The sequence below is a fragment of the Micromonospora cathayae genome (assembly GCF_028993575.1).
GTDB lineage: Bacteria > Actinomycetota > Actinomycetes > Mycobacteriales > Micromonosporaceae > Micromonospora > Micromonospora cathayae.
Window position 1 is genome coordinate 4,568,081 of the sequence record NZ_CP118615.1, and the last position, 57,671, is coordinate 4,625,751.

Genomic DNA, 57,671 nt, shown 5'->3' on the forward strand with positions numbered 1-57,671 from the left:
ACCCGACGTGACCGGCCGGGGCCACCGGGTCCGGGCGGCCAGGTGGGCGGCCAGCCCGAGCGGTCCGAGCAGGATCGTCAGGACCAGCACCGGGCCCGTCACCAGCGCCGGCATGCCCCGTTCCCGGGCGTCCAGCCACGCCCACCGGCCCACGAACAGGTCGAACGCGATCATGTGCGCCCAGGCCGCCGCCGTACCGTCGGCGGTGCCCAGCAGGTCCCGTACGCCGTCCAGGGTGGGGACGGCCACGGCCGGCAGCACCTCCCCGAGCGCCGGCAGCACCAGGACCGCGTAGACCACCAGCACCGGGGCCACGATCAGCGGCGACCGGACCACCCGGGCGGTCACCGACCAGTTCGGCAGCAGGATCATCAGCACCCAGAACGGCGCGGCCAGCGCGAACGTCAGCGGGAACAGCACGCCGCTCATGCCACCAGCGCCAGTTCCGGGCGGCGGCGTCGGGCCACGACCACCCCGACGGCGGTCAGCGTCCCGGCCAGCAGGGCCGCCGCGACGGCCAGGGTGAGCGCGTCCGGCCGCAGCAGCGGCTGCCCGCGCAGCGCCTGCCAGGTCACCAGCAGGGTGACCGCCCCGTACGCGCCGCCCGCCACCACCAGCAGCCGCACCCGGGTACGTTCGTCCAGCCGGCCGGCGAACCGGGCCAGCAGCATCGCCAGCAGCGGCAGCGCCTGCAGGGCGTGCAGCCCCACGAAGTGCCCGACCCGCAGGTCGCCGCCGGTGGTGCTCCACCCGACCAGCGGCAGCCCCGGCCCACCGTCCGGCACGCCCACACTGTGCGCCCCGGCGATCCCGGCCACGCCCGGCGCCTGGGCCGGCAGCACCATCGGCACCGCCACCGCCATGCCGAGCAGGGTCAGGCCCGACCCCAGCCCCACCGCGTACCGGGCGACCCGGTCGGCGAACCGCTGCCGCAGCAGCACCACCCCGATGACCAGGTGCGCGACGAACAACACCATGATCGCCGCACCCATCACCTGCCACAGGACGGCGTTCAGCGGCGTCGTCTCGTTGTAGTGGCTCGTCGTGCCGCGCAGCACCTGCCCGACGATCACCACCATCTCCACCACCCCCATCGCGACCACCACGGTGGCCGCCCGCTCGGCGACCCGGTTGCGGCGCGGCAACAGGGCGAGCATCCAGGCCAGGGTGGTGCCGTACAGCACGAACGACACGGCGAACTTCAACGGCTTCAACCAGATCGGCGCACCGGTGAGGACCCGCGGGTCGACCAGGACGCCGATCGCGCAACCGACGGCGAGCACCCCCATCACCGAGACGAAGACCATCAGCGGGCGGTGCCAGTGGGCCGCCCGACGCAGCGTGTGTGTCATACCGCTGAGGTTGCTGCCTGAACCTCACCGGTTCGCCCGACCAGCGGCCCCGGTCGCGGCCGGTGGTCGGAGCCTGCCTCCTACCCGGGTAGGAGACCGGCCGGGCCCGCCGCCACCACGACGCGGCGGGCCCACCACCGGACGGTCAACCCGTCCGGCGGACGGTCAGCCCAGGTTGGGCCGGAGCCACGGCTCGACCTCCTCGTACGACAGGCCGCGCCGGGCGGCGTAGTCGCGGGCCTGGTCGTCGCCGATCCGGCCCACCGTGAAGTACCGCGACGCCGGGTGGGCGAACAGCAGCGCGCTGACCGCCGCCGCCGGCGTCATCGCGTACGAACTGGTCAGGCCCAGCCCGGCCCGCTCCGCGTCGAGCAGCGTGAACAGCTCCTGCTTGAGGCTGTGGTCGGGGCTGGCCGGGTAGCCGAGCGCCGGCCGGATGCCCCGGAACCGTTCGGCGTGCAGGTCCGCCAGCGCCGGCTCGGCGTCCGGCTCGTACCACTCGCGGCGGGCGGTCAGGTGGATCCACTCGGCGAACGCCTCGGCGAGCCGGTCGGCCAGCGCCTTCACCATGATCGCCCGGTAGTCGTCGTGCTCGGCCTCGTACCGGGCGGCCAGCTCCTCCGCGCCGTGCACCGCCACCGCGAACCCGCCCAGGTGGTCGCCGGCCGGGGCGACGTAGTCGGCCAGGCAGCGGTTCGGCCGGCCGTCCGGCTTGGCGGTCTGCTGACGCAGCATCGGCAGCCGGACCCCGTCGACCACCAGGTCGTCCTGCTCGGCGTGCGCCGGCCAGAAGCCGTACACGCCGTGGGCGGTCAGCGCGCCGGTGGCGACGATCTCGTCCAGCAGCGCGGTGGCATCGGCGAACAGGTCCCGGGCGGCCGGCTGTTCCAGGATCGCCGGATACTTGCCCTTCAGCTCCCAGGCCAGGAAGAAGAACTGCCAGTCGATCATCTCGCGGAGCGTGGTCAGGTCCGGCCGGACCTCGCGTACGCCGGTGAAGGCCGGCACCGGCAGGTCGGCGAAGGAGACCGTCTCCCGGTTGGCGCGGGCCCGTGCCAGCGGCAGCAGCGGCGTCCGCTGTCGCTTCTCGTGCTGCTCGCGCAGCCGGGCCTGCTCGACCCGGTTCTCGTCGTCCAGCTTCTCGGCGCGGTCGGCGTCCAGCAGGTCGGACACCACCCCGACCACCCGGGAGGCGTCCAGCACGTGCACGGTGGTGCCGTCGTAGGCGGGCGCGATCCGCACGGCGGTGTGCTGCCGGGAGGTGGTGGCCCCACCGATCAGCAGCGGCAGGGTCAGCCCGCGGCGCTGCATCTCGGCGGCGACCGTGACCATCTCGTCCAGCGACGGCGTGATCAGCCCGGACAGGCCGACCGCGTCCGCCTTCTCGGTCACCGCGACGTCCAGGATCTTCGCGGCCGGGACCATCACGCCGAGGTCGATCACCTCGTAGTTGTTGCAGCCGAGCACCACCCCGACGATGTTCTTGCCGATGTCGTGCACGTCGCCCTTGACCGTCGCCAGCACCACTTTGCCGGCCCCGCGTCCGACGCCGGCCGCCTTCTCCGCCTCCATGAACGGTTCCAGGTAGGCCACCGCCCGCTTCATCACCCGGGCGCTCTTCACCACCTGGGGCAGGAACATCTTCCCCGCGCCGAACAGGTCGCCGACGATCTTCATGCCGTCCATCAGCGGCCCCTCGATCACCTCCAGGGGGCGGTCGGCCTGCTGCCGGGCCTCCTCGGTGTCGGCCTCGATGAAGTCGACGATGCCGTGCACCATGGCGTGCGACAGGCGTTCCCGTACCGGCGCCTCCCGCCAGGACAGGTCCACCGTGCGGCGGGTCCCCGAGCCCTGCACGCTGCCGGCGAACGTGACCAGCCGGTCGGTGGCGTCCGGCCGCCGGTCGAAGATCACGTCCTCGACGAGCTCCAGCAGGTCGGCCGGGATGTCCTGGTAGACGGCGAGCTGGCCGGCGTTGACGATGCCCATGTCCAGCCCGGCCCGGACCGCGTGCAGCAGGAACGCCGAGTGCATCGCCTCCCGGACCACGTCGTTGCCCCGGAACGAGAACGACAGGTTGGAGATGCCGCCGCTGGTCCGCGCGCCCGGACAACGCTGCTTGATCAGCGGCAGCGCGTCGATGAACGCCTTGGCGTACCCGTTGTGCTCGGCGATGCCGGTGGCGACGGCCAGCACGTTCGGGTCGAAGATGATGTCCTCGGGGTCGAAGCCGGCACTGCCGATGAGCAGGTCGTACGCCCGGCCGCAGATCTCCACCTTGCGTTCGGTGGTGTCGGCCTGGCCCTGCTCGTCGAAGGCCATCACCACCACGCCCGCGCCGTACTCGCGGATCCGGCGGGCCTGCTCGAGGAACGGCTCCTCGCCCTCCTTGAGGCTGATCGAGTTGACCACGCCCTTGCCCTGCACGCACTTCAGCCCGGCCTCCAGCACGCTCCACCGCGAGCTGTCGATCATGATGGGGATGCGGGCCACCTCGGGCTCGGTGGCGATCAGGTTGAGGAAGGTGGTCATCGCCCGCTCGCTGTCGAGCAGGTCGGCGTCCATGTTGACGTCGAGCAGGTTCGCCCCGCCCCGGACCTGCTCCAGGGCCACGTCGACGGCCGCCTGGTGGTCGTCGGCCTCGATCAGCCGGCGGAACCGGGCCGAACCGGTGACGTTGGTGCGCTCGCCGATCATCACGAACCCGGTGTCCGGGCCGATCTCGAAGGTCTCCAGCCCGCTGAACCGGGTCGCGGCCGGCCGGGCCGGCAGCTCACGCGGGGCCAGCCCGGCGACCGCGGTGGCGATCCGCTCGATGTGCGCCGGCGTGGTACCGCAGCAGCCACCGACGATGTTGACCATCCCGTCCCGGGCGAACCCGGCGATCAGCTCCCCGCTCTCCTCCGGGGACTGGTCGTAGCCGCCGAACGCGTTCGGCAGGCCGGCGTTGGGGTGGGAGGCGACGTACGTGTCCGCCAGCCGGGACAGCTCGGCCAGGTGCGGACGCATCTCCGCCGCCCCCAGCGCGCAGTTCATCCCGACCACCAGCGGCTCGGCGTGCGCGATCGACGTCCAGAACGCCTCGACGGTCTGCCCGGACAGGGTCCGCCCGCTCAGGTCGACGATGGTCACCGAGATCCACAACGGCAGGTCCGGGGCGACCTCGCGGGCCGCGGCGATCGCCGCCTTCGCGTTGAGCGTGTCGAAGATCGTCTCGACCATCAGCAGGTCGACCCCGCCCTCGACCAGGGCGGCGATCTGCTCGGCGTACGCGGCGCGCACCTGCTCGAAGGAGACCGCCCGGTAGGCCGGGTCGTCGACCTTCGGCGACAACGACAGGGTGACGTTCAGCGGACCGATCGAGCCGGCCACGAACCGCCCGCCGGCCTCGTCGGCGGCCTGGCGGGCCAGCTGCGCCCCACGGACGTTCATCTCCCGTACCGCCGACTCCAGACCGTAGTCGGCCTGACCGATGCTGGTCGCGGTGAACGTGTTGGTGGTGGTGATGTCGGCGCCGGCGGCAAGATACCGGCGGTGCACGTCCAGGATGAGGTCCGGCCGGGTCAGGTTGAGCAGGTCCGGGTCACCGGTGACGTCGAGCGGATGGTCGGTGAACCGGTCACCGCGGTAGTCGGCGGGCGTGAGCTTCGCGCCCTGGAGCATGGTGCCCCACGCACCGTCCAGCACCACGATCCGCTGGCCCAGCAGTTCCCGCAGCTCCGACAGCGAATTTCGCACCCGCGCACCTCCCAGTAGTGGGAGGCGCCCTTGTGACGGTGATGCGTCCCGACCGAGCGTGGCGGGCGTTTCGCCCGTTGCAGCGCCTCTCGGCCGGGTCTCTGAGTCTAGTCGATGTCCCTCCCGTGACGTGTTCTTCGTTGCGCAATGTGGGACGGGTCAGTCGTCCGGTGGCTCCGCGCCGGCACCTGGAGGCACCGTGACCAGGGGTTCGGACCAGCCGGTCAGGGCCGGCCGGACCCGGTGACGCAGCAGGTGCAGCGGCGCGGCGGTGACCCCGGTCCCGGCGAGGGCCCGCGCGTACCGGACCACCGTCGGCTGCTCCACCGGGCCGTGCACCAGCGGCAACCCCGGCACCGCCGCCCAGAGCAGGGCTTCCAGCTGGCAGGAGGCGACCGTGGCGGGCAGGCCCTGACCGGCCGCGTGCCCGGCCACCACCGCCGGCGGCAGGTCCACCGGCACGGTACGCGTGGCACCGGCCAGGTGCAGCAGGCCACCACCCACCACGAGCAGGTCACCGGCGGACCGCATCCGGGCCAGGGCACGGGCCGGATCCAGGGCGTGCGGGAAGGAGTCGTCGACGACGATCGTGCCGGGACGCAGCCGGTCGACGTCGATCGGCTGGCTCGCGGCACTGGTCGCGCCGATGACCACGTCCGCCTCGTACACGCCGGCCGGCACGCCCGGCGTGGACCGGCACGTCTCGACCGCGCCATGGAAGCCGTCGGCGCGCAGCCGGGCGGCGTGGGCGGCCAGCCGGGGCGCGGCCGCCGGCACGTCACAGAGCACGAGCCGGGCCGGCGGGCGGGCGGCACGGGCCAGCAGCAGCCGGGACGAGGTGGACCCGATCGAGCCGAGACCGACCACGGCGACGGTTCGCCCGGCCAGGTCCCCGCCCACCGCGGCCAGCGCCGCCTCCACCGTCAACACCACGGAGACGGCGGTGACCGCGTGTCCCGTGGTCACCGCCACGCCCGCGCGGGTACGCCGCAGCACGCCGACGCCGTAGCCGGTGTGGGCGGGGATCATGCCGGCCAGCGACACGCACCGCGCCCCGAGGTCGGCGGCCAGGTCGACGGCGTGGGCGGTCTCGGCGGCGAGGCTCTCCCGCGCCCCGGTCAGCTCGTCGGCGAAGCGGGGCAGGCAGACGAACCCCGAGGTGCCCAGCGGGGTGGTCAACTCCTCCAGCAGCCGTGGTCCGCCGGCCGGGAACAGCAGGTCCCGTAGCTGGTCCCGGGGCAGGCTGTCGGCGGGCAGCCCGGCGAGCGCGGCGAGCTGGGCCGGCGGCGGCAGGTAACCGACGATCGCCGCGTCCAGCCGTCCCGGCGTCGGGGCGGCCCGCCCCGACGGCATGGCCACCTCCTCCGGTGGCGCGGCGTGGTCCGGCTGTCCCTGTGCCGTGACGCGCTCCCCCCGACCGCTGGTCGTCGGCGGTGCGGCGGCGGTCGCGGCGGCGGCCAGCTCGTCCCGCAACCAGCCGGCGAGCTGGGTGAGCTGGTCCGGGCCCACCGCCACCGCCGAGGCACGGACCGTCACCCGGAGGCCGTCCGGGACCGGCCGGGCGGTCAGGAACAGGTCGGTGCCGATCGGCGGCGGTGCCAGGTCGGTGTCCTCGTCGTCCCAGTCCAGGCTGAGCTGCCCCGCCTCCGGAGCCGGGCCGGCCACCCCGAGGGCGGCGAAGTCCAGGAAGCTGAAGAAGAACTGCGCGCCGAGCGGAGCGCCGTCCCGCCGCCCGGTGCCGCCCAGGGTGGCGATCGACGGCGGATCGTCGTGCTGCCGGGCGGCGGTGACCTCACCGGCGACCCGGGCCAGGTGCGCCGGGAAACCGCCACCGCCGGTCAGCCGTAGCGGCAGCATCGCCGCGCACGGACCGAACAACCGGTGCAGGTCGGGCAGCAGGGCATGGTCCCGGCCGGTGACGGCCAGACCGACGACCAGGTCGTCCTGGCCGGTGTAGCGGGCCAGGGCCCGGTGGTACCCGGTCAGCACCGTCGCGTACAGCGTGGTCGCCGCGTCGGCGGCGAGCCGGCGCAGGCCGTCGACGACCGCCGTGCCGAGAGTGAAGCCGGCCACCGACGCCGCGGTTCCCGACGGTGGCCGGGCCGGTGCCGGGGTCGCCGCTGGTGATGGTGGGGCCGGTGGCGGGGCCGGCGGTGGTGCGGTCCCGGCCGGGCCGGGACGGTGACCGGCGCGCAGCGTCGGCGGCTGGTAGGGCGGGCCGAACCGGTGGCTCCACCAGGCCAACGCGGCGGGATCGGGCGGCGCGTCCGCCCGCCTGGTCAGCAGCGCCACGTAGTCCCGGAAGCTCGCCCGCAGCTCGGGGAGCCCGGCGGACTCACCGGCGGCCAGCCGACGGTAGACCGTGAGCAGCTCGCGGCCGAGCAGGGCCACGCTGTATCCGTCACCGATCACGTGGTGGGCGTGCACCAGCAGGACGTGCTCGTCGGGTGCCACCGCCAGCAGCCGCAACCGCAGCAGCGGCCAGGCCCACGTCTCGAACCGGCGGCCGCGTTCCTCGGCGACCCGGGCCGCCAGGTCGGCGGGGGCGGACAGCACCTCGTACCCGACCGGCAGCCGCAGCGACGCGGGCAGCTCCTGTTGCACCGGCGGCCGGACCCCGGCGGGGAAGACCGTCCGCAGCATCCGGTGCCGGGCGACGAGGACGTCGACGGCGCGCTGGAACACGTCGCGGCGCAGCGAACCCCGGAGCCGCAGGCGGGCCAGCCAGGCGGTGCCGGCACCGGGGGAGACCGCGTCGGCGAGCAGGAACCCGCGCTGGGTCGCCGTCACGGGGAACGGAACCGTCGGGTCGGTGGCAGCAGGACCGGCAGGGCAGGTGTCGCCTACCGGGCGGCCGGCTCCGGGCGGCCGGGCCGGGTCGGTGGCCGCCGTGTCGATCGCGGCGGCCAGTCCGGCGAGGGTGCGGTGCCGGTAGATCAGGTTCGGTCCCGGTACGGCGGGCGACTGCTCCCGCAACCGGGCGAACACCTCCAGCACCAGGATGGAGTCACCGCCGAGGCTGAAGAAGTCGTCGTCCGGGCCGATCGACGGCAGGTCGAGCAGGTCGCACCAGATCCGGGCCAACCTCTGTTCGGTGCCGGTGGGAGAAGCCGCTACCGGAGGGGAGCCGTCGCCGGTGGACCCGGCCCGGACCCGCGCCCACAGCCGGTCCCGGTCGATCTTGCCGACGGCGGTCACCGGCAGGTCGTCCAGCAGGTGGATCCGGGCCGGGACCATGTGATCCGGCAGGCTGGCGGCGAGATGGGCACGCAACCCGGCCAACGTCGGGGCGGCCCCCGGTCCGGGACGGACGAAGGCGTGCAGCCGCGGGTGCGGATCGGCCCGGTGCAGCACCACCGCGGCGGTCACCTGCGGGTGCCGGCGCAGCACCGCCTCGACCTCACCGGGCTCCACCCGGTAACCGTGGATCTTCACCTGGTCGTCGAGCCGGCCCAGGAACTCCAGGTTGCCGTCCGGCCCGACGCGTCCCCGGTCGCCGCTGCGGTAGAACCGCTGGCCGTCGCGGAACACGAAGGCGGCCCTGGTCAGCTCCGGCTCACCGAGATAGCCGGCGGTGAGCCCGACCCCGCCCAGGTACAGTTCGCCGGCCGTCCCGGGGGGACAGTCCCGTCCCTCGGCGTCGACGACTCGGACGACCGCTCCGCCCACCGGCCGGCCGATCGGCAGCCGGCGCACCTCGTCGCCCGGCCGTCGGTCGATCAGGTGCCAGGTGGCGTTGATGGTGGCCTCGGTCGGGCCGTACAGGTTGGTGATCCGGCAACCGGCACCGAACAGGTCGAACCAGCGCCGTACCGGCACCGGCGACAGCTCCTCCCCGCCGACGTGCACCCAGCGCAGCGCGTCCAGCCGCGCCGGCGTACCCCGGTCGGCCCGTTCCTCGGCGGCGCGCAGGATCCGCTCCCACAGGGTGGGTACCGAACTCCACACGGTGATCCGGTCCTGTTCCAACCGGGCCAGCAGGGCGTGCGGGTCCCGCCGCAGCGCCGGGGGCACGGTGACCACGGTGGCGCCCACCAGCAACGGTGCCAGCACCTGCCGGACCGACGCGTCGAAGCAGATCGAGGAGGTCTGCGCGAGCCGGTCCCCGGGCCGGTAACCGAAGGTGGTGACCGCCCAGTCGAGGTAGTTCAGCATGGACCGGCGGGAGACCGGCACGCCCTTCGGTCGTCCCGTCGAACCCGACGTGAAGATCACGTAGGCCGGGTCGTCCGGGGCCGGTACGGCGGCCACCGGTTCGGGACCGGGCCGTCCGGCTCCGGCCGGTACGGGATCGGGCTGATCGGCTCCGGCTGCCGGGACCGGATCGGGCTGACCGGCTTCGGCTGTCGGGACCGGATCGAGCCGGACCGGCCGGGCCGCCCCGCCGATCCGTTCGGCGGCGTCGACGCAGTCGTCGTCGTGCAGGACCACCCCGACACCGGCCCGGTCGAGCTGGTCGCGGAGCCGGGCCGGCGGGTGTCCGGCGTCCAGCGGTACCCAGGCGGCACCGGCCCGGAGGATCCCGACGATCCCGACCACCGTGGCCGGGCCGGGCGCGGTGAGCAGTGCCACCCGGTCACCCGGACCCACCCGGTACCCGCCGAGCCGCGCCGCCACCCGGTCGGCGGCCAGGTCGAGGCCCCGGTACGTCACCGTCGCCGTACCGTCCCGCACGGCCACCGCCTCCGGGTACCGCCGGCACACCGCCCTGATCCGCGCGCTGACGTCGTCGCTGCCGGTGACGAGGTGGCGGGCGACGTCGCCGGCCACCGACCCGCCAGCCGGACGGCCGGTACCGGCATCGCCCTGGCCGACGCCGGCATCACCCTGGCCGGTACCGGCATCGACGTGGTCGACGCCGGCATGGCTGGTGCCGGTATCGACATCGGTGGTGGCAGGGGCGGTTCGCCCGGCCCCGGCCAGGGCGACCAGTTCCCGCCGGTGCTCGGCGGCGAGCCGGGCCACGGTGGCCCGGTCGAACAGCCGGGTCGGAAAGTTCCAGGAGAAGCGCAGGGTCGCGTCCGACTCCCAGCAGAGCAGGCTGAGCCGGGTCGCCGCCGAAGCGGTACCGGCGGCCGTCGCGGTCACCGCGACCGGGCAGTCACCGTCCCGGGTGACCGGGAAACGGGCAAAACTGAAACCGGCCGGACTCGCGGTGCGCGGGCCCGCCCCGGCCGGGTCGAGCAGCCGGGCCAGGTCGAGGGTGGACACCGAGCCGTGCCGCTGCGCGGTCGACCAGTCGACCCGGATCCGGTCGGCGAGCCGGCCCGCCGGCTCGTCCGGGTCCACGTCGACCAGCAGCGGCAGGGTGTCGGCGAACGGGCCGACGGTCCGCTCGATGCCGGGCAGCCGGGCGTCCCGGCCGGCCCGGGCCAGGTTCACCGGGATCCGCCGCTGCCCGCTCCACCGGGCCAGACACCGCACGTACCCGGCCAGCAGCAGGTGGAACAGCGATACCCCGGCGTCGGCGGCATGCTCCCGTAGCCCCGCCACCAGCGCCGGCTCCAGGTGTTCCGGGTGGCTGGCGTACGGGGGAGCGGGCGCCGTGTCGGGCGTGCCGTCGTACGGCAACCGCAACGTCCGCCCGTCCCGGGTGAGCACGTCCCGCCAGTACGCCAGATCCTGTTCCGCGGGTGCCCCGAGCCCCTGCGCGTACGTGCGGAAGTGGGCGGCCGGAAGCGGCACGTCCGGCGTCCGGCCCCGGGCCAGCGCGGTGTAGGTGGCCCACAGCTGCGCGCCGAGCAGGTTGAGACTGAAGCCGTCCCCGGCGGCGTGGTGCATGACCAGCACCAGGTGTGCCCGGTCGGGGGCCTCTCGGACCAGTACCGCCCGCAACGGCGGCTCCCGGGTGAGGTCGACGGGCGTGTTGCACAGCCGTTCCTCCAGCGCCGCGAGGGAACCGGTGAGCGGCTGCTCGGCGTACCAGGTCGGTCCGGCGGACGGTGGCAGCACCACCTGCCGGGGCGCGCCGGCCGTCGGGCCGGCGACGAACCGGACCCGCAGCATCGGGTGGCGGTTCTCCAGTTCGCCCAGGGCCCGGCGGAGCAGGTCGGCGTCGAGCGGCCCGGTGACGGTGTGCCGGACGAAGCCGTAGCTCGCCACCGTCGGGTGGAACCGCTCGTTGACGTGGAACGCCCGCTGCACAGGGGTCAGCGGGAACGCCTCGGCACCGTCCACGGTCGACGGCCCGGCACCGGGCGTGGTCGGCCGCCCGGCATGGTCACCGGTCGACGGCCCGACCTCGGGGACGGTCGACGGCCTGGTGCCGGGGACGGCCGACGGCCCGGTGCCGGGGGCGGTGGTCCCGGTGGGCTGGCCGGCGAGGTGCCCGGCCAGTTCGGCGACAGTGGTGTACTCGAAGAACAGGGTGACCGGTAGCTGCCGGCCGAGCTCGTCCTCCAGCCGCTTGACCAGGTCCACGGCCGCCAGGGAGTCCAGGCCGAGAGCGAGGAACGAGGTGTCGTCGGCGATCTCCTCCGGGCGGCGGTGCAGCGGTTCGGCCACCAGCCGGCGCAGCAACCCGGCCAGCTCCGGCAGAGCCGGCCCGTCGCCGCCGTTCCGCCCGGCGTCGCCGGGGTCGGTGGCGGCAGCCGGAGAGGGCTCCGGGAACCGGCCGGGCCGGGGCGGGGCATCGTCGTACCCGGCGGGGGCATCGTCGTACCCGGCCGGTGGTGGCGCTCCGGCAGCGGTCGGTGTGCGGGACGCGGTGTCCCGGTCGTCGCTCGCCGGCCCGGCCCGACCGTCCCGGTCAGCGGCACCGGACCCCGCACGCCGGTCCGGCACGGCCCGATGACGCAGGTCCGCCACGACCAGGTGGGCCGCGTCGACGTCTCCGGCGGCGAGGAGACCCCGCAGCGCGGCCCGGCCGGTCAGCCCGCCGACAGCACCCGCCGACCGCTCCCCGCCCGGGGCGGGGCCGGCCTGGCCCCCGTCGGGTGGGTGGCCGGGCTGCTGCCTGGTGGGCAGGACACCGGCCCGGGCGGCCATCCCGGTGTCGGTGATCGCGGCGAAGCCCACCGACTGGAACGGCCGCCCGGCGGCCCGCTGCGCGGCGGCGAACGCGTCGAGGAAGGCGTTGGCGGCGGCGTAATCTCCGACCGCGGCGGCCAGTCCCGGCAGGACCGCGCTGACCGACGAGAACCCCACCACCGCGGTCCGGTGGTGGCCGTGCCGGCGCAGCGTCTCGGCCACCAGGAAACTGCCGCGGACCTTGGGGGCCAGCACGGCGAGGACGTCGGGGACGGACTTGGTCCGCAACGTGCCCACCCGTACGGTCCCGGCCGCGTGGAACACGGTGTCCAACCGGTCCAGGCCGCCGAGCAGCGCGTCCACGTCGGCCGGGACGGTCACGTCACACCGGTGGTACGTGACGGTGGCGCCGGCGGCGCGGAGTTCGGTCAGCAGCGCGTCCGGCGGCTGGGTGGAGCGCCCGGCCAGCAGGAGGGTGGGGTGACCCCGGCGGACCAGGTGACGGGCCAGTTCGGCCCCGAGCCCACCGGCCCCACCGAGGAGCACGTGGACTCCGTCCGGATCGGTGCGCTGCGGTGGCGTCGCCACCTCGGTCAGCGCCCGGGTCAACCGGCGTCCACCCCGCCAGGCCACGCCGGTCGCCGGGACACCATCGGCGTCTCCCGCCGGTGCCGGTACGGCCGACGACGGGCGGCCGAACGCGGCGAGTTCCGCGCAGACCGCCGCCGACCGTACCGCCCGGTCGTCCGGCCCGGACAGGTCCACGATCCGTACCGGCAGGTCAGGTCGCTCGTCGGCCAGGGCGGCGGTCAACCCGGCCAGCACCCCGTGCACCGGCCGTGGCCGTTCGGTCGCCGTGCCGGTGACCTGCACGTCCTCGGTGACCACCAGCAGTGGCGTCGGGTCGTCGGCCAGGCCGTCCAGGAGCGTCCGGAAGGCGCGCACCAGCTCGGACACGACGCTGTCGAGGGTCGCCACGTCCGGCGGGTCGACCGCGGTCCCGGCCAGGAACACCAGCACGTCCGGGCGGCCCGAGGCGGCGGCCCGGCCCGCTCGGCGTGCGGGACCGGCAGGACACGGCTCCTCGGCATCCTGGCGGCCCGAGGCGGCGTCCCGGCTCACCTCGACGCCCCGCGCGGTGAGGTCGGCGGTGAGCCGGTCGGCGAAGTCGCTTCCGGTCCCCGGGCCGGCCAGCCGGACCCGCGTCGGCAGCGTCCCGCCCGGCGGGGGCGTCTCCCGCCAGGTGACCCGGTACAGCGGCACGTCGGGGTCCGGGCTGCCCGGGGGCCGGTACGCCCGCCGCTCGAACGGGTACGTCGGCACCGGGACCCGCCGCCGGCCGGCGTACAGCGCCGACCGGTCCAGCGGTCCGCCGCGCGCCCAGAGCCGGCCCACCGTCGCCAGCAGCGCCCCGGTCCCGCCCGCCGTCACCGCGTCCGGGGCGGGAACGGCCGGTACGCCCACCGGGGCCCCGTCGGCCGTCGCGCCGAGCGGGCCCGCGAACCCCGGTCCGAGCAGGCCGGCGGACCCCAGTTCGACGTACGTGTCGTAGCCGTCGGCGCGCAGCCGGCACAGTGCCGCCGGCAGCGTCGAGGGGTCGGCCGGTACGGCCGGCCAGTGCTCCGGGTCCCACCGCCCGGCGGCCGGACTGAACAGCGGCACCCGGTACGGTCCGGCGGGCCGCCGGTCACCCCCGCCCACCGCGAGCCGGACCGCGTCGGCGACGGTCAGCGCGCCCGCGACGGCCGCCGCCGCGAACTCCCCGGTCCCCTGGCCGAGCAGCGCGTCGGGTGTGACGCCCCAGGCGGTGAGCTGCCCGGCCAGCGCGACACCCAGCGCGAGGTGCACCGCTGCCAGCACGGTCCCGGCGGCCGGCACCGGTGCCGGGTCGGACGGCCCGGCCAGACACCAGGACAGCAGTGGCCGGCCGGCCACCGGCCCGGCGGCGGCGCACACCTCGGCGAGGACCGTCCGGAACACCGGCAGCCGGTCGTGCAGGTCCCGCACCACCTCGGCCGACGGCGGCGGGGTGTCCGCCCCCGGGAAGAGGAACACGGTACGGGGCCGGCGGCCGACCGGACGGTGGGCCGCGACCGCTGCCGCGTCCAGCCGGTCGGCCAGGTCCCCGGCGGCGACCACGGCCAGCCGGTACGGCCCGTCGTCGCGGGCGGTGCCGGCGCTGGCGCACACGTCGGCCGGGTCGAGTTCCGGGTGGGCGCGCAGGTGCCCGGCGAGGTCCCGGGCCGCCCGGCGCAGGGCGGTGGGGGTGTGCGCGGAGAGGGTCACCAGTTGGCTGACGGGCTGGCCGTCGGGGCCGGTCGGCACCGGTGCGGCCGGCGGCGCTTCCCGCAGGATGGCGTGCGCGTTCGTACCGCCGAAGCCGAACGCGTTGATCCCGGCCACCAGTGGTGCCGGTCCGGTCCACTCGCGGGTCCCGGTGACCACCGCGAAGCCCGCCGCGGCGAGGTCGAACCGGGTGGGCGGCCGGACGTGGTGCAGGGACGCCGGCAGCCGCCGGTGCCGCAGCGCCAGTACCACCTTCAGCAGTGCCGGCATGCCGGCGGCGTTGAGCAGGTGACCCAGGTTGGTCTTCACCGAACCCAGCCCGCGGGACGTCCCGTCCGCCGGGGGCGGGAACGCGTGCGCCAGGGACCGCACCTCCACCGGATCACCCAGCGGGGTGCCGGTGCCGTGGGCCTCGACGTAGCTGACCCGCGCCGGGTCGATGCCCGCTTCCCGGTACGCCCGGACGATCACCTCCTGCTGCCGGTGCGGGTTCGGGGCGAGCAGGCTCAGCGACCGGCCGTCGTTGCCGACCGCCGTCCCGGCGACCAGGGCCAGCACCTGGTCACCGGCGGCGTGGGCGTCGGCGGGCCGGCACAGCACGAGCGCCGCGCCACCCTCGCCGGGCACGAAACCGTCGGCCCCGGCGTCGAAGGCGCGGCACCGGCCGGTGGGGGAGAGGGCCTCGGCGGCGTCGAGCAGCCGGTACCCGGTGGGGGTGAGGTTGAGGTTGACCCCACCCACCACCGCGATGTCGCACTCGCCGCTGGCCAGGCTCCGCCCGGCGAGGTGCAGCGCGACCAGCGCCGAGGAACAGGCGGTGTCCACCGCCACGGCCGGCCCGGTCAGGTCGAGGGCCTGGGCCAGCCGGGCCGCCACCAGGTTGCGCAGGTTGCCGACCAGGGCGGCGGTCGACGCGGGCGGCCCGTCCCGGCCCAGCAGTTCCGGGTAGCCGCTCTCGCCGACGGCGGCGAAGATCCCGATCCGGCGGCCCTGCCGGCGCGGACCCGCGTACCCGGCGCGTTCCAGCGCCTCGTACCCGATCTCCAGGAACAGCCGGGCGTGCGGATCGGTGTACCGGGCCTCGGTGTCGGTGAGCCCGAAGAAGTCGGCGTCGAGGAGCATCGGGTCGTCGAGGAAGCCTCCCCACCGGGACGACCGGGCGGTCCACCGGTGCGCGGGGACCGGGCCGACCGCGTCCCAGCCCTCGACCAGCCGCTGCCAGAACTCCTCCGGGGTGGCCGCCCCGGGGAACCGGCAGGCCATCCCGATCACCGCCACCGACCCGGTCGGCGTCGCCAGGTCCGGGCCGACCGCCCGGGGCCTGTCGGTCGCCCCGGCCCGGTCGGTCCGGCCGGCTCCGTCGGTCGCCCCGGCCCGGTCGGTCCGGCCGGCTCCGTCGGTCGTCCCGGCCCCGTTGCCGGCTTCGGCGGTCGCCCCGGTCCCGTTGGCGGCCCCGGCTGTCGTCGGCGGTGTGGCGGCCCGCTCGGCGAGGCGGTCGGCGAGGGACGCCACCGTCGGACAGTCCCGCAGGTCGGCCGGGTCCACCGTGGTGCCGAGGACATCCTCCAGACCGGCCAGCACCTCCATCGCCCGCAGCGAGGACCCGCCGATGGACAGGAACCGGTCGTCCAGGCCGATGCCGTCGGCCGGCCGGTCCAGCACCCGCGCCCACACCTGACGGACCAGCCGTTCGATCTCGGGCCGGGACAGCCGGGCCAGCGTCGGTCCTGTGATCCCGGTCGGTCCGGTGGCCCTCATGTGCTCGGTGGGGTCGCCGGCGACGGTCGGCAGCTGGGTGGGTGGGGTGGTCCCGGTGGGTTCCGGCCTGCCCGCCGGTCCCGGGGCCCGGCACCAGCGCCGTTCCCGGTCCGCGAAGTCACCGGCCAGATACCGTTCCCGGATCCGGCGACGGCGCAACTTGCCGCTGGTGGTGCGGGCCAGCGCGCCCGGGGGCAGCGGCACCACCCGCACGTCGTCGTGCCCCGACGCCTCCGCCACCCGGGCCCGGACCGCGTCGAGCACCCCGGCCGCGCCGGCCGGGGGCCGCGCCCACGGTACGAACACCACGATCCGCTCGCCACCGGTGTCCGGGTCGGTGCAGCCGACCACCGCCGCCGAGGCGGTCGGTAGCCCGGCCGTGGTCGCGGCCACCTCCTCCAGGTCGGAGGCGTGGAAGGTCCGGCCGTTGACGAAGACCACGTCCTTGGCCCGGCCGGTGACGCAGAGCCGGCCGGCCCGCAGGAAACCCAGATCACCGGTACGCAGCCAGCCGTCCACGAAGGTCTCCCGGCTGGCCGGCCCGTCCCGGTGGTAGCGGCGGGCCACGTTCGGCCCGCGTACCTCGATCAGACCCACCCGGTTCCCGCCCACCGGCCGGCCCCGGTCGTCGACGATCCGCAGCGCGCAGCCGGCCACCGGGTGACCGAGGTCCATCAGCTCCACCGCGTGCGGCCCCGGACCGGTCGGCACCACCCGTCCCCGGCTCAGCTCGGCGCGGTCCAGCACCAGCGGGGCCGCCACCTCCCCGAGCGGCGGGAAGGTCACCGCGAGGGTCGCCTCGGCCAACCCGTACACCGGTTGCGGCGCGGCCGGGGCCAGTCCGGCCGGGCGGGTGTGCGCCAGGAAGGCCCGCCACACCGCCGCCGAGATCGGCTCCGCCCCCACCGCGACGAACCGGACCCGGCTCAGGTCCAGCCCGGCGAGGGTCTCCGCCGGTACCCGGCGTACCGCCAGCGCCAACGCGAAGTTCGCCGCCGACAGCAGCGTCGCCCGGTGCCGGTGGGCGGTGGTGAACCACAGCTCCGGTCGCTTGGCGAACGCCAGCGGCGGAATCCGTACCTGCTTGACGCCCGCCGACAGCGGGGTCAGGTGGGTGCCGATCAGCCCCATGTCGTGGAAGTACGGCATCCAGGTGACCAGCACGTCGTCCGGGCCCAGGCCGGTGGCGGCGCGGGCCTGGGCCAGGTTGGCCAGCACGTTGGCGTGGGTCAGCTCCACCCCCCGGGGTGACCCGGTGCTGCCCGAGGAGAACTGGAGGAACGCCACCTGGTCCGGGGCGGGCGTGGGCAGGGTGGCCGGTGGGCGGCCGGCGCGCAGCGCGGCCAGCCGCAGGACCGGCCCCGGCAGCCCGTCGGCCACCCGGGCGGTGGCGTCGTCGGTCACCACCACCGCCCCGGGCAGCAGGTCGCGCACCGCCCGTACCCGGGACGGCTCGGGTGGCAGCGGCACCGGCACCAGCCCGGCGGCGAGGGCACCCCAGAACATCGGCTGGAAGTCGTCCCCGGCGTCGGCGAGCAGCAGCGCCGGCGTACCCGGGGCCAGCCCGGCGGCCTGGTACCCGCCGGCCACCCGCAGCGACTCGTCGCGCAGCTCACGGTGGGTGACGGTGCGTTCGGTGCCGTCCGGGCGGACGTGCACGACGACCTGGCCGGGTGCCGTGTCGGCGGCGTGGAGGAGAACGTCGAGCAGCGTCCGGACGCCGCCGGAGCCGGGCAGGGTCCGCACGGCGACGATGCTAGTGACCGGTCCGGCCCACGGGGATCACCAGGGTCAGCGGGCTTCCCGGACCGCCTGGAGGGTGTACGACATGGGCAGCCGTTCCGGCCGGTCCACCAGTCGCCACTCCTGGTCGTCGCCGCGGGTCAGCTGGCCGGGCAGCCCGTTCCACGGGATGCTGTCGTGCTCGACCAGGCCGGTGACGCGCATCCCGGCCCCGAGTACGGCGGTGACGATCTCGCCGAGGCCGTGGTTCCACTCGTGCGTGACGTTCTGGGTGAACACGTGGTCGGTGCTCACGTACGTGCCGCCCTCGTCCCAGACGGTCGGCTCGGGCCGCTCGAAGTACGGGTACTCCAGGGCGAGCGCCCGGTCCGCGCGGCTCTCGTCGACGGCCCACAGCACCGGGTGTCCCTCCCGGACGAACAGCCGGCCACCCGGCCGCAGCAGCCGCCCGACCACCTCGGCCCAGCGGGCGATGCCGGGCAGCCAGCAGAGCGCGCCGATGCCGGTGTAGACCAGGTCGAACCCGCCGGCGTCGAGCACCTCCGCCGCGTCGTAGACGTCGGCCTCGACGAAGTCGACGTCGGCGTCGGCGCGCCGGGCCACCTCCCGGGCCTGGGCGAGCGACGCGCCGGAGAAGTCGAGGCCGGTCATCCGGGCACCCAGCCGGGCCAGCGACACCGTGTCGGTGCCGATGTGGCACTGCAGGTGTACGCCGCGCAGCCCGGTGAGGTCACCGAGGCGGGGCCGGTCGAACCGGACCACCGCGCTGAGGAAGGTGGGGTCGGTGGCGAACCGCTCGACCTCGTAGTCCGGGGAGGCGGCGTGGGCGGGCGCGCGTTCGTCCCAGTTGGCGCGGTTGACGGTGCGGTAGTCGGCCACGGCCCGGACCCTCGCACACGGCCCGGCCGGCCCGCCACCGGCTTTCCGGCCGCCGGGCCGACCGTACCCGCCCCGGCCGTCACGGAAAGTTGCCGGCCAGCTCCGGGTGGCGACGACTGATCTTTTTCGGCAGACTGTGCGGGGCGCGGGAGATCGACGGCTGCCGCTGACCGTCACCGTGGCCGGGACGGAGTGATCACGTGAGATCTGTCCGCCGTACCTCGGTCACCTGCCGACGAACCGGACCGGGCCGGCGGTGCGGCTGATGGCGCGGGTGCCCGCGTCCCGCGACGTGATCCTGTTCCGGGTGCTCGTGGTCGGCACCTCGATCTCGGCGTTCGGCAGCTATCTCAACATGGTGGCGCTGAACCTCTTCGTCTACCAGGCCACCGGCAGCGCGTTGCAGACCGGCGCGTTCATGGCGCTGCGGCTCGCCGCCGGTTTCCTCGCCGGCCTGGCCGGCGGCACCGTGGCGGCCCGGCTGCCCCGCCGACCGGTTATGGTCGCCTGCGATCTCACCCAGGCCGCCGCGCTCGTCGCCCTGGCGCTCGCCCCCTCCTCGGTACGCCTCGGCCTGCTGCCCGTCGTCGCCGTGGCCGGTGGGCTGCTCGGCACCACCTCGTCGGTGCTGCTGCGCAGCAGCGTCCCCGACCTGGTGCCGGGCGGCGACCGGGTGTCCGCGAACGGCCTGCTCGTCACCGGTCGGGCGGTGGCGATGACCCTCGGCTTCGCGGCCGGAGGACTGCTGGTCGGTTGGCTCGGCTACCGGGCGGCCTTCCTGGTGGACGCGGGCACGTTCCTCGTCTCGGGCGTCCTGCTGGCCGCCCTGCCGCTGCGCTTCCCGGGCCGCGGTGGCCGACCGTCCACGGTGGCCGCCGACCCGCCTGCCGCCGACTCGCCTGCCGCCGGTCGGGCGGCGGCCCGGCAGCGCCGCCGGCTGGCGTTCGCCGCGCTGCTGGCCGTGCCGGCCGTCCTGGTCATCGTGGTGGTCCGGGCCGCCGACGCGCTCGGCTCCGCCTCCCACAACGTCGGCCTGCCGATCTACGCCACCCAGATCCGCCCGGACGATCCGGCCGGCTTCGTCGGGAACTTCTTCGCGGTCTGGGCGGTCGGCCTGCTCACCGCCCACCAACTGGTCCGACGGCTGCACCGGTCCGGCTCCGGACTGGACGATCCACGACGCAGCGAACTCGCCTTCGTCGTCGGCACCTGCGTGATGTCCGCCGCCTTCATCGTCGCCTTCACCGACCTGCCCGGCTACTGGGTCTTCGCGGTGGCGCTGGTCGCCGGCGCGGCCGACGGCTTCACCGAGATCAGCTACACCACCCGCCTCCAGGCCGAACCCGACCCCCGGCGGGGCTACTTCTTCGGGGCGACCGCGATGGCCGAGAACGGTGGCTTCGGGGTGGGCATGATCGTGGCCGCCGGCCTGCTCGAGGTGTGGCGGCCGCTGCCGGTGGCCGCGGTCATGCACGGCGGGGTGGTGGTGCTGGCCCTCGCCGTCGCCCTGTTCGGCGCGGTACGCCGGCACCGGGGCCGGGACACGACCGGCCACCCACCGGCCTCCGGTGACCGGCACCCGTCGTCCGGCCCCACGACGAGCGGCGCGGACACCACCCCGGTACCGCCACCGTCGGCCGCCGCCCCGACCTCGGCCCCGAGTCCGGCTTCGGCCCCGACGGCGGCCCCGACTTCGACCTCGGCGCCGACGGCGGGTTCGGCCTCGGCCCCGCCATCGACGTCGACGGCGGCTCCGCCGGCTGCGTCGACCGAGGAGAGCAGGAGGTGACGATGGACGCGCTGACCCGGGCCCTCACCGCCCGCGCCGAGATCGTCGAGGCCGCCGTCGGTGACCGGACCGACCGTGCCGGACGCCGGTGGCGGGTCGTCTACGTGGTACCCGCGCCGACGGTCACCCCGACCCGGGCCAGACGGGTGGCGGAGGCGGTGGCGCTGACCCTGCGTGACCCGTCCGGTGCACCGGTGACGGTGGCCGTGGTCTCCGGCGTCCCCCGCACCGTCGCAGGCGTCCCGGACGAGGCCGCGCTGGCGGCGTTGCCGGTGGCCGGCACCGTCGGCGCTCCGGTACGACCGGCCCCCGTCCCGGCCACCGACCGGCGGCACCTGGCCGACCTGATGCCGCTGCCGCCGCGCTGGGCGGCGACCGACCGGCCCGCCGGCACCCCCGCCGCCGCCGCGCCGGAACCGGCCGGGTCACCCGCTCTCACCCAGGGGCCACCCGACCAGGTCGACCCGGACGACCCGACCACCCTGCCGGAGGCCCTGCTCCGGGCGGCCGAGCGGTGGCCCACCCGGGGACTACGGGTCGTCGAGGCCGACGGCACCCAACTGCTGACGTACCCCGAGCTGCTCGCCGCCGCCCGGCGGACGCTGACCGGCCTGCGCGCCGCCGGCCTCACCGCCGGGCAGCCGGTCATCCTGCACGTGCCGTCCCTGCTGGACCACTGCGTCGCGCTCTGGGCGTGCCTGCTCGGCGGCATCCACGCCGTCGCGGTCGCCCAGGCCCCCGGCTACGACGACCGCAACGCCACGCTGGACAAGCTGGAACACGCCTGGCGTGGTCTGGACCGGCCACCGGTGCTCTCCGGCGGCGGCACCGTGGCCGCGTTGGGGCGGTACGCCGACCGTCACGGCCTGGACGGGATGCGGGTGCTCGACGTGGCCGGGTACGGTGACCAGCCGCCCGCCACCGAGTGGCACCGCCCCGCGCCCGGGGACGTGGCGATGCTGCAACTCTCCTCCGGCAGCACCAGCCGGTCGAAGGTGATCCCGATGACCCACCGGGGGATCGTCGGGTACGCGCGGGGCGCCCGGCAGGCCGGCCGGATGCGGCCCGGGGACGAGGTGCTCAACTGGTTGCCGCTGGACCACGTCGCCGGCATCGTCATGATGCACGTCGGCCCGGTCGTGCTGGGGTGTGGCACCACCCACGTCGCCACGCCCCTGGTGCTCGCCGACCCGCTGCGCTGGCTCGACCTGCTCGAACGGCACCGGATCCAGCACAGCTGGGCGCCGAACTTCGGCTACAAGCTCGTCTCCGAGGCGCTGCGGGCGGACCCGGGCCGCAGCTGGGACCTGCGCCACGTCCGCAGCCTGATCAACGCCGGTGAGCAGTGCACCGTACCGGTCATCCGACGGTTCCTCGCCGACGTCCGCGACTTCGGTGTCGGCCCCGACACCCTGCTGCTGGGCTGGGGGATGGCCGAGACCTGCACGGTGCTCACCTACCAGCCGGCCGACGACTCGGCGGTGCAGCACGTCACGCTCACCGCCGACGGGACCCGGGTCACCGTACGCGACGGGCCCGGCCCCGGCGTGACCAGCTTCCTCAGCATGGGGCCACCGGTACCCGGGGCGCGGCTGCGGATCACCGCACCGGACGGCAGCACCGTCCTGCCCGAGTGGCACATCGGCCGACTCCAGGTGACCTCCGACCGGGTCACCCCCGGCTACCTCCGCAACGACGACGCCAACCGGGCCGCCTTCCCCGACGGCGACTGGTTCGACACCGGCGATCTCGCCTTCCTCGCCGACGGCCGGCTCACCATCACCGGCCGCGGCAAAGAGGTGATCATCGTCAACGGCGTCCACTACTTCTGCCACGACATCGAGGACGTGGTGGGCGACGTGGACGGGGTGGCGGCGAGCTTCGTGGCCGCCGTCGGCGCGCCGGACGCCGAGGGCATCGAGCAGATCGTGGTGCTCTTCGTCGCCGAACACGACCCGGACGCCGCCCTGCTGACCCGGGTCCGTCGCCGGCTCGCCGACCGGCTCCAGATCACCGCCGCCCGCCTGGTGCCGGTGGCCCGGGAACGCTTCGAGAAGACCACCAGCGGCAAGATCCAACGCAGCAGCATGCGTACCCGCCTGCTCGCCGGCGACCACGCCGACGCCGAGCGGCTCGTCGATCTGCTGGAGGCCGGTCCGGACACCGTCCCCGACTGCCTCTTCCGTCCGCGCTGGACGCCCCGGACCATGGACATCGATCCGGCACCCGGGCCGGTGGTGGTGGTCGTCGACCGCCACGGACTCGCCACCGCGCTACGGGACGTCCTGCCCGACGCGCTGGTCGTCGAGGCCGGGGCGGCGGCAGCCACGGGTGACGGTGCGGACCTGCGCGCCGCGCTGGCCGCGCCGGGCCGCACGCCCGCGCTGGTCGTCCTCGCCCTCGGCTACCTGCCCACCCCGGACCCGGACGACTCCCGGGCCGTCGACTCCGCCGTCGAGACGTGCGGCACCCGGACCCTGGAGCTGCTACGCACCCTGGCCGACAGCGGCTGGACGGGAACCCTGCTGACTGTCAGCGCCGGCCTGTACCGGGTCCGTGGTGACGAACCCGGCTGCTATCCGGCGGCACTCACCGCCAGCCTCGCCGAGACCTTCGGCGTCGAACATCCCGGCGTCCGCGTCTGGCACCTCGACCTGCCCGGCCGGGACGTGCCGGCCGACGCCGCCGTGCTGGCGAACGCCACCGGCTGGCGGCACCGGGAGCCGGTGGTGGTCTGGCGGGACGCGCCGCACGTACGGACCCTGCACCGGGTCGAGGCGGACGATCCGACCGGTGCCGACCCGGTGGTCCCGCCGGGGAGCCGTTGGCTGGTCACCGGCGGGCTCGGTGGGGTGGCGCGGACCGTCCTGGGCAGGCTCGCCGCCGAACTCGACCTGCGGCTGCTGCTGGTCGGCCGGACCCCGCCGGGGCCGGCGGCCGGGCCGCAGCCCGGGGTCGCCGGTGGGCCGGGTGCCGGACAGCTCCGGTACGCCACCGTCGACATCACCGACGGCACCGCCCTGACGGCGGCGGTCACCGCCGCCGAACAGCAGTGGCAGGCCCCGCTGGACGGGGTGCTGCACCTGGCCGGTGACTACCGGCAGGCCCTGCTCACCGGGACCGACCCGCGGCGTTGGCGGGCCGAGGCCGCGGCCAAGGTGGACGGCTCGGTGCAGGTGGCCCGACTGCTGCGGCAGCGGCCGGGTAGCCGGCTGGTGGCCTTCTCGTCCCTGCTGACCCTGGTGCCGGTGGTGGGCGCCGGCGGCTACACGGCCGGCAACGCCTTCCTCGAGGCGCTCTGCGCGCACCTGTCCGTCGAACGCCCGGTCACCTGGGTGAGCTGGGGCATGTGGCGCGGCATCGGGATGAGCGCGGAGCGGGGCGGCGTCGAGCAGGCCACCCGGCGACACCTGCGGACCCTCTCCGCCGCCGAGGGGACGGCGTTGACCCGGCTGGCCCTGCGGCTGCCACCCGGGCACCTGCTGGCCGGTGTCGACCCGCACGCCGCCCGGGTACGGCACCAGGTGCGGCCCGTCCGGTCCCTGGAGGCGGTGGTGGCGGCCGACCCGGTGGACGTGTTCGGCACCCCGGTGCCGCCGGCCGTGTCCCCGCCCGAGCGACCGGAAGCCCTCGCCCCGGCCCTGCCACCAGCCCCGGACCGGGACGCGGTGCCGGCCCCGGACGCCCTGCCGGCCCCGGACGCGGTGCCGAGCCGGGACCGGTCCCGGTCACCGGGCGCCCCGTCGGCGACGGACCTCGTCCAGCCACCGGACGTCCCGTCGGCACCGGGCATGGTGCGGAAACCGGGCGTCCCGTCGGTGGCGGACGTGGCGGACAGCCCGCCGGTGCCGGTGGGGGCGGCGACCCGGGACCCGTTGGTCGTGGCCCGTACCGTCCGCGAGGTGCTGCGCCGGGTGCTGCCCGCCGGCACCGAGGAGGGCACCGCGTTCCACGACGCCGGGCTCGACTCGATCCGCCTGCTGCGCCTGCACACCCTGCTGCAACAGGCGCTGGACGTGCAGTTCCCGCAGACCGCCCTGTTCACCCGGGGTACCCCGGCCGCGCTGGCGGCGTACCTGGTGGACCGGCTCGCCGGGGCGACCGGCCAGGCCACCGGGACCGGTCGCACCCGGACGACCGGCGACGGCCGGATCGCCATCGTCGGCATGGGCCTGCGGTTCCCCGGAGCCGGGTCGGCCGACCGGTACTGGCGCAACATCCTCGCCGGGCGGGTCGAGGTCCGTCGCTTCGGCCGTGACGAACTGCTGGCCGCCGGCTGGCCCGCCGCCCTCGTCGACGACCCGACGTTCGTCCCGGTCAGCGGGGCGCTGGACGACATCGAGACGTTCGACGCCGAGGCGTTCGGCATCGCCCCGCGTGAGGCCGCGCTGACCGACCCGCAGCAGCGGATCTTCCTGGAGGTCTGCCAGGAGGCGCTGGAACAGGCCGGGTACGCCGGCACCCGGCGACGGGTCGGGGTGTTCGCCGGTTCCGGCATGCACCTGTACTCGCTCCGTTCCTACCTGCTCGAACAGCTCGCCGGCACCGACCCGGTCGACCATCTAGCCGCGTTGCAGGTGACCATCGGCAACCAACCCGACTTCCTCGCCACCCGGGTGGCGTACCGGCTCGGCCTGACCGGCCCGGCGTTGAGCGTGCAGACCGCCTGTTCCACCTCGCTGGTCGCGGTGCACCTGGCCGTACGGTCGCTGCTGGCCGGGGAGTCCGATCTGGCGCTGGCGGGCGCGGCGGCCGTGCACGTGCCCCGGATCGCCGGCTACCGCCACGCCGAGGGGTCGATCCTGTCGCGTACCGGGGTCTGCCGGGCCTTCGACGCCGACGCCGACGGCACGGTCGGCGGCAACGGGGTGGCGGCCGTGGTGCTCAAACGCCTCGACGACGCGCTCGCCGACGGCGACACCGTGCACGCGGTGATCCTCGGCTCGGCGGTCAACAACGACGGCGGAGCCAAGACCGGCTACACCGCGCCCACCGCCGACGGACACGCCGGCGTCATCCGGGACGCGCTCACCATGGCGGGCGTACCGGCCGCCTCGATCGGCTACCTGGAGACCCACGGCACCGGCACCCGGGTCGGGGACCCGATCGAGCTGGCCGCGCTGCGGGCCGTCTTCGGCGGGCGGGACACCCCGCTGCCGCTCGGCGCGGTGAAGGCCAACATCGGCCACCTGGACACCGCCGCCGGCATGGCCGGGCTGATCAAGGCCGTACTGGCGGTCCGGCACGGCCGGATCCCCCCGCTGGCGAACCTGCGCCGCCCCAACCCCGAGCTGGAGCTGGCCGACGGACCGTTCCGGCTCCCCACCGCCGACGGGCCGTGGCCGGTGCCCGGTCCCCGCCGGGCCGGCGTGTCGGCCCTGGGCGTCGGCGGCACCAACGCGCACGTCGTGATCGAGGAACCCCCGGCGGCACCGGAGCTGTCCCCGTCGGACCTGCCCACCGTCGTACCGCTCACCGCGCAGACCCCCGACGCGTTGGCGGCCCTCGCCGGCCGGGTGGCCGACCGGCTCGCCACCGACCCGCCCCGCAACGACGACCTGCTGGTCACCCTGGGCGCCGGACGGCAGCACCGCCGGCACCGGCTGGTCGCCTGGGCCACCGGCCCCGACGCGGCGGCGACCGTGCTGCGCGGCCGGCCGGACCAACCCGACCAGCCGGACCGGGCCGTCGGCTCGGTGGCCGGCGCGGTCCCCGACACCGGACCGGGGCCCGTGGTGTTCGCCTGCGCCGGCCAGGGTGGGCAGCTGCGGGCCGCCGCGGCCGGCCTGCTGGCCCACGAACCGGCCCGCGCCGTCCTGGAGACCTGCGCCGCGCAGTACCGGCAGGACTGGGGCAGTGACCTGCTGGCCGCGCTGCGCGGCGCGACCCACGAGTGGACCACCGCCACCGTGCAGCCGGCCCTGTTCGCCCTCCAGGTGGCCCAGGCCCGGCTGCTCGAGTCGGTCGGGGTCCGGCCCGACGTGGTGATCGGGCAGAGCGCGGGGGAGTACGCCGCCCTCTGCCTGACCGGCGCGCTCAGCCTCGCCGACGGCCTGCACCTGGCCGCCGTACGCGGTGACCTCATGCAGCGCGGCACCCCACCCGGCGCGGCGCTGGCCGTCCTGGCCGACGAGCCCGAACTGGCCCCGCTGCTGCACCGGGCCCCCGACGTCGAGGTGACCGTCTCCAACGGTCCCCGCCGGCACGTGGTCGCCGGGTCCCCGTCGGCGGTACGACGCTTCGCGCGGCAACTCGACGACGCTGGCGTACGGCACCGGCCGATGCCGACCGACCGGGCGTTCCACTCCGCCCTGCTGGACCCGATCCTCGACGACCTCGCCCGCCACGCCGCCACCCTCACCTGGCAGCCGCTGCGGATGCCGCTGGTCACCGGCGTCGGCGGGGTACGGCTCGCACCCGGGGAACTGCTGGGCGCCGAACACGTCCGCCGGCAGACCCGGCAGCGGGCCGAGTTCGGCACGGGCGTCGCCGGGCTGGTCGCCGACGGCTGTACCACTTTCGTCGAGCTGGGGCCGGAGGCCCTGCTCAGCATGCTCGGCCGGCAGTGGCCGCAGACCAGGTGGATCCCGGTACGCCGGGGCCGCGACGACGGCGGCGCCGAGGTGGTCGCCGCGCTGGGCGAGCTGTTCTGCCGGGGCGTGGAGGTCGACTGGGCGGCGCTCGCGCCGACCGGTCGCCGCGTACCCCTGCCCACCTATCCGTTCCAACGAACCCGGCACTGGGTGGCGGTTTCCCGCCCGACGCCGGTCGCCCCCACCGACGCCCCGGTCGCAGGAGGTCCCGCCATGTCCCCGGCCGCCACCCCGCCCACCACCGCCCTCGTGCTGCGCCGGGTTCGGGAACTGACCGCCGAGCAGCTCGGCACCGACGTGGACCGGGTACCGGAGGAGACGCCCTTCTTCGACCTCGGCGCCGACTCGTTGCTGATGATCAACCTGTTGCGGGATCTGGAGAGCACCTTCGGCATCCGGATCCCGATGCGGGAACTGTTCGAGGAACTGGACAGTCCGAGCCGCCTGACGGCGGCGATCGTCGAGCGGGCGGCCCCGGAGCGGCTGGCCGCCCTGGGCGGTCCGCCCGCCGGGGTCGAGGCGGGCGGACCGACCGGCACCGGCACCCCGGCGGCCACCGGGACTCCCGCACCTTCCGCCGCCGCGCCCGACCCCGGCGGGTACGTCCCGCACGCCGTCGGCGGCGTCGTGCCGGCGGTCAACGGCCTGACCGGGCCGGTTCCGCCCGTTCCACCGTTCCCGCCCACCGCGTCCGCTGCACCGGTTCCACCCGTCGCGTCCGTTCCGCCTGTCGGGTCCGTTCCGCCCGCTGCGGTCGCTCCGCCGGCTCCGCCCGTCGCCGCCGTTCCGTCCGTTGCCGTTTCGCCTGTCGCCGCCGCAGCGGCGGCCGGGGCGACGGTCGCCGGTACACCGACGGTCACCCCCGGGGCCACGCCGGTGGGGCCGGTCCCGTCGGCGGCCGGCGGCCTGCCGGCCGGTAATGCCGCCACCGCCGACCTGCTGCGCGGCCAGCTCGCCCTGCTGGGCCAGTTCACCGACCTGATGGCCCGGCAACTGTCGGCGTTCACCGCCGGACCGCCACCGGCCGGGCCCGGCTCGCCGGCCGCCGCCCTGCCACCGGCCGGAACGCCACCGACCGTCGCCACGGCCGGGACGCCGTCACCTGCTGGGCCGCCACCGGCCGGGGCACCGTCACCCGCCGCGTCACCACCGGCCGGGATGCCACCGACTGTCGCTTCGCCGCCGACCGTCGCTTCGCCGTCGGCCGGGTCTCCGTCGGCCGGATCGCCGGCTGTCGCCCCGCCGGCCGGGTCGGTCCCGGCCGAACCGGCCCAGCTCGGTCCCCGGCCGACCCGGGTCGGTGCCGGTCTGGGCGGCGGTCAGCTCGACCCCCGCCAGCAGGCGCACTTCGCCGACCTGGTCCACCGCTACACGGCGCGCACCCGGACCTCCAAGGAACTCGCCCAGCGGCACCGGCAACGGCTGGCCGACACCCGGGCCGTCGTCGGCTTCCGCCGGGCCACCAAGGAGCTGCTCTACCCGTTGGCCGCCCGCCGCGCCCGGGGCGCGTACCTGGAGGACGTCGACGGCAACACCTACGTCGACATCACCATGGGCTTCGGCAGTCTGCTCTTCGGGCACGAGCCGGAGTTCCTCACCCGGGCGATCGCCGCGCACCTCGCCGACGGGCTGCGGCTCGGACCCCGGGGCCCGGAGACCGGTGAGGCGGCGGACCTGCTCTGCGCGCTGACCGGCATGGACCGGGCGGCTTTCGCCACCACCGGTACCGAGGCCAACTCGGCGGCGTTCCGACTGGCCCGGGCGTACACCGGCCGACCGTTGATCGTCACCTTCACCGGGGCGTACCACGGCCACATCGACCCGGTGCTGGGCCGGGGGGTCCGCGACGGCGACGGGTGGCGCACCGTCCCGGTCTCCGCGGGTGTCCCGGACTCGGCGGTGGCCGACGTGCTGGTGCTGCCGTACGACGACCCGCGCAGCCTCGACGCGATCGAGCGGGCCGCCGACCGGATCGCCGCCGTGGTGGTCGAGCCGGTCCGCAGCCGCTACCCGGACCAGCAGCCGGCGGAGTTCCTGCACGGGCTGCGTGCCGCCTGCGACCGGCACGGGATGGTGCTGCTCTTCGACGAGATGCTCACCGGGTTCCGGCCGCACCCGCAGGGCGCCCAGGGCGTCTTCGGGGTCCGCGCCGACCTCGCCACCTACGGCAAGGTGATCGGCGGCGGTTACCCGATCGGCGCGGTCGCCGGCCGGGCCGAGATCATGGACTGGGTCGACGGCGGCTTCTGGAGCTACGGCGACGACAGCGTCCCGCCGCAGGACACCACGTTCTTCGGCGGCACCTACATTCAGCATCCGCTGTCCATGGTGGCCGCCCGGGCCGTACTGACCGAGCTGCGGGACCGGGGGCCGGCACTCCAGGACGGTCTGAACCGGCGTACCGGGCGGCTGGCCGCGACCATCAACGGCTTCTGCGCGGACGAGGGCTTCCCGCTGCGCGTGCACCACTTCGGGTCGTTGTTCCGCTTCGCCTCCGACGTCAACCTGGATCTGCTCTTCCACCATCTGGTGCTGGCCGGGGTGCACGTGTGGGAGTGGCGGAACTTCTTCCTCTCCGACGCGCACACCGACGCCGACGTGGACCGGATCGTCGATGCCGTCCGCCAGGGACTGCACGACCTGCGGGCCGGTGGTTTCCTGCCCCCCGGCCCGCAGCCCGCCCGGTCCCCGCAGCCCGTCGCCGGCACCGCGGTCGTCCCGGTAGCCGTCCCGATGGCACCGCCCTCCGTCCCGGCTCCCGGGCCCGCTGCGCTTCCCGGCCCGGTTCCCGTTCCTGCCCCGGGGACCGGCCAGGCGACCGGCCAGGCGAACGGGCAGTGGACCGGTCAGGCGACCGGGCCGGCAGCGGAGGGCGGACCGGTCCTCGACACCGCCGGCTCCCGGGCGTCCGGGCCGGTCGACCTGAGCCTGTACTTCTTCGGCGACTACCCGCAGGAACGCGTCCAGGACCGGTACGACGCGGTGCTGGACGCCGCGACCTTCGCCGACACCCACGGCCTGTACGCGGTGTGGCTGCCCGAGCGGCACTTCGACTCGTTCGGCGGCATCTTCCCCAACCCGTCCGTGCTGGCCGCCGCGGTGGCGGCCCGGACCAGCCGGGTCCGCATCCACGCCGGCTGCGCCGTGCTGCCCCTGCACGACCCGATCCGGGTCGCCGAGGAGTGGTCGGTGGTGGACAACCTCTCCAAGGGCCGGGTCGGCATCGGCTGTGCCAGCGGCTGGCACGCCCGCGACTTCGTGCTCGCCCCGCAGACGTACGGACGGCACCGGGAGGCCATGTACGAGGGGGTCGCCCAGCTCCGCCAGCTCTGGCGGGGAGAGTCGGTCACCCGTACCGCCGGCAACGGCGAACCGGTGCAGGTGCGGGTGTTCCCGCCGCCGGTGCAGCCGATGCCCCCACTGTTCACCGCCGTGGTCGGCAACCCGGACAGCTTCCGGCGCGCGGCGTCGTCCGGCCTCGGTGTCATCACCAACCTGATGTCGCAGGACGTGTCGCAGCTGGCCGACAACATCGCCCGGTACCGGGCGGTCCGGGCCGAGCACGGCATGGACCCCGACGGTGGCCGGATCGTCCTGCTGCTGCACACCTACCTCGGTGCCGACGGTGACCAGGCGCGGGCCGAGGCGTTCGGGCCGTTCTGCGACTACCTGCGCTCCTCGCTGGCCCTGTTCGGGCAGGTGACCAACAGTCTCGGCGTCACCATCGACCTGGACACCACCACCCCGGAGGACGTCGACTACCTGCTCCGCCGCGCCTACGACCGGTACACCGCCGACCGGGCCCTGATCGGCAGTCCCGAGGAGGCGCGGGCGATGGTGGACCGGTTCACCGCGCTGGGGGTCGACGAGATCGGCTGTTTCGTCGACTTCGGCCTGTCGCCGGACCGGATGCTCGCCGGGCTGTCCGGCATCGACCGGCTGCACACCCTGCTGCGTACCACCGACAGCGCGGGGGACGGGGCGGCCGTCGGCTCCCCGCTGACCGGCACGGGCCGGGAGATCTGGTTCGCCGACCGGATGCTGCCCGGCCGTCCCACCTGGACCGAGTCCCAGGTGGTCCGGCTGGACGGCCCGCTGGAGGTGGCCGCGTTGCGCGCCGCGCTGACGCTCGTGGTGCAGCGGCACCCGGCGCTGCGGTCCACGGTGCAGGAGGTCGACGGTGAACCCCGGCAGATCGTGGGCCCGGCCGGCCCGGTCGACCTGCCCGTGTACGACGCCACCGGCCAGGACGTGGCCCTGCTCGCCGAGCGGGCCGCCGAGGAGGAGACCCGGCAGCCGTTCGACCTGGCCACCGGCCCACTGTTCGCGCCCCGGCTGATCCGGGTTCACGAGCACCTGCACCTGCTGGTGCTGCGGCTGCACCACCTGGTCGTCGACACCCTGTCCGCCCAGGTGGTTGCCCGGGAGGTGTCCGCCGGCTACCGGGCGGCGGTGACCGGCCGACCCGCCGACCTGCCACCGCCGCCGCCGTGGCCGGCTCCGGCCGACGAACCGGCCCCGGAGCGGCTCGCCCCGCAGCTCGCCTACTGGCAGGACCGGCTCGGCCCCCGGCCGCCCCGGCTGGAGTTGCCGACCGACCGTCCCCGTCCGGCCGTGCCCAGCGGGGTCGGCGGGATCGCCCGCCTGGTGCTCGACGCGTCCCTCACCCGGGCGGTGCGTGACGTGGGCCGCCGTCACCGGGCCACCCCGTTCATGGTGCTGCTGGCCGGGTTCGCGGCGGCTCTGGCCGGCCACGGCCAGCAGCGGGACGTGCTGCTCGGTACGCCGGTCGCCCATCGGCCGGCCGGCGCGCAGAACACGGTGGGACTGTTCGTCACCACCCTGCCGCTGCGCCTGACGGTGGACCCCGACGCCGACTTCGGCACGGTGCTCCGGGCCGCCCGGACCGCGCTGCTCGACGCGCACGACCACCGTGACGTGCCGGTCAGCCGGGTGGCCCAGGCGCTCGGGGTCGCCCCGGAGCCCGGCCGGCACCCGCTGTTCGATGTGGTGATCGAGTACGACAACCAGCCGGCCTTCGCGTTCGACCTGCCCGGGGTGCAGGCCACCCTGCTGGACGTCGCGGTGCGGCGGGCCCCGTTCGACCTGACCCTGTTCGTCACCGACCTCGGTGAGACGATGCGGTTCCAGCTCAACTACGCCACCGACCTGTTCGACGCCGAGACCGCCGCCGCGCTGCTCGACGAGGTGGCGGCGGCGCTGGCGGCCGGATCCCGTCGACCGGACGAACCCCTGCTCCCGTTGCTGCGGCGGGCGGGTCAGGCCGCCGTGAACGGCTGGTTCGACCGGTCGTCGACCGTCGACGCGGCCGGCCCGGACGACGGTACCGGCACCGGGGGGAGCACACCGGCGGGCTCGGGGCAACCCGGGGAGTCGGAGCGACCTCGGGAGGCAGCGGGGCTTCCGGAGTCGGCGAGACTTCCGGAGCCGGGCTGGCAGGACGGCGGGCCGCCGGCGCCCGACGCCGATCGACCGCTGCCCGACCTGCTGCGCCCCGACCGGGCCACCGTGGTCGATCCGGACGAACACCTGTCCGGGCCGCGACTGCGGCAACGGGCGGACGCGGTGACCGCCGCCCTGCGGTCGGCCGGTGTCGGCCCCGGCGACCTGATCGGCGTCCACCTGCCGCGCAGCGCCGACGCGGTCGCCGCGATGCTCGGCGTGCTGCACGCCGGGGCCGGCTACGTGCCGCTCGTCCCCGACCAGCCCACCGCCCGCCTCGCCGACATCGTCGAGCAGGCGGCGCTACGGGTGGTGCTGTCCCGGTCGGCGCTGCCCGTGCTGCCCGGCGTCGCGGTGACCGTCCACGTCGACCGGCTGCCCGTCGACCGGGCCGCCCCGGAACCGGCGGCGGTCGGGCTGGACGATCCGGCGTACGTGCTGTTCACCTCCGGCTCGACCGGGCGGCCCAAGGGCTGCGTGATCCCGCACGGGGCGATCAGCAACACGGTCGCCTGGTACACCCGTGACCTGGGCATCACCGCCGACGACCGGCTGAGCTGGTTCTGTAGCCCGGGCTTCGACGCGTCCTGCCTCGAGGTGTGGCCGGCGCTGCGGGCCGGCGCGACCCTGCACGTGGTGCCGGACGACGTCCGGCTGGACCCGGTCCGCCTGCGGGCCTGGCTGGTCGACACCGGCATCACCGTGGCGTTCCTCCCCACCCCGGTGGGGGAGCTGCTGCTGGACCTGGACTGGTCGACCGGCCCCCGGTCGGTGCTGCGGCACCTGGTCGTCGGCGGCGACCGGCTCCGCCGGACCGCCCCGCCGGACGCGCCGTTCACCCTGACCAACGTGTACGGGCCCACCGAGGCGACCGTGGTCTCCACCTGGGTCCACCTGGACGTCGACACCGGCGACGACGTGCTGCCGCCGATCGGCCGTCCGGTTCCCGGTACCGTCGTCCGGGTCCTCGACGACGACGGGCGACCGACCCCGGTGGGCGTGCCGGGGGAGGCGTACCTGGGTGGGCGGCAGCTCGGCCGGGGCTACCTGGGCCGGCCGGAGGAGACCGACCACCGGTTCCTGCGCCACCCCGAGTACGGGCCGCTGTTCCGCACCGGCGACGTGCTGTGCTGGCGGCCGGACGGGCAGTTGGAGTTCCTGCACCGCACCGACGCGCAGGTGCAGATCCGGGGCTTCCGGGTCGAGCCCGGCGAGGCCGAGCACCACCTGCGCCGCCTGGACGGGGTGCGGGACGCGGCGGTACGCGGCTGGGCCGGCCCGGACGGCGACCACCACCTCGCCGGGTACGTGGTGCCGGACCGTCCCGGGCTGGAGCCGGCGGAGCTGGCCCGCCAGCTCGCCGCCCGGCTCCCGGACTACCTGGTGCCGACGACCTGGACGTTCCTGCCCGAGCTGCCCACCCGGGACAGTGGCAAGATCGATCGGGCCGCGTTGCCCGAGCCCGACCCGGTCACCGGCCCGGCCGACGGGGGCAGCCCACCCCGCGACGACCTGGAACGGCAGCTGGTCGACATCTGGCGCGCCGAGCTGGCGGTACCCCCGTTCGGGGTCGAGACCACCTTCTTCGCCCTGGGCGGCACCTCGTTGACCGCGATGCGCCTGCTCAACCGGGTGCGGGCGGAGACCGGGCGGACCGTACCGGTGCTCGACTTCCTCCGCGACCCCACGATCCGGGCGATGGCCGACCGGCTGCGTGCGCCCGCGCCACCGTCCGCCGCCGACGGTCCGGGGGGAGCACCGCGCGGGACCGGCGACCCCACCGGCGTCGAGGCGTCGCCGCGGGTCCGGGGGACGCTGTGACGGCCGCCGGGGAGGTCGACGAGCTGCTGCGGGTGCTGCGCGACCGGGACGTCCGGCTCACCGCCGACGGCACCCGGTTGAGCTACGACGCGCCGGCCGACGCGCTCGACGCGGACCTGCTCGCCGCGCTGCGCCGACTCAAGCCGCACCTGCTGGACCGGCTCCGCGCCCCGGCGGACCCCGACGGTCAGATGCTGGCCACCGCTGCCGACGGTCAGGTGCTGGCGACCGCGCCGGCCAGCCACTGCCAGGCCCGGCAGTACCAGATCACCGAGGAGAGCGGCACGCCGGTGCTGACCGTCGCGCTGCGGTTCACCCTGCGCGGCCGGCTGGACCGGGCGGCGCTGCACCGGGCGCTGTCCGATCTGGCCGTCCGGCATCCCGCGCTGCGCACCCGTTACGCCGAGCGCGACGGGGAGGTGCTCCAGCAGGTGCTGACGCCCCGCCCGGTGCCGGTGCCGGTGCGCCCGGTCGCTACGGAGCACCTGGACCGGGCCGTCGAGGAGTGGGCCTCGGTCCCGTTCGCCCTGCGTCGGGAACCGGCGTTCCGGGCCGTACTGTTCCAGCCGGTGGACGCCCCCGACGGCGGGGAGGCGGAGATCCTCGACGACGGGGAGGGGGCGGCCCTTGACGGCGGGGAACCGGACCGGCACGAGCTGGTGCTGGCCCTGCACCACGGCATCATCGACGGGCTGGCCGCCCAGGTGCTGGTCCGTGACCTCGGCGAGCTGTACCGGGCGGCGGTCACCGGTCACCCCGCCGACCTGCCGCCGCTGCCCGCCGACTACCTCGACTTCAGCCGCGAGGAGCAGGCGTACCTGGACCACGGGGACACCCGCCGGATGCTGCGCGAGTGGGCCGAGGGCCTGCCGGCGGGCACCGTACCGCTGCTGCTGCCGACGGACCGGCCGCGTCGGCCCGGCGTCACCGACACCGGTGGCGTGGCGCAGGTCGTCCTCCCGGCCGGGCTGGTGGCGGAGGTCGCCGGGTACGGTGTCCGCCGCAACGCCACCCCCTACGTGGTGCTCGCGGCGGCCTTCGCCTGGTTCCTGCACGACCTGACCGGTGCGCCGGTCGTCACGCTGACGATTCCGGTGGCCAACCGCGCCGACTCCCGGTTCGACGACGTGCTGGGGGTGTTCGCCCAGGCGGCCTGGCTGATCATCCCGGTGGCCGGGGCCGGCTCGTTCGACGACCTGGTCCGGCGGACCGCCGAGGCGACCTGGCAGGTGCTGGCCCGGCAGGCGGTGCCGGGGCTGGTGCAGAACGCCGCGCTGGGCGGGGCGTTCGCCGGCAACCCGCCCCGGATCCACTTCAGCATGCTGGACCTGCCCGACCCGGTGCTGCGGCTGCCCGGCGTCGAGCCGGCACCGGGCCGGGACGTGCTGCTCGCCGGGGCCCGCGCCAACCAGACCTGGCAGTTGCGGCCCCGCCCGGACGGGACGATGTCCCTGCTGGTCGAGTACGCGGCGACGCTGTTCGACGCCGGGACGGTCGCCGGCTGGCTCGACCGCTACCAGCGGCTGCTGCCCCGACTGCTGGCCACGCCGGAGCGTCCGCTGCCCCGCACCGGCGGCCCGGTGCCGACTCCGGCCGGTCAGGCGACCCCGGCGCCGGCCGGCTAGGCGATCTCGACGAAGTCGAGTTCCGCCCAGCGGCTGAGGTGGTTCAGCCGGATGGTGTTGTGACCGGCGTCCAACGTGACGTCGACGCGTACCTGCCGCCAGGTCTCCCACCCGGTGTCCGGGTAGCTGACCACCTGCGCGGCACCCCCGTTGACGGTGAGCGTGTGCTGGGCGTCGCCGTAGCCGGCGGAGTAGGCGACGTGCGCGGTGTACCCGCCGGCGCGGGGCGCGAAGACGGTGACCTCCACCCAGCTGTCCGGGTGGTCCAGGTACGCCACGGCCTGCCCCTGGGAGGCGGTGCCGGTGGCGCGGACGGCGCAGTTGTTGAGCCGGCCCCGTTCCGCCTCGTACCGCACCCGGCTGCCCCGCACCACCGGGAAGCCGCCGGACCAGCCCAGGTCGGCCACGTACATGCCCCGGGCGGTGCGGTTGTCGATCCAGCCGTGGAAGACGATCCGGTCGCCGCCGGCCTCCCGTACCACGTCGGCCCCGCCGGGGCCGAGCACCGCGTTGTCCAGGCTGGCCGTGGTCAGCAGCGAGCGGTACGCCTTGGTGTACGGCCCGGTCAGCGAGGGGGAGGTGGCGTAGCTGGTCTGGTAGGCGTCGCCCCCGTAGCCGCCGAGGGAGTAGAACAGCACGTACTGGGTGCCGACCCTGGTCAGTACCGGTGCCTCGATGACGCCGCTTTCCTCCGGCCGGCCGCTGCGCAGCAGCTCCACCCGACCGCCCTGGAGGGTGGTCCCGTCGGCGGCGACCTGCTGGAGCCAGAGGCTGGTCGGCTGGCCGATCGCGTTGCCGTCGTCCTTGTAGAGCAGGTACCGCAGGCCGGTGCCGTCGACGAAGCTGGACGCGTCGATGTCGCCGCCCTCGCCGCCGTCGCAGATCAGCGGCCCGGTGCCGACCGGGGTGAACGGGCCCAGCGGCGACATGGCGGTGGCCGCGCCGATGCACTGCCGGCCCACGCTGCGGCTGAGCGCGGTGTAGTAGAGCACGTACCTGCCGTCGGCGCGGCGGAACACCTCGGGTGCCCAGGTGCGTCCGCCGCTGGCCCAGGCGCCGAGGGTGGGCAGGGCGTCGGGCCGTCGGGTCCAGGGGCCGGTCAGCGAGGTCGCCGTGGCGACCGGCACGTTGCCGTGGCCGTTGTTGGTCGAGTAGGCGTGGTAGGTGTCGCCGACCTTCAGGATGTCCGGGTCGGGGAAGTCGCTGGCGATGACGAGCGCCGGAGCCGTGGTCGCGGCGGCGGCCGGCGGCGGGCTGAGGACGACGGGGCCGGCCGCGAGCACGGCGACCAGGCTGGCGAGAAGTCGACGCATGAGGAAACCCAACCATCCTCATCGATGCAATGGAAGGGTTGACGGATCCGTGTCGACGTCGGTCGCTCTCGGCTCCGATGGTGACGGTCACCGTCGGTTACCGGACAGTGTCGATGCCTTGCCGGCGGGGCGGGAGATGGTCCAGATTCTCAACAGGGCCCCGGACGTCCACAGCGGGTGTGCCGGCCCGACGTATGGGGACGGTGCATGCCTGGCAGATGGCGGCGGCGGGTACGCGTCGGCGGTGACGGTAGGCCGACCGGTACGGGTGGCCTCGCGCTCTTCGTCTGCCTGGCGATGGTGGCGGTGAGCACGCTGAGGTTCGTGTCGCTGCCGCCGCTCACGGCCAGCGTGTCCGACGTCCTGAGCCGGTCGTCGATCAGCGGGCGTACCGAGCTACGGGTGGGGGTGCTCGCCGACGCGCCGCTGCTCAGCGCCGGCCCGGCGGTGGCACCGGTCGGCTTCGACGCCGACCTCGCCCGTTACCTGGCCGGATCCCTCGGCAAGGTGGCGACGTTCGTTCCGCTGGCCGCCGAGGACCGGATCGCATCCCTGGAGTCCGGGCAGGTCGACGTGGTCTTCGCCGCTCTGGCCATGACCTCGGAACGGAAGCGGATCGTCGCGTTCTCCGGCCCCTACCTGGAGGGCGGAACGGCCCTGCTCGCCCCGCCCTCGTTCCGGGAGGGCGAGGCGAGCAACGTGCTGTGCACGGTGGCCGGTACGGTGACCGAGCGGGAACTTCTGCGGCGGGGCGTGAGGTTCGACGTCCGACCCGACCTTCGTGACTGTGTCGAGCAGGTGCGCGCCGGTCGCCTCGCCGCGGTCCTCGGCGACGAGATCGGGCTGCTCGGCTTCACCCAGGAGCCCGGGAACCAGTTGGTGATCCGTCCGGCCCCGCCCGGCCTGCCCAGGTACTGGTACGGCATCGGCGTGCCGCTCTACGATCCGCACCTGAAACGGCTCGTGGATTCGTTCCTGCTGGTCAGCTACGACCGCCCGGCCGATGGCGCCTGGCGACAGGCGATGGACAGGTCGCTGGGCAAAGCGGGGTTCACCGGCGAGCAGCCGAAGCCGGAAGGAACCCGGCTGCGCAACGCCACCGACGGGCTGATCCGCGCCCTCGGCGTCCCCGGTGGAGAACCCGCCGCCGGGGGCCCGGTCACCGTGCCGTCGGCGGTGTCGCCCGGCAGCCCGCCCACCACCGGCCGACGCCGCCGTCGCACCCTGGCACATCGACGGAGCCGCCGCACGCCGACACCTCGGCGTCGGAGCGCCGTACGCGTGGCACCCGACCGCCACGGCAGCGTCCGGGGCGTCGACCCGCCCCGGGCGACCGTGCTCCCGGACCCGGCCCCCGCTCCGCTGCCGGGCGGCGCGGTGAATCCCGGACCGTGGTCCCTGCTGCTCGGTGTACCGGTGGCGGTGTCCGCGCTCTACCTGTGGATCCAGTCCGGCGGTGACCGTCAGTTGACGCTGATGCTGGCGCAGAGCGTCAACCCGATCACCTTCCTGGCCACGGTCAGCCTGTCCGTGGTGTGGATCTTCCCGGCGGTGCCGGCGTTGGTGTTCACCGTCGGCGCGGTGGTGCTCGGCGGTGCCGTCGGACCCGTCGACCGGCGCCGGCTGTGTGCCCGCTACATTGCGGCCCGCTGGACGGCCCGGACCCCGGCCTGGGCGATCTGGGCCAGTGTCGTCGTCGCCGCGGTCAGCACCCCGATCGTCTTCCTGCCGGCGTGGGGCCTGTCCCTCTTCGCCATCCATCCGACGGGCCGGTCCACCCGGCGCGTCCACCGGGTGCTGGCCCGGCTGGCCCTGGCGGGCACGGCGGTGGTGATCGCCCGAGCGGCGGTGGACGGGGGAGAGCCGGCGCTCGCCGTTGTCGCCGGCTGGCCGGCGCTGATGGTGTTCACCGGTGTGGACACCCCACTGCGCCGTACCATGCTGCCGGCGTTTGTCCGCACCACGGCAGTGCTGGCCGCCGCGCTCGGGCTCGGGGTGCTCTACAACGTGGTCACCACGCCGATCCTGCCGTCCACGGCCTTCGAGGTGGCCCCCGCGGCGGCACCGACCGGCGCACCGGCGACCGGCGGGCCGACGGCGACCGACCCGGACGCGGCCGCCTCGACCAGCGGCACGGTGCGGCTACTGCGCGGGTACGTGGTCGCCACCGACGACGACACCACCACCCTGCTCTCCGACACCGGTGGCGTCGAGATCGTGCCGAACGACGACATCCGGTCCCGGGTCTCGTGTCCCAGCTTCACCGACCTGCCCGAGGACTCGGCGAAGCTGCGCGACCTGCCGTTGCGTGAGTCGATGCTGCGTGCCCTGGCCCGCGACCAGCGGGCCGCGACCTTCCAACACCCGCATTGTCTGGACCGGGCGAAGTGACCGATCCGGTCGGCCGACGTACGCGACGGTCCGTGCCGACGTGCGCGGCGTGCGGGCGGACTCGGCGGGCCGACGTGCGCGGCGTGCGGGCGTGCCGACGGGCCTCGACCGGGCCGGGCGGGCCCTGCGCTACCAGCGGTTGCGGGCCTCCTCCGCCCAGCCGACCAGGCCGTCGAGGTCGATCCGCTTCCCGTCGTCGGTGGCCGCCCAGCCGGTGAAGTGTCCGAAGCACTGGTGGGTCTCGTTGGCGACCACCCCGAGGTTGGTCCGGGCGGCCCGCTCGTGGAAGGGGTGGAACGTCACGTCGACCCGGCCACCGGTGATCCGCCACGGCCGCAGCCAGTCCGACCGGTCGTACCGCCAGCGCAGCTCGTCACCGATCTTGTGTAGCCGGCCGTCCACGACGAGCGCGTTCTCGGTGCTGCCGGTGCCGTCGGTCCAGGCTCCGCCGAGCTGCACCGACCGCCCGGGTCCGCTGCCCGCGGCCCAGTTCCAGACGATCGCGTACGGCCACTTGCCCCGGCCGTGGTCCAGCACCGCGAACGAGTCGGCGACCGGGACGTCGTACCAGGTGGGGCCGACCCGGAAGCGGCCCCGCACCGGCCGCCCCACGTCCTTGACCGTGTACTGGAAGCGGCGGCTGCTCCACGGCACCACCACCCCGAGCGACTCGTGCCCGGCCGGCAGCGGCATGGTCAGGTCGATCTCGACGTCCCCACCGGTGGCCCGCAGGGTGGTGCCGTCCGGGCTCTGGTCGATGGTCACCCGCACCGGACCCGATCCGACCTCCACCCGCCCGACGCCGCTGCGGTCGGGCAGGACGACGCCACGGGCCAGCGGCACCACCGCCTCGGTGCCGGTCTCCGTGCCGGTGGCCCGGTCGAGCAGGTAGACGCTGTGCACCCCGGCGTAGTCGAGCGAGGAGGCGACCACCCCGAGGATGTGGCCGGGGGTGACCACGCCCCAGTACTCCCACCGCTTGCGTCGGCCCCAGCCGCGCAGGTCGGCCCGGTGCAGCGGGCGGCGGGTCCAGCCGACCGCGTCGGGGTTGAGTCGCCCGTCCGGCCGGCACAGCTCGACCGGCTCGGTGATCTCCCGCTCGTGCGTCATGGCGGCAGGTTACCGACCGGTCGGCCGGGCCACTACCGCTTCCCGACCGACCGGTCGGGCTACTACCGTGGCCGTTCCGGCAGGGTGAACCGCCAGTGGTCCGCCCTGAGCAGGGGGATGACCCGGTCGACCGCGTCGACGGTCTGGCTGCGGTCCCCGCCGCCGTCGTGCAGGAGCACCACCGCGCCCGGGGTGACGCCGTCGAGCAGGCGGCGGACCAGTTCGTCGGTGCCCGGCGGCTCCCAGTCGGTGATGGCCAGCCGCCAGCCCAGCGACCGCAGGCCGAGCGACGCGGCCACCGCCGGGCTCTGCCCCCACGAGCCGTACGGGGCGCGGAAGTACCCGATCCGGGCGTCCGGTACGGCTCGTCGGATGGCGGCGTCGGTCTCCCGCAGGTCGGCCGCGATCCGCTCGGGCGTCCAGTTGCCCATGTCGTCGTGGTGCATGCTGTGGTTGCCCAGGGTGTGCCCGTCGGCCACGATCCGGCGGACGATCTCCGGGTGCGCGTCGACCTGGTCGCCCACCAGGCAGAACACCGCGCTGACCCGGTGCCGGCGCAGGACGTCCAGCAGGCGTGGGGTGTCGGTCGGGTCGGGGCCGTCGTCGAAGGTGAGGCAGGCGACCCGGCCGTCGCCCCGGGTGGTGTCGACGATGGGGTGGCTGACTCGGCCCGACACGGCAACCGCCTCTCCGGCCCGCACCGTCGTGGTGCCGCCACGAGCGGCCGTGGCAGGGGCTCAGCCGAGGATAGCCGACGGTCGATCGATTGGTGTCGGCCGCGCCCGGTGACCCGCCACCGGCCGGTGTCCCGGCGGCCCGGTGGACACGATCCGGGCGACCGCCCGGCCGCTTCCGATGACGTCCGGCATCCGATGGTCGGCGGTGACCAGGAAGATCAGCCGTAGGCCCGTGCCGCAGGCCGGCCGGACGCAGACGGTACGCACACCGGCACGCCGTAGCCGGTCGACGGTGCGGTCGGCGACGGCGGCCGTGACCGGCACCAACTGGGTCGGCCAGTTCCCGGTGTTGGCGGTGCTCACCCCGTGGTCCCGGAGCCGGGCCCGGAACACCCGGACCAGCCGGTCGAGGCGGACCCGCCGGGCCGCCGCGTCGGCGTCGTCCGCCAGGGCGTGACCCAGCGCCGCCTGACTGGCGGCGGACGGCGCGCTCGCGTGCACCCGGCACGGACCGTACCGACGTACCAGGTCGATCAGGTCGGGCGGGCCGGCCACGACGGCCAGCGGCGCACCGAACGCCTTCGCCGCCGAGGCCACGACGACCAGCCGGGCCGACGGCGGGAGGGCCAGCGCCGCGCTGACACCCCCGCCACCGTGACCGTACGGCGCACCCGGGTCCGGTGCGGCCCCGACCAGGCCGAACGCCTGCGTGTCGTCGACCAGGACGAGCCCTCTTCTCGGTGCCAGCGCGGTGAGCAGGTCGGGTATCGGTGCCAGCCGGCCGCAGCCGGTGCACAGGCCGTCGACGAGCAGGACGGGACGGACCCCGAGCGGGAGCGCCCGCACCGCCCGGGCCACGGCCGCCGCCCCGAAGTGCGGCACCACGACCTGGTCGCCCGCCGCCCCGGAGACCCGCAACGCCATCCGGGCGATCGGGTACGCCGCCTCGTCGATCAGCGCGACGGTCGGTTGCCGATGCAGCACCGACCACACGTCGACCAGGCCGTGCAGGGTCGAGGTCGCCAGCACCGCGTCGGCCCGGCCCATCCGCCGGGCGACGTCCCGGGCGAGCCGGTCGGCCTGGGGAAACTCCGCCAGGCCGGCCGGCCGACCGGTGGTCAACGCCTGCCACGGCGACAGTTCGGCGTGACCGTGCCGGTACCCGAGATAGCTGCTGGAGGTGAAGTCCACGGGTCTCACGGCAGGAGGTGGCGATCCTGGGGCTCAGCGGCGATCGATCGCACCGGGGAACCGGGGACGTCGTAGCCGCCGAGGGTCACCCGGCGGGGCGGCATCAGCTCCCTACCGGCCGTGGAGGCACGCTGGTCCGCTCGGGCCGCCAGCAACTCGCTGGGCATCGTCGTGTCGACGCCCTGCCGGAGGTCCACCCCGGTGGCCGCCCGGTAGGCGTGGATGTACCCCTGGATCTCGGGCCGCCAGTACCGGGCCCAGTTCACCGCCGAGACCGGTTCGTTCTGGGTGGCCCAACTGCCGTACCGGATCGACAGCAGCAGCTGTTCCCCGAACACCCCGAGGTCCCGGAAGTGCGTCACGTTGACGTCGTCCCAGTCCATGATGGACTTCATCGTGTCGACCCGGTCCATCCAGCGTTCCTTGTACGGGACCATGGGGCGCCCGCCGAGGAACTCGCGCATCTCGGGGCGGCCCAGCATCCACAACTGCATCAGGGTCTCGACCCGCGCCGTCCACGGCAGGTCCCCGTACTGGTTGTCGGCACCGGCCGTCACCACCAGCTGGGTCTCCTGAAGCGCGCTGAGCAGCGGGAAACCGTCGGACTGCACGGTGAGGTTGTCGTCCTGCTCGTAGAACTCGGTGCACTGGTGGAGCAGGTTGTGGAAGGCGGAGACGAACTGGGACCGGTTGTCCACGCCGGCGACGTTTCCGGCCGCCTTGCCGATCAGCCGCAGTCCGTACTCGTGCTGGTACTCGTAGTCGCGGCGCTGGACCGACAGGGTCCCGCCCTTGTCCTGGATCCACCCCCACAGGATGTTGTTCAGGGGGCGTAGCGAGTCGAGTTCGAACCGGGCGAGCGGGTCGGGACGGCGCCTGGTGTTGGGCAGGTTCTGGAACCGTCGGATGATCACGTTGTGGGACTGCTGGACCATCGCCTCCTCGTGCCAGTACACCCAGAACAGCTCGATACCGAGCGGACCGACGAGGCGGGCCGGGTCCACCCCGTAGCTGTCGCCGATCACCTCACCCGGAGCCTTCAGCGGCAGGTCGGCCAGCCCTTCCATGATGGTTTCGAGGTAGGGCAGGACCCTGGGTTCCGCGTGCGCCTCCAGCCGCTGGAGGTAGTTGTCCCGAAGCTGCACCAGCCAGTGCTCCGGCAACGGGTTGCTGCTGCGGCGCAGGAGTTCGCTGCGCTGTTCGTCGGACCCCGCCCAGGACTGGTCGTACCGGGGCTGCAGCTGATCGGCTCCGTGCTCGTTGCGCAGGTAGTCCTGCACGAGTAGCCCGACCTGACTCATGAGGAAGAACTCGGTGGCGGTACGGAGGAAGTCGTAGCCGACCGAGCCCAACAGGGGTGAGCCCTTCTCCGACTGCGGCGGCGTGTCTCCCGGGGCGAACACGTGGGGCTTCCGCTCCGCCAGCAGCCGGTCGACGTAGTCGCTGTAGTGGTGGAAGTTGATGGCGTCCGTGCGGTTCCGGATGATCGTCCAGAGGTTCTGGTCGGCGGTGGCTCCCCAGCTGGCCGGAGTCAGTTTGACCGGGAACGGCGGGCGGAGGTCCGGTCCGGGATCGAGTCGGACCTTCGGGTCGGGTCGCGTGTCCGTCGGGGCGGTCGCACGGGGATCCGCGTCCGAGCGGGCGGTGGCGGACCTCGTCGAGGTGGGCTTCGGCGTCGCCCGGTCCGCTTTGGGCCTGGCCGCCCGGTCAGCCTTGGCGGTGCCCGCGGACGTGGTGTTCCTGCGGGTGGCGGTCTTCGTGTCCCTGCCGTTTCCTGAATCCTTACGTGCGGTCATCGTTCACTCCGTTCCGGTTGTCAGGTGGGAACAACTTCTCTGGATAGGGCGGCCCGTCCGGTGACCTGCTGCTGGTGGGCCGAGGCGTGGGCCACCCGGAACGTCGACTCCCTGGCCCACGTGGTCAGCATCGCGTCGACCTCCCGGATCTCGGCTGCCGCCGACAACGTGCCGTCCCAGCGGGCCTGGGCCAGCAGGGCGAACCGCAGCGCGGGTGACAGCCGCGCGGCGAGGGCCGGGTCCGCGGTCGCCTGGTCCCGCAGGTGGCGCAGGTTTCTCGGATGCCTGCTCGGATGCGCCAGGGCCGCCGACAGGCTGGTCCCGTCCAACGGGGAGGGCTGGAACTCGGCCAGCAGCGTCGCCAACGTGGGCAGGGTGGGAAGCAGGCGGTCGATCACCTCCCGGACCTTGTCCGGCACGCCGGACAGCGGGTAGAGCTGACGCCAGACCCGTTCGACGGCCGCCCACTGCCGGTCCGGGTAGAGATGGTTTCCCAGGGCGCACGACAGCAGTACACGTATCCAGGGAAACGGATGCGGATCGTTCAGGTTGACCCGGAAGACGAAGGCGCGCGGCAGGTTCACCACCCCGATCAGGCCGAGCGTGGCCCCGACCCCCAGGCGTGCGCTCGCCCAGAAGTCCGCCACGACCTCCGACATCCACCGGGACCAGCAGGTCCAGGCGAAGGCCCGGTCCCGGTCCGTCGAGGCGGCCAACCGGTCCACCGCCGCCCGCAGCGCCGGCACCAGTTCGAGGAGGGCGGCCCCCTGGTGGCCCACCTCGTGGAACAGCGACGACGCGATGCCGAGTCCGACCATCCGTTCCCGGGGCATCCGGATGATGGCGACCGGATTCAGGACGTTTCCCGGCAACCGGGTCCGGGCCCGCCGGATGGCCGCTCCCGGACCGCGGTCCAGGTAGCAGACGATCGGTACCGCCCGGCCCAGTCGTCCGTCGTTGAGGCGGAGCGCGTCGGCCGCCGCCACGTCCAGCCCGGACAGCCACAACCCGACACCGCTCTCCGACCGTTGCACCACGATGTTGGAGAACAGGTCCAGCTGGGACAAATGGTCGTTGACCCGTAGGCGCAGTATCGCGAACCGTCGCTGCTGTTCTTCCGGGGAAACCTCTGCGGCGTCGTTCTGCAACCATTCCAGGAAGCTCCGTGTGATTCGCAGCATCCTGGTCCGCTCTCGGTGCAGGAACTCCTCGATGCCCATCAGGGCCTGCGGCAGCGGCGCTGCCGCAGGCACCATGATGTGCTTTTCGATGAACGGTCGCAGCGATTCCACCCGAGCGAGCAGCGCCTGGACTTCCGTCGCGAGAAACACGCGCGCTTCAGCGGAATCCGACATGGCTACACGTCGAGCAGAACGATGTTCTGGCCCCGACGCTGCCAGCGTCCCTCCCGCCGGGAGGCCGACACCGACCCGTCGATCATGAACTCCCCGAACTGCCGACGCCGGGGCCGTACCCGGGTCTGCACGAGCGCGGCCGGCGCGATCTTGCTGACCGCGTTCACGATCGCCTTGCTCGCCACGCTCGTCGGCGGCTCGCCGGACGGCGCCAGTCGGCTCGCCTGCCGCGCGGCCTCCGCACCGATCTGCACGATCCGCTTGGCGACCTCGTGGTCGAGCTCCTGGGGTTCGACCTCGACGGGCAGCTCGTTGATCAGGCCACTCGCCATGGTGCCCAGCCGGGTTCCGATCGTCGTGCCGATCCCGGGCGCGACGAAGCTGCCCAGGGCACCCCCGACCGCCGGGAGGCCCTTCTTCACGAGCGTCTTGGCCCCGTCGATCACCGCCTGACCGACGTCCGACTTGGCGAAGTTGGAGATGCCCCGGACCGCGCTGTTGAACAGGTCGCCGAGGAACTCCTCCAACTCCTCCTCGGAGCTGACCTCGAGCAACTCGTTCGCGAGTTCCGCTTCCTGGGACTCCGACAGGATGCCGGGGACCACGCTGCCGAGCACCCCGCTCAGCATGTCGCCCAGGAAGTTGTCCCCGTCGATCTCGTACGTCATGGTCTTGCTGCGTGCCATTTCCTTCTCCTTCGATTGGTGTTTGTGTCGTTGCGTGGTGTCGAGAAGACACCGACGCCCGGTACCGATGACGGTGGCCGTCAGCAGGCGTTCCGGAACTCCGATCCGCATACCGGGCAACGGTCGTCCGCGGCGGTCTCGCCGTCGTCGCGGATGCGGGCGACGGTGGACCCCGCGTCGCGGTCCCGGGTCGGTTGGCCCGATCCTGTCGCGGCGAGCATGTCGTCGCTGATCAGGCCGGGTGCCAGGTGGTTGGCGGCGGTGACGGCCGCATGGTGGACCACCCGGCCGGGTGGCCCCGATCCGGCCCGTCGCTCGGTTTCGTGGACCGCCTCGCGGGCGAACCGTACGAACGAGCGGGCCAGCTCGAGTTCCTGGTCCTCCGGGCTCAGGCCCTCCACGTTCACGCCGAAGTACCGCCTGGCGGCGGGGGCGACCGGGTCCACCGGTCCCCTGCCCGTGTTCCACCCGACCGGGCGGTCCCGACCGCGGGACAGGATCGGCTGCACCCTGCTGGCTGCGTCCCGCAGGATGCCGCCGATCTGTCGACCCTCACGGGTCCGGGCGAACCGGGCTCCACCACGTGGGGCGGAGCCCAGCAGGTCCGCGACGAGGCGATCGAGTTCGTCCTCGCCCGTCGCGTCGAGAAGCCTTGTCGCGAACTCCAGTTCCATGTTCTCGTCGTCCTGGCCCCACTCTCCCTCCAGCGTCTCGTACGCGTCGCTCGGTTCACGATCCGCGTTCGGCCACTCCACGAGCGGCTCATGGTCGTGCCGGTCCAGGACAGGGTCGAAATCATGCATTCCATGCCTCCGTCGAGTGGCTTGTTCCGCGGTCACCCATCAGGAAGCAAGCAGCGTGCCAGGCCCGATCCGGACGTCGGCCCGCGTGCGTGACGCCGCTGCGGCGAAGGACACTTCGCCGGATCCGAAGACGGCTTCGCCGCCGGGTCAGCGGGAGAGTGCGCGGCGGTACTTGGCGACGGTGCGTCGGGCGATGGGCAGGCCGTCCGCGGTGAGCATCTCGGCGACCTGCCGGTCGCTGAAGCGGGGATGCCGGTGCAGCAGCTCGGCCACGGCCAGCCTGGCCCGGTCGTCCACGCCGAACAACACCCTCAGCGGCACCGTCCGACCGTCGACCAGTCGCGCCGTCCGGTTCCGGACCGCCCGGCTGACCGTGGACTCGTGCACCCCCAACTGGCCGGCGACGGCGCGCTGGGTGAGCGGTCGGAAGGTCAGGGACCCGGCGAGCAGCGGTCCGCGTTGCCGTTCGGCGAGGGTGCCGGCGACCCGGACCAACAGGGCCCAGCGGCGGTGGACGGCGTTCACCAGCAGACTCGCCTCGCGCATCTGCTGGCGGGCCGCGCTGACCTGGACGTCCTCCCCGCTGCGGTCGGCGGCGCGGGCGAGCGCGGCGCGGTAGTTCCCGTCCACCCCGACCTCCCACCGCTCGGACTCCGGTACGACGGCCCGGATCCGCTCGCCGTCCCGTTCGAACAGCACGTCCGGGGGTTGCCGCGCCAGGTCCGGCCGTCCGGTGTCACCCCCGTCGAGACGTGGATAGGGCCGCAGCAGGCGGCTCAGCCGACCCAGCAGTGCGGTGATCTCGGTTTCGGGACGGCCGATGGCCCGGGCGACCGCCCCCGGGCCCCCGGTCTCCAGGACCTCCGCGAACTCGGACAGCAGCCGCCGGGCCAGCTGCCGCTCGGGCGCGCTGAGCGGGGCGGCCTCGACCTGGAGGAGCAGACTCTCCCGGACGTCGGCCGCGCCGATCCCGGGTGGCCCCACGTCCCGCAACGCGGCCATGACCGGGTCGCGGACCTGGTGCGGAAACCGTTCCAGCTCCACCGGATCGATGAAACCCCGTTCGTCGAGCAGGGTGAGCACCTCCAGTGCCGCCCCGGCCAGCGACGACGGAAGGGCCACGAGGAGGTCCTGCCTGAGCAGGTCCCACGAGGACACCACCGACTGCGGCTCCGCCGGGTACCCCGGTTCGCGGGCCGGGTCCCCGCAGCCCCGGCAGGCACCGGCGAACGTGCGTCGGCCACACCGGTGACAGTGCGGGGCCTCCCGGACGACGAGGGCGGGATTGCTGTCCGCGGCTGTGTGCAGCTCCAGCGCGAGGTCGGTGGCGGAGAGGGAGAGGATGCGCACCGAGACGACCGTGTTGAGGGAGATCTCCGTCCGCAGCAACGGTCGGAGGTCGAGGCCCGGCGGCTGGCTCATCATGGTTCCCCTTTCCCGGTCGGCTCACCCGGCGCCGGGTGCCGGCATGGCCTTGCGTAACTGCAGCGCCCGGGTCGTGACACCGAGCCGCTCCGCCGCCCGACCGAGCTGGCCGCCGCAGTCGGCCAGGGCGATCTCCACGGCGATCTCGGCGACCGCAGACTTGAGGCCCCGCAGGTCCAGGCCGTCGTCCAGCGCCTCCCGGACCGCCGCGCGCAGTGTGCGTTCCGTCGTGCCCTTCCGCGCGACCGCCCCGGGGCGTTCCGCCTCCGGCACCATGCCGACGGTGATCCGACCGTCACCCACGTATCCCACCGCGATCTGCGCCAGCAGGTGGCGTAGTTCGCGGACGTTCCCCGGATACGGTCGTACGGTCAGGATCCGCTCCACGGCCGTCTCGATCACGGGTGGTTTCGTCTGTAGAACCTGGCCCAGGAAGTGCCGGGCGAGCGCGGGTATGTCGTCGCGCCGATCGGACAGCGGCGGCATGTCGACGGTGACGGCGGACAGCCTCGACCGTAGGTCCCGACGGAACCGGCCCGCCTTCTCGAGTTCCTCCAGATTGCGGTTGGTGGCGCAGACGAGCCGGAAGTCCGTCTTCTGCCAGGTCGATGATCCGAGCGGGCGGAACGTCCTTTCCTGCAACACCCGCAGCAGTTCCGGCTGGAGGGATTCGGGGAGTTCGCCCACCTCGTCGAGGAACAGCACGCCCCGGTGCGCGTCGGCGAACGCGCCGGACCGCGCGGAATGTGCGCCGGTGAACGCTCCCCGCTCGTGGCCGAACAGTTGTGGCGCGGAGAGGTTGGCGACGATCGTGGTGCAGTCCACCACCACGAGCGGTCCGCTTCTGCGTTTCGGGTCCAGGGTGTGCACGAGCCGGGCGGCCAGTTCCTTGCCGGTCCCGCTCTCGCCCTGGATGAGAACCGGCGCGTCGGAGAACCGGGCGATCTCCACCAGGGTGCGCAGGGCGCGCCGGAGGGCCGGGCTCTCGCCGACCAGGCCGCCCGCCGCGGGCAGCGACTGCACGATCCGGTCGACCTGGTGCCAGCGTCTGATGCGGGCGGCGACGCCCGGTAGGACATCCAGACCGTCCGCGGAGGCCAGGACCTCGGTGGCGCCGGCGGCGAGGAGCGCCCACGGATCGTCGGGGTACCCTCCCGTCACCACGGCGATGAGCCGGCGGGACCCGCGCCCCGAGATCTCGGCTATGGCGCGGGCCGAACACACCGATGGCGGGCCGATCAGCAGAACCGGTCCGGCGGTCTCCCGGTCGGTCAGGACACCGATTCCGGAAAGGGCGTCGCGGGCCGATCTCGACAGTTCGTCGTTACCCGGCGCCACGACCCACGCGCGGGCACCGGCTGGGTTCTCATCCGACATGGCTGCTCCACGAAGTACGTCACCCCGGCATTTCGGAGAATGAGGGGTCGTTACCGTACGGCAGGCTTGTCGGAAAGCGGTCCGTGGCGACGTCGTCACCCGTCTGCGGAGGTCATCCGGGAGAGCGGCTCGTCTTCACGGTAGGCGTGTCCGGTCGGTGGTGCATCCCTGCCTGGTGAGAATCCTGATGCCCGAGTGACGTTTGGGGTTTGCTTTTCCGAAGGGACCAAACGTTTTGGTGAACCGGGCCATCATGGATACATTTCCCCCGTCTGGGATGCGTTCGGGCCGGGCCTGTGGAAGCGGGCGGAAACGGCCGGGGATCAGTGTTCGCGGTAGGTCGCGTGGTCGAAGTCGGCGTGGCCGTCACCGCCGCCGAGGTCCTGCACCCACAGCCCGAGGAACGCGCCGGTGAATCCCCACGCGGCGGGTTCCCCGTCGATGACGGTGGCGGCGTGCTCGTCGGACAGGGTGGTCGCGTCCAGCTCCACCGGGAGCTGCCGCCAGCCTTCGCCCAGGTCGTAGCCGAACCGGACGGCCGGCCCGTCGAACGCGGCCCGCAGGCCGATCCGGGTGACGCCGGTGGCGTCCACGGTGAGGTCCGGGTGGGTGGTCCGCCGTCCGCTGTCCGCGCTGAGCAGCTCCAGTACGGTCCGGCCGTCGTCGGTCCGGGTCAGGTACAGGTAGTGCCAGTTGAGGGTGTTGTAGTAGGCGGTGACGCCGGCCAGTTGCCGGTGGTCGGCCGGGTCGAACTCGAGCACCGTCTCCAGGGTGCAGCGCGTCGCGCCGACCCGCCGGGCCACCAGGCTGGGCGTCTGCCGGCCGACCGGGGACTGTCCGCCGTGCAGCCGCAGGTGCGACGGGCGGGACCGCAGGTCCACCCAGTCCGGGGTGGCCGGTCGGCGCAGCGTCGACCAGTGCGGGCCCAGCTCCGGGGCGTCGAAGTGGTCGGTGGCGGGTTCGGCCGGCCACGGGTGCGGCGGGAGCCCGGGTGCGACGACCTCGTCCGCCGGTACGCCTCCGGCGATCCGGGGCCAGCCGCCCGGCGTCCACTCGACCCGCTGGATGGCGGTCTCCCGGCCCAGCACGCAGTTGCCCAGCGGGGTGTACGGGCGGCCGACCAGGTGGGCCAGGTACCAGTCGCCGTGCTGGGTGCGCACCAGGCTGCCGTGGCCGGCCTTCTGCAACCGCAGGTCGGGGCGGCCCACCGAGGTCAGCAGCGGCCCGGCCGGGTCCACCTCGTACGGTCCGAACAGCTCCCGGGAGCGGGCGACGGTGACCTGGTGTTCCCAGCTGGTGCCTCCCTCGGCGGTGACCAGCCAGTACCAGCCCTCGTGGCGGTACAGGTGCGGTCCCTCGGTGAGGCCGACCGGGGTGCCGGTGAAGATGATCCGGGACGGGCCGACCAGTCGACGGGTGGCCCGGTCGTACTGCTGGATCTCGATGCCGCCGAACCGGTCCCGGCCGGGCCGCCAGTCCGCGCTCATGCTCAGCATCCAGGTGCTGCCGTCGTCGTCGTGGAACAGCGCGGCGTCGAAGCCCCGGCCGTGCAGCCGGACCGGGTCGGACCACGGGCCGGTGATGTCGGGGGCGGTGGTGAGGAAGTTCTGCGGGTCCCAGTAGCCGCTGGCGAAGCTCGCCACGTCGCTGTAGACCAGGAAGAACTCGCCGTCGTGGTAGGTCAGGTCGGGGGCCCACACCCCGTTGGAGTCGCCGCAGCCGCGCAGGTCGAGCAGTCGGCGTTCGGTGATGATGCCGCCCAGTGCCCGCCAGTGCACGAGATCGCGGGAGTGGTGCACCCGGACGCCCGGGTACCACTCGAACGTGGAGGTGGCCAGGTAGTAGTCGTCACCCACCCGCAGGATCGACGGGTCCGGGTGGAACCCGGTCAGCACCGGGTTGCGGATCGACCGGGCGGCGGTCGCCACGTCTGCGGTCTCGGTCGACATGTCGGCTCCTCTGGTCCAGCTTTCGAACAACTTCCGGAAGATCGTCCCGGCTACTCGGAAACTCTCGCCCACCGTAACGGTTCACGTCTATTCAGGACAGCCCCCTTGACCATCAATACATCGACGTCGTAGCGTGCCGGCCATCACTCCGAAACACCATCGGAACCACCGGCTCGATACCGAAACTTCCGGAGACCGCTTCCGGTAACTGCCGGATGCACCGGCATCCGAGCACCTCGTGAGTCCGCGAAGGGATGGCCATGACCGCGCACCTCTCCCGTCGAACGTTGCTCGGCCTCGTCGGCGTCGGCGTCGGCAGCTACCTGCTCAGCGCCTGCAGCGGGGACTCCGACGACCCGGGCGGCCCGCAGGCCATCAACTGGTGGCACATCCAGAACACCGAGCCGATGCTGCCGGTGTGGGCGGACATCGCCAAGACCTACCAGGACGCCCACTCCGGCGTGAAGGTCGAGATCCAGCCGCTGGAGAACGAGGCGTTCAAGGCCAAGCTCACCACCGCCACCCAGGCCGGCTCCCCGCCCGACCTGTTCCAGTCCTGGGGTGGGGGAGTGCTCAAGCAGCAGGTCGACGCCGGCCTGGTGAAGGACCTCACCGACGACGTCAAGCCGTGGATCGACACGCTGCTGCCCCTCGCGCTGGAGCCGTACACCATCGACGGTCGGATCTACGGGGTGCCGTTCGACCTCGGCATGGTCGGCTTCTGGTACAACAAGGACCACTTCGCGAAGGCCGGCATCACCGCCCCGCCCGCCACCTGGGCCCAGCTCCTCGACGCGGTCACCAAGATCAAGGCAACCGGTGTCGTCCCGGTCGCCCTGGCCGGCAAGGACAAGTGGCCGGCCCACTTCTACTGGGCGTACCTGTCCATGCGGATCGGCGGCCTCGGCGCGTTGCAGCAGGCGTCCAAGGACAACAACTTCGACACCCCCGACTTCGTCGCCGCCGGCCAGCGGTTCAAGGAACTCGTCGACCTCCAGCCGTTCCAGAAGGGGTTCCTCGGTGCCGAGTACGGCTCCCCGGACGGGCAGGCGGCCACCATGGGCAACGGCGGCGCGGCCATGGAGCTGATGGGCCAGTGGGCGCCGTCGGTGCAGGCGTCCTCCTCCACCAGCAAGAAGGGCATCGGCGACAAGCTCGGCTTCTTCCCGTTCCCGGCCGTCGACGGCGGCAAGGGCACCGCCACCGAGGTGTTCGGCGGCGGCAACGGCTTCGCCGTCGGCCGGGACGCCCCGGACTCCACCGTCGACTTCCTCAAGACGCTGCTCAGCGTGGACAACCAGCGCCGCTCCGCGAAGACCGGCGCGGTGCTGCCGACGGTCACCGAGGCCACCGACGCCATCGCCGACGCCAACAACAAGGCCGTCGCGCAGACCCTGGCCGCCGCGACCGGCTTCCAGCTCTACCTGGACCAGGCGTACCCGCCGGCCGTCGGTCAGCAGGTCAACGACAGCGTCGCCGCGCTGGTCGCCGGCAACAAGACCGCCGAGCAGATCGTCAAGGACATCACCGCGGTGGCGAAGAGCCAGTAGGCCGTGGCCCACCACCGACCCGTACCCGTACGCGAACCAGTGGAGCTGTGATGACCAGGCCGCCGACGATGTCGGGTACCCGGGATGGTGTGGTGACCGGAGCGTCGACGCCGGAACCGGGGGCCGCGCGACCGCGTGGCCGCCGGTTCCGGGCGGGCCGGGCGGGCACCCTGGCCGTCTTCCTGGCCCCGGCGCTGGTGCTGTTCCTCCTGCTGGTCGTCGCCCCGATCGTGGTGGCGAGCTACGCCAGCATGTACAAGTGGAACGGCTTCGGCCTGCCGGAGAACTTCGTCGGGCTGGACAACTACACCCGCGCCTTCCGCGACCCCACCTTCCTCGGGGACCTGTGGCGCGGTCTGGTGCTGATCGTCCTGTCGCTACTGGTCCAGTTGCCGGTCGCGCTCGGCCTGGCCATGCTGCTGAACCAGCCGCTGAAGGGCCGCAGCGTCTACCGGCTGATCTTCTTCGCCCCGTACGTGCTCTCCGAGGTCACCACCGCCGTCCTGTTCACCCTGGTGTTCTCCCCCAACCGGGGGCTGGGTGACGGGCTGACCCGCCTGCTCGGCGCGGACGCCGGCACGATCTTCGCCGACCCGGACACCGTGCTGCTCGCCGTCTTCCTGGTCGTCTCCTGGAAGTACTTCGGCTTCTACATGATCCTCTACCTGGCGGGTCGGCAGAGCATCCCGAAGGAACTGCACGAGGCGGCCACCGTCGACGGGGCCGGTGCCTGGGAGTCGTTCCGGCACGTCACGCTGCCCCTGCTCGGCCCGACCATCCGGATCAGCGTCTTCCTGTCGGTCATCGGCACCATCCAGTTGTTCGACATGGTGTGGGTGCTCACCGGCGGCGGCCCGATCCACGCCTCGGAGACCATGGCGGTCACCATGTACCAGTACGGCTTCCGCCGCTTCGAGGTCGGCTACGCCAGCGCGATCAGCATCGTCATGTTCCTGCTGAGCCTCGTCTTCGCCCTGTTCTACCAGCGGATCATCATGCGCCGCGACACCGAAGGGGCGCTCACCAACCAGGGAGCGAACGGATGACCACCCCGGCCAGCCCGGCGGTCCGGGCCCGCCGCCTCGTACTGCACCTCGTCTCGGTCGCCGTCGGCGCGCTCATCGTGGTGCCGATCCTGTTCGGGGTGCTCGGCGGCTTCAAGGACAACGGGCAGCTCTCCACCAACCCGCTCGGCTGGCCCGACCCGTGGGTGACCGAGAACTACACCGGCATCCTCGCCTCCGAGGTGTTCTGGCGGCAGCTCGGCAACAGCCTCCTCATCGCGGTGACCGGCACGGTGATCGTGGTCGGGTCGGCGGCGATGGCCGCGTTCGTCCTGGCCCGGTACGCCTTCCGGGGCCGGGAGCTGATCGTCACCCTCTTCGCGATCGGGCTGATGTTCCCGTTCGCGGTGGCGATCCTGCCGCTGTTCGTGCTGCTGCGGGGCATGGGCCTGCTGGACAACCCGCTCGGGGTGATCCTGCCGCAGGCCGCGTTCGGTCTGCCGGTCACCATCATCATCCTGCGGCAGTTCTTCCGGACCATCCCCGGCGAGGTCGAGGAGGCCGCCATCCTCGACGGGTGCGGCCCGTTCGGGTTCTTCTGGCGGGTGCTGCTGCCGATGGCCCGTCCCGCGCTGGCCACCGTCTCCGTGCTGGCGGTCGTGACGAGCTGGAACAATTTCATGCTGCCGCTGGTGGTCTTCACCGACCAGAGCTGGTGGACCCTGCCGGTCGGGGTCCAGGCGTTCCAGGGGCAGTACGCCGACGACACCGCCCGGGTGCTCGCCTACGTGGTGCTGTCCATGCTGCCGGCGCTGGGCTTCTACGCGGTGGCCGAACGCCAGCTCGTCGGCGGCCTGGCCGGCAGCGTGAAGGGTTGACCGACCGGGCCTCCGGTAGCCTTCTGCGACCAGAGGCACCAGGCACGACGAAAGGGCGGACGTGGGCTCCGACAACAACCGGAACGTCACCATCGCGATGATCGCGCGCCTGGCCGGCGTCTCCGTACCCACGGTCTCCCGGGTCATCAACGGCCGCTCGGACGTGGCGCCGCAGACCCGGGAACGGGTCGAGGAACTGCTCACCCGGCACGGCTACCAGCGCCGGTCGGCGAGCCGCCGGCCCGGGTCCGGCCTGGTCGACCTGGTCTTCAACGACCTGGACAGCCCGTGGGCGGTGGAGATCATCCGGGGGGTGGAGGACGTCGCGCACGCCGCCGGCACCGGCACCGTGGTGTCGGCGATCCACCGGCGTACGTCGGCGGCCAAGCAGTGGCTCGACAACATGCGGTCCCGGTCCACCGAGGGGGTCATCTTCGTGACCTCGATAGTGGCTCCACCGTTGCAGGCCGAGCTGCGCCGGCTCAACATCCCGGTCGTCATCGTCGACCCGGCCGGGGTGACCCCGCAGGAGGCCCCCACGATCGGGGCCACCAACTGGGCGGGCAGCCTGCGGGCCAACCAGTACCTGCTCGGGCTTGGGCACCGCCGGATCGGGTTCATCGCCGGGCCGCCGCAGCTGATGTGCAGCCGGGCCCGGATGGACGGCTACCGGGCCGCGCTCGACGCCGCCGGCATCGCCGTCGACGACACGCTCATTAGGCCGGGCAACTTCTACCACGAGGCCGGCTACGCCGGTGGGACCCAGTTGCTGGCCCTGCCCGACCCGCCCACCGCCATCTTCGCCTCCAGCGACCAGATGGCGCTGGGCGTCTACGAGGCGGTCCGTAAGCGTGGGCTGCGGGTGCCCGACGACATCAGCGTGGTGGGCTTCGACGACCTGCCCGAGGTCCGGTGGTGCTCGCCGCCGCTGACCACGATCCGGCAGCCGCTGGCCGAGATGGGCATGCTGGCGGCCCGTACCGTGCTGCGGCTGGCCAACGGCGAACGGATCGAGAGCCCGCGGGTCGAACTCGCCACCGAGCTGGTCGTCCGGGACAGCGCCGCCCCGCCGCGCTGACCACCGGCCCGCCGCACCGGCCGTCGGCCGCCACCGCGCTGGCCGCCGGTGAGGAAACCTTGAGCCGCACCGAGTCGCTGTGGGATCGTGATACGCCGATACGCCGCCGTGCGGGGCTGACCGCCGTCCATGGGCACCGGGCCACCACGGCCCCGGGGACGGTACCGGGTGCGATGGCACGCGCCCGGGACCGAACCGTCCACGAGTCCACCCGCCGGACGGCAGGGGCCGCTGGTGCGCGCAGCCTGTCACCGCAGCGGGTGACTCTGTCGTGATCAGCGAAGGAAGTCAGCCATGCACAACCCGATCAGGCGCGGCGGACCGGGGCGTACCCGGTGGTCGGGCCCGACCAGACGTCGCTGGGCGGCGCTCGCGGCGAGCCTGCTGTTCGCCACCGGCGCCCTCGCCGGGGTCGTCGACCCGCCGGGCGTCCGCGCGGCCGCCGTCGACCCGGTGGCGGTGACCGTGAACGCGCGGGCCGGGATGGCCACCGTGCCGGACACCGCGCTCGGCGTCAACCAGGCCATCTGGGACGGCAACCTGGGCACCGACGAGACGTCGGACCTGCTGCGCGCCGCCGGCGTGCGGATGCTGCGCTACCCCGGCGGCTCGTACGCCGACATCTACCACTGGGAGACGCACACCGCGCCCGGCGGGTACGTCGCCCCGAACACCGACTTCGACACCTTCATGGCCGGGGCCAGGCGGGTCGGCGCCCAGCCGATGATCATCGCCAACTACGGCACCGGCACCCCGGAGGAGGCCGCCGGCTGGGTGCGGTACGCCAACGTGACCAAGGGGTACGGCGCGAAGTACTGGACCGTCGGCAACGAGAACTACGGCAACGGCCACTACGGGTCCGGCTGGGAGGCCGACGAGCACCCGGACAAGAGCGCGACCTACTACGCGAACCTGGTGGTGCGGTACGCCGACGCGATGAAGGCGGTCGACCCGACCATCAAGGTCGGCGCGGTGCTGACCATGCCGGGGAACTGGCCGGACGGCATCACCGCCGGCAGCGACCCGGGTCCGTGGAACCAGGCCGTCCTCGCCATCGCCGGACCGAAGATCG

General features: G+C 74.1%; 25 protein-coding genes and 1 riboswitch (2 of these 26 running past the window's edge). Of the genes, 9 read left to right on the plus strand and 16 right to left on the minus strand.

Annotated elements, in window-relative coordinates; all coding sequences use genetic code 11:
- The 5 genes from PVK37_RS20695 to PVK37_RS20715 all read right to left on the minus strand — a co-directional run.
- Window positions 1–429, minus strand: the 5' portion of a protein-coding gene (locus PVK37_RS20695) for an ABA4-like family protein (RefSeq protein WP_275029233.1). 27 nt of this gene lie to the left of the window's left edge; only the first 429 of its 456 coding nucleotides appear in the window; the start codon lies at window positions 427–429; its stop codon lies off the left edge, out of view.
- Window positions 426–1,352 (minus strand): hypothetical protein, encoded by a 927-nt coding sequence (locus PVK37_RS20700; RefSeq protein WP_275029234.1) that lies wholly within the window; start codon window positions 1,350–1,352, stop codon window positions 426–428. The genes PVK37_RS20695 and PVK37_RS20700 overlap by 4 nt, the downstream gene beginning before the upstream one ends.
- Window positions 1,353–1,517: 165 nt before the next feature.
- Window positions 1,518–5,090 carry a methionine synthase gene (gene metH, locus PVK37_RS20705; protein ID WP_275029235.1) on the minus strand — a complete coding sequence of 1,191 codons (3,573 nt, stop codon included), beginning with the start codon at window positions 5,088–5,090 and terminating at the stop codon, window positions 1,518–1,520.
- Between the two features lie 15 nt (window positions 5,091–5,105).
- Window positions 5,106–5,187: riboswitch (S-adenosyl-L-homocysteine riboswitch) on the minus strand.
- A 62-nt stretch (window positions 5,188–5,249) separates the two neighbouring features.
- On the minus strand, window positions 5,250–17,849 hold the full coding sequence (locus PVK37_RS20710; protein ID WP_275029236.1) for a non-ribosomal peptide synthetase: 12,600 nt from the start codon (window positions 17,847–17,849) through the stop codon (window positions 5,250–5,252).
- A 45-nt stretch (window positions 17,850–17,894) separates the two neighbouring features.
- Window positions 17,895–18,725: a class I SAM-dependent methyltransferase gene (locus PVK37_RS20715; RefSeq protein ID WP_275029237.1), complete on the minus strand. Its 831-nt coding sequence runs from the start codon at window positions 18,723–18,725 to the stop codon at window positions 17,895–17,897.
- Between the two features lie 265 nt (window positions 18,726–18,990).
- On the opposite strand from PVK37_RS20715, the gene PVK37_RS20720 reads away from it, so the two are divergent.
- From PVK37_RS20720 to PVK37_RS20730, 3 genes are read left to right on the plus strand one after another with little or no spacing between them, the layout of a single operon-like run.
- Entirely contained in the window at window positions 18,991–20,514 is a 1,524-nt protein-coding gene (locus PVK37_RS20720; protein WP_275029238.1) for an MFS transporter, read from the plus strand.
- Window positions 20,515–20,516: 2 nt separating this feature from the next.
- Complete coding sequence (locus PVK37_RS20725; RefSeq protein WP_275029239.1) at window positions 20,517–34,391, plus strand: non-ribosomal peptide synthetase/type I polyketide synthase; 13,875 nt, start codon at window positions 20,517–20,519, stop codon at window positions 34,389–34,391.
- Window positions 34,388–36,016 (plus strand): condensation domain-containing protein, encoded by a 1,629-nt coding sequence (locus tag PVK37_RS20730; RefSeq protein WP_275029240.1) that lies wholly within the window; start codon window positions 34,388–34,390, stop codon window positions 36,014–36,016. The genes PVK37_RS20725 and PVK37_RS20730 overlap by 4 nt, the downstream gene beginning before the upstream one ends.
- Here the strand turns inward: PVK37_RS20730 and PVK37_RS20735 are convergent.
- Window positions 36,013–37,329: a family 43 glycosylhydrolase gene (locus tag PVK37_RS20735; RefSeq protein ID WP_275029241.1), complete on the minus strand. Its 1,317-nt coding sequence runs from the start codon at window positions 37,327–37,329 to the stop codon at window positions 36,013–36,015. The two genes, PVK37_RS20730 and PVK37_RS20735, sit on opposite strands and share 4 nt — an antisense overlap.
- 207 nt (window positions 37,330–37,536) lie before the next feature.
- Here PVK37_RS20735 and PVK37_RS20740 point away from each other — a divergent pair, with 207 nt between their 5' ends.
- On the plus strand, window positions 37,537–39,720 hold the full coding sequence (locus PVK37_RS20740) for a transporter substrate-binding domain-containing protein (protein WP_275029242.1): 2,184 nt from the start codon (window positions 37,537–37,539) through the stop codon (window positions 39,718–39,720).
- A gap of 129 nt (window positions 39,721–39,849) precedes the next feature.
- On the opposite strand, the gene PVK37_RS20745 is transcribed toward PVK37_RS20740, so the two are convergent.
- The 10 genes from PVK37_RS20745 to PVK37_RS20790 all read right to left on the minus strand — a co-directional run bounded on the left by PVK37_RS20745 (window position 39,850) and on the right by PVK37_RS20790 (window position 52,089).
- On the minus strand, window positions 39,850–40,830 hold the full coding sequence (locus PVK37_RS20745; protein WP_275029243.1) for a DUF2804 domain-containing protein: 981 nt from the start codon (window positions 40,828–40,830) through the stop codon (window positions 39,850–39,852).
- A 62-nt stretch (window positions 40,831–40,892) separates the two neighbouring features.
- Window positions 40,893–41,507, minus strand: a complete 615-nt coding sequence (locus tag PVK37_RS20750) for a polysaccharide deacetylase family protein (protein ID WP_275029244.1) — start codon at window positions 41,505–41,507, stop codon at window positions 40,893–40,895.
- 60 nt (window positions 41,508–41,567) lie between these two features.
- Window positions 41,568–42,698 carry an aminotransferase class I/II-fold pyridoxal phosphate-dependent enzyme gene (locus PVK37_RS20755; protein ID WP_275029245.1) on the minus strand — a complete coding sequence of 377 codons (1,131 nt, stop codon included), beginning with the start codon at window positions 42,696–42,698 and terminating at the stop codon, window positions 41,568–41,570.
- Window positions 42,699–42,703: 5 nt separating this feature from the next.
- Window positions 42,704–44,494 (minus strand): hypothetical protein, encoded by a 1,791-nt coding sequence (locus PVK37_RS20760; protein WP_275029246.1) that lies wholly within the window; start codon window positions 44,492–44,494, stop codon window positions 42,704–42,706.
- Between the two features lie 20 nt (window positions 44,495–44,514).
- Window positions 44,515–45,750: a hypothetical protein gene (locus tag PVK37_RS20765; RefSeq protein WP_275029247.1), complete on the minus strand. Its 1,236-nt coding sequence runs from the start codon at window positions 45,748–45,750 to the stop codon at window positions 44,515–44,517.
- 101 nt (window positions 45,751–45,851) lie between these two features.
- A complete protein-coding gene (locus tag PVK37_RS20770) occupies window positions 45,852–46,535 on the minus strand; it encodes a hypothetical protein (protein WP_275029248.1) in 684 nt (227 codons plus the stop codon).
- Between the two features lie 80 nt (window positions 46,536–46,615).
- The gene (locus PVK37_RS20775) at window positions 46,616–47,338 is read right to left on the minus strand and encodes a hypothetical protein (protein WP_275029249.1); all 723 of its coding nucleotides are present in this window, start codon (window positions 47,336–47,338) and stop codon (window positions 46,616–46,618) included.
- Between the two features lie 147 nt (window positions 47,339–47,485).
- A complete protein-coding gene (locus tag PVK37_RS20780; protein ID WP_275029250.1) occupies window positions 47,486–48,760 on the minus strand; it encodes an RNA polymerase factor sigma-54 in 1,275 nt (424 codons plus the stop codon).
- 24 nt (window positions 48,761–48,784) lie between these two features.
- On the minus strand, window positions 48,785–49,924 hold the full coding sequence (locus PVK37_RS20785) for a sigma 54-interacting transcriptional regulator (RefSeq protein ID WP_275029251.1): 1,140 nt from the start codon (window positions 49,922–49,924) through the stop codon (window positions 48,785–48,787).
- Window positions 49,925–50,463: 539 nt separating this feature from the next.
- Window positions 50,464–52,089 carry a glycoside hydrolase family 43 protein gene (locus tag PVK37_RS20790; protein WP_275029252.1) on the minus strand — a complete coding sequence of 542 codons (1,626 nt, stop codon included), beginning with the start codon at window positions 52,087–52,089 and terminating at the stop codon, window positions 50,464–50,466.
- A 260-nt stretch (window positions 52,090–52,349) separates the two neighbouring features.
- Between PVK37_RS20790 and PVK37_RS20795 the strand changes: the two genes are divergently transcribed.
- The 5 genes from PVK37_RS20795 to PVK37_RS20815 all read left to right on the plus strand — a co-directional run.
- Window positions 52,350–53,639, plus strand: a complete 1,290-nt coding sequence (locus tag PVK37_RS20795; RefSeq protein WP_275029253.1) for an extracellular solute-binding protein — start codon at window positions 52,350–52,352, stop codon at window positions 53,637–53,639.
- Window positions 53,640–53,689: 50 nt separating this feature from the next.
- Window positions 53,690–54,685, plus strand: a complete 996-nt coding sequence (locus tag PVK37_RS20800) for a carbohydrate ABC transporter permease (protein ID WP_275029255.1) — start codon at window positions 53,690–53,692, stop codon at window positions 54,683–54,685.
- Window positions 54,682–55,521, plus strand: a complete 840-nt coding sequence (locus PVK37_RS20805; RefSeq protein WP_275029256.1) for a carbohydrate ABC transporter permease — start codon at window positions 54,682–54,684, stop codon at window positions 55,519–55,521. Before PVK37_RS20800 ends, PVK37_RS20805 begins: the two co-directional genes overlap by 4 nt.
- 97 nt (window positions 55,522–55,618) lie before the next feature.
- Window positions 55,619–56,599 (plus strand): LacI family DNA-binding transcriptional regulator, encoded by a 981-nt coding sequence (locus PVK37_RS20810; protein WP_423791095.1) that lies wholly within the window; start codon window positions 55,619–55,621, stop codon window positions 56,597–56,599.
- A gap of 294 nt (window positions 56,600–56,893) precedes the next feature.
- Window positions 56,894–57,671, plus strand: partial view of a cellulose binding domain-containing protein gene (locus PVK37_RS20815; protein WP_275029259.1) — the beginning only. The gene runs 1,340 nt beyond the window's last position; only the first 778 of its 2,118 coding nucleotides appear in the window; it begins with the start codon at window positions 56,894–56,896; its stop codon lies beyond the right edge, outside the window.

Bases quoted from the DNA above. Each gene is read 5' to 3' on its own strand.
- PVK37_RS20700 (WP_275029234.1), bottom strand. From the start codon at position 1,352: ATGACACACACGCTGCGTCGGGCGGCCCACTGGCACCGCCCGCTGATG.
- PVK37_RS20720 (WP_275029238.1), top strand. From the start codon at position 18,991: ATGGCGCGGGTGCCCGCGTCCCGCGACGTGATCCTGTTCCGGGTGCTC.
- PVK37_RS20725 (WP_275029239.1), top strand. From the start codon at position 20,517: ATGGACGCGCTGACCCGGGCCCTCACCGCCCGCGCCGAGATCGTCGAG.
- PVK37_RS20735 (WP_275029241.1), bottom strand. From the start codon at position 37,329: ATGCGTCGACTTCTCGCCAGCCTGGTCGCCGTGCTCGCGGCCGGCCCC.
- PVK37_RS20740 (WP_275029242.1), top strand. From the start codon at position 37,537: ATGCCTGGCAGATGGCGGCGGCGGGTACGCGTCGGCGGTGACGGTAGG.
- PVK37_RS20745 (WP_275029243.1), bottom strand. From the start codon at position 40,830: ATGACGCACGAGCGGGAGATCACCGAGCCGGTCGAGCTGTGCCGGCCG.
- PVK37_RS20760 (WP_275029246.1), bottom strand. From the start codon at position 44,494: ATGACCGCACGTAAGGATTCAGGAAACGGCAGGGACACGAAGACCGCC.
- PVK37_RS20765 (WP_275029247.1), bottom strand. From the start codon at position 45,750: ATGGTGCCTGCGGCAGCGCCGCTGCCGCAGGCCCTGATGGGCATCGAG.
- PVK37_RS20770 (WP_275029248.1), bottom strand. From the start codon at position 46,535: ATGGCACGCAGCAAGACCATGACGTACGAGATCGACGGGGACAACTTC.
- PVK37_RS20775 (WP_275029249.1), bottom strand. From the start codon at position 47,338: ATGCATGATTTCGACCCTGTCCTGGACCGGCACGACCATGAGCCGCTC.
- PVK37_RS20780 (WP_275029250.1), bottom strand. From the start codon at position 48,760: ATGAGCCAGCCGCCGGGCCTCGACCTCCGACCGTTGCTGCGGACGGAG.
- PVK37_RS20790 (WP_275029252.1), bottom strand. From the start codon at position 52,089: ATGTCGACCGAGACCGCAGACGTGGCGACCGCCGCCCGGTCGATCCGC.
- PVK37_RS20795 (WP_275029253.1), top strand. From the start codon at position 52,350: ATGACCGCGCACCTCTCCCGTCGAACGTTGCTCGGCCTCGTCGGCGTC.
- PVK37_RS20800 (WP_275029255.1), top strand. From the start codon at position 53,690: ATGACCAGGCCGCCGACGATGTCGGGTACCCGGGATGGTGTGGTGACC.
- PVK37_RS20805 (WP_275029256.1), top strand. From the start codon at position 54,682: ATGACCACCCCGGCCAGCCCGGCGGTCCGGGCCCGCCGCCTCGTACTG.
- PVK37_RS20810 (WP_423791095.1), top strand. From the start codon at position 55,619: ATGATCGCGCGCCTGGCCGGCGTCTCCGTACCCACGGTCTCCCGGGTC.